This is a genomic window from Enterovirga sp. (assembly GCF_028290205.1).
Classification (GTDB): domain Bacteria; phylum Pseudomonadota; class Alphaproteobacteria; order Rhizobiales; family Beijerinckiaceae; genus Enterovirga.
The window spans coordinates 1-56136 of the sequence record NZ_JAQGKF010000009.1 but is presented as its reverse complement, the minus strand read 5'-3'; the positions used below and the strand labels follow the sequence as shown (position 1 = coordinate 56136).

At 70.7% G+C, this 56136-nt stretch carries 55 protein-coding genes (1 of these 55 only partly in view); 38 read left to right on the top strand and 17 right to left on the bottom strand.

Features of this window, described 5'->3' with window-relative positions:
- Positions 1–98, top strand: partial view of a CoA-acylating methylmalonate-semialdehyde dehydrogenase gene (locus JWR86_RS00820; RefSeq protein WP_299559340.1) — the final stretch only. Its footprint begins 1399 nt before the window's first position; 98 of the gene's 1497 nt are visible here — the last part of the coding sequence; its start codon lies beyond the left edge, outside the window; its stop codon occupies positions 96–98.
- Positions 99–183: 85 nt separating this feature from the next.
- Complete coding sequence (locus tag JWR86_RS00815; RefSeq protein ID WP_366914520.1) at positions 184–465, top strand: hypothetical protein; 282 nt, start codon at positions 184–186, stop codon at positions 463–465.
- Between the two features lie 69 nt (positions 466–534).
- Here the strand turns inward: JWR86_RS00815 and JWR86_RS00810 are convergent, their stop codons facing one another.
- Positions 535–1725, bottom strand: a complete 1191-nt coding sequence (locus tag JWR86_RS00810) for a CoA transferase (RefSeq protein ID WP_299559337.1) — start codon at positions 1723–1725, stop codon at positions 535–537.
- A gap of 229 nt (positions 1726–1954) precedes the next feature.
- Between JWR86_RS00810 and JWR86_RS00805 the strand changes: the two genes are divergently transcribed.
- From JWR86_RS00805 to JWR86_RS00765, 9 genes are all read left to right on the top strand, one after another.
- Complete coding sequence (locus JWR86_RS00805; RefSeq protein WP_299559334.1) at positions 1955–2587, top strand: isochorismatase family protein; 633 nt, start codon at positions 1955–1957, stop codon at positions 2585–2587.
- Between the two features lie 89 nt (positions 2588–2676).
- The gene (locus JWR86_RS00800) at positions 2677–3819 is read left to right on the top strand and encodes an acyl-CoA dehydrogenase family protein (protein ID WP_299559331.1); all 1143 of its coding nucleotides are present in this window, start codon (positions 2677–2679) and stop codon (positions 3817–3819) included.
- 89 nt (positions 3820–3908) lie between these two features.
- Positions 3909–4799: a 3-hydroxyisobutyrate dehydrogenase gene (gene mmsB, locus JWR86_RS00795; RefSeq protein WP_299559329.1), complete on the top strand. Its 891-nt coding sequence runs from the start codon at positions 3909–3911 to the stop codon at positions 4797–4799.
- Between the two features lie 105 nt (positions 4800–4904).
- Positions 4905–6191 (top strand): peptide ABC transporter permease, encoded by a 1287-nt coding sequence (locus JWR86_RS00790; protein ID WP_299559326.1) that lies wholly within the window; start codon positions 4905–4907, stop codon positions 6189–6191.
- Positions 6192–6460: 269 nt separating this feature from the next.
- Positions 6461–8521: a HAMP domain-containing sensor histidine kinase gene (locus JWR86_RS00785; protein WP_299559323.1), complete on the top strand. Its 2061-nt coding sequence runs from the start codon at positions 6461–6463 to the stop codon at positions 8519–8521.
- Positions 8508–10247, top strand: a complete 1740-nt coding sequence (locus JWR86_RS00780; protein WP_299559321.1) for a DUF3369 domain-containing protein — start codon at positions 8508–8510, stop codon at positions 10245–10247. Before JWR86_RS00785 ends, JWR86_RS00780 begins: the two co-directional genes overlap by 14 nt.
- Before the next feature lies 1 nt (position 10248).
- Positions 10249–10974: a response regulator gene (locus JWR86_RS00775; RefSeq protein WP_299559318.1), complete on the top strand. Its 726-nt coding sequence runs from the start codon at positions 10249–10251 to the stop codon at positions 10972–10974.
- Between the two features lie 94 nt (positions 10975–11068).
- Positions 11069–12445: a M20/M25/M40 family metallo-hydrolase gene (locus JWR86_RS00770; protein ID WP_299559315.1), complete on the top strand. Its 1377-nt coding sequence runs from the start codon at positions 11069–11071 to the stop codon at positions 12443–12445.
- Positions 12446–12503: 58 nt separating this feature from the next.
- Positions 12504–12824 (top strand): porin, encoded by a 321-nt coding sequence (locus JWR86_RS00765; RefSeq protein WP_299559313.1) that lies wholly within the window; start codon positions 12504–12506, stop codon positions 12822–12824.
- A 51-nt stretch (positions 12825–12875) separates the two neighbouring features.
- Here JWR86_RS00765 and JWR86_RS00760 read toward each other — a convergent pair whose 3' ends face one another.
- The gene (locus JWR86_RS00760; RefSeq protein WP_299559310.1) at positions 12876–13850 is read right to left on the bottom strand and encodes a tripartite tricarboxylate transporter substrate-binding protein; all 975 of its coding nucleotides are present in this window, start codon (positions 13848–13850) and stop codon (positions 12876–12878) included.
- Between the two features lie 74 nt (positions 13851–13924).
- On the opposite strand from JWR86_RS00760, the gene JWR86_RS00755 reads away from it, so the two are divergent.
- Positions 13925–14734, top strand: a complete 810-nt coding sequence (locus tag JWR86_RS00755) for an aspartate dehydrogenase (protein WP_299559307.1) — start codon at positions 13925–13927, stop codon at positions 14732–14734.
- Between the two features lie 18 nt (positions 14735–14752).
- Here the strand turns inward: JWR86_RS00755 and JWR86_RS00750 are convergent, their stop codons facing one another.
- The 8 genes from JWR86_RS00750 to JWR86_RS00715 all read right to left on the bottom strand — a co-directional run bounded on the left by JWR86_RS00750 (position 14753) and on the right by JWR86_RS00715 (position 21340).
- Complete coding sequence (locus JWR86_RS00750) at positions 14753–15490, bottom strand: sulfite exporter TauE/SafE family protein (RefSeq protein WP_299559305.1); 738 nt, start codon at positions 15488–15490, stop codon at positions 14753–14755.
- Between the two features lie 69 nt (positions 15491–15559).
- Positions 15560–16231 carry a fumarate hydratase C-terminal domain-containing protein gene (locus JWR86_RS00745; RefSeq protein WP_299559302.1) on the bottom strand — a complete coding sequence of 224 codons (672 nt, stop codon included), beginning with the start codon at positions 16229–16231 and terminating at the stop codon, positions 15560–15562.
- Positions 16231–17193, bottom strand: coding sequence for a fumarate hydratase (locus JWR86_RS00740; protein ID WP_299559299.1), 963 nt, complete (start codon positions 17191–17193; stop codon positions 16231–16233). Before JWR86_RS00740 ends, JWR86_RS00745 begins: the two co-directional genes overlap by 1 nt.
- Entirely contained in the window at positions 17190–18923 is a 1734-nt protein-coding gene (locus JWR86_RS00735) for an FAD-binding protein (protein ID WP_299559296.1), read from the bottom strand. The genes JWR86_RS00740 and JWR86_RS00735 overlap by 4 nt, the downstream gene beginning before the upstream one ends.
- A complete protein-coding gene (locus JWR86_RS00730) occupies positions 18923–19273 on the bottom strand; it encodes a succinate dehydrogenase, cytochrome b subunit (protein ID WP_299559294.1) in 351 nt (116 codons plus the stop codon). The genes JWR86_RS00735 and JWR86_RS00730 overlap by 1 nt, the downstream gene beginning before the upstream one ends.
- Positions 19270–19602, bottom strand: a complete 333-nt coding sequence (locus JWR86_RS00725; protein ID WP_299559291.1) for a succinate dehydrogenase — start codon at positions 19600–19602, stop codon at positions 19270–19272. The genes JWR86_RS00730 and JWR86_RS00725 overlap by 4 nt, the downstream gene beginning before the upstream one ends.
- Positions 19599–20333: a 2Fe-2S iron-sulfur cluster-binding protein gene (locus JWR86_RS00720; RefSeq protein WP_299559288.1), complete on the bottom strand. Its 735-nt coding sequence runs from the start codon at positions 20331–20333 to the stop codon at positions 19599–19601. The genes JWR86_RS00725 and JWR86_RS00720 overlap by 4 nt, the downstream gene beginning before the upstream one ends.
- Before the next feature lie 68 nt (positions 20334–20401).
- Complete coding sequence (locus tag JWR86_RS00715) at positions 20402–21340, bottom strand: LysR family transcriptional regulator (RefSeq protein ID WP_299559285.1); 939 nt, start codon at positions 21338–21340, stop codon at positions 20402–20404.
- 150 nt (positions 21341–21490) lie between these two features.
- Here JWR86_RS00715 and JWR86_RS00710 point away from each other — a divergent pair, with 150 nt between their 5' ends.
- The 12 genes from JWR86_RS00710 to JWR86_RS00655 all read left to right on the top strand — a co-directional run bounded on the left by JWR86_RS00710 (position 21491) and on the right by JWR86_RS00655 (position 35124).
- The gene (locus JWR86_RS00710) at positions 21491–22426 is read left to right on the top strand and encodes a tripartite tricarboxylate transporter substrate-binding protein (protein WP_299559397.1); all 936 of its coding nucleotides are present in this window, start codon (positions 21491–21493) and stop codon (positions 22424–22426) included.
- Positions 22427–22436: 10 nt separating this feature from the next.
- Entirely contained in the window at positions 22437–24086 is a 1650-nt protein-coding gene (locus tag JWR86_RS00705) for a thiamine pyrophosphate-binding protein (RefSeq protein ID WP_299559283.1), read from the top strand.
- 55 nt (positions 24087–24141) lie between these two features.
- Positions 24142–25119, top strand: coding sequence for a tripartite tricarboxylate transporter substrate binding protein (locus JWR86_RS00700; RefSeq protein ID WP_299559280.1), 978 nt, complete (start codon positions 24142–24144; stop codon positions 25117–25119).
- 269 nt (positions 25120–25388) lie between these two features.
- Positions 25389–26312: a crotonase/enoyl-CoA hydratase family protein gene (locus JWR86_RS00695; protein ID WP_299559277.1), complete on the top strand. Its 924-nt coding sequence runs from the start codon at positions 25389–25391 to the stop codon at positions 26310–26312.
- A 304-nt stretch (positions 26313–26616) separates the two neighbouring features.
- The gene (locus JWR86_RS00690) at positions 26617–28860 is read left to right on the top strand and encodes an EAL domain-containing protein (protein ID WP_299559275.1); all 2244 of its coding nucleotides are present in this window, start codon (positions 26617–26619) and stop codon (positions 28858–28860) included.
- Between the two features lie 524 nt (positions 28861–29384).
- Positions 29385–29603, top strand: a complete 219-nt coding sequence (locus JWR86_RS00685) for a hypothetical protein (protein WP_299559272.1) — start codon at positions 29385–29387, stop codon at positions 29601–29603.
- A gap of 66 nt (positions 29604–29669) precedes the next feature.
- The gene (gene rfbF, locus JWR86_RS00680; RefSeq protein WP_299559269.1) at positions 29670–30443 is read left to right on the top strand and encodes a glucose-1-phosphate cytidylyltransferase; all 774 of its coding nucleotides are present in this window, start codon (positions 29670–29672) and stop codon (positions 30441–30443) included.
- Entirely contained in the window at positions 30428–31549 is a 1122-nt protein-coding gene (gene rfbG, locus JWR86_RS00675; protein ID WP_299559266.1) for a CDP-glucose 4,6-dehydratase, read from the top strand. The genes rfbF and rfbG overlap by 16 nt, the downstream gene beginning before the upstream one ends.
- Positions 31546–32805: a class I SAM-dependent methyltransferase gene (locus tag JWR86_RS00670; protein WP_299559263.1), complete on the top strand. Its 1260-nt coding sequence runs from the start codon at positions 31546–31548 to the stop codon at positions 32803–32805. Before rfbG ends, JWR86_RS00670 begins: the two co-directional genes overlap by 4 nt.
- Positions 32802–33344 (top strand): dTDP-4-dehydrorhamnose 3,5-epimerase, encoded by a 543-nt coding sequence (rfbC, locus tag JWR86_RS00665; protein ID WP_299559260.1) that lies wholly within the window; start codon positions 32802–32804, stop codon positions 33342–33344. Before JWR86_RS00670 ends, rfbC begins: the two co-directional genes overlap by 4 nt.
- Positions 33341–34210, top strand: a complete 870-nt coding sequence (gene rfbD / locus JWR86_RS00660; protein ID WP_299559257.1) for a dTDP-4-dehydrorhamnose reductase — start codon at positions 33341–33343, stop codon at positions 34208–34210. The genes rfbC and rfbD overlap by 4 nt, the downstream gene beginning before the upstream one ends.
- Entirely contained in the window at positions 34207–35124 is a 918-nt protein-coding gene (locus JWR86_RS00655) for a hypothetical protein (RefSeq protein ID WP_299559254.1), read from the top strand. Before rfbD ends, JWR86_RS00655 begins: the two co-directional genes overlap by 4 nt.
- 6 nt (positions 35125–35130) lie before the next feature.
- On the opposite strand, the gene JWR86_RS00650 is transcribed toward JWR86_RS00655, so the two are convergent.
- From JWR86_RS00650 to JWR86_RS00640, 3 genes are read right to left on the bottom strand one after another with little or no spacing between them, the layout of a single operon-like run.
- Entirely contained in the window at positions 35131–35967 is an 837-nt protein-coding gene (locus JWR86_RS00650) for a hypothetical protein (RefSeq protein ID WP_299559251.1), read from the bottom strand.
- On the bottom strand, positions 35964–38015 hold the full coding sequence (locus tag JWR86_RS00645; protein ID WP_299559249.1) for a glycosyltransferase: 2052 nt from the start codon (positions 38013–38015) through the stop codon (positions 35964–35966). The genes JWR86_RS00650 and JWR86_RS00645 overlap by 4 nt, the downstream gene beginning before the upstream one ends.
- A 13-nt stretch (positions 38016–38028) precedes the next feature.
- The gene (locus tag JWR86_RS00640; protein WP_299559247.1) at positions 38029–38946 is read right to left on the bottom strand and encodes a rhamnosyl transferase; all 918 of its coding nucleotides are present in this window, start codon (positions 38944–38946) and stop codon (positions 38029–38031) included.
- Positions 38947–39121: 175 nt separating this feature from the next.
- Here JWR86_RS00640 and JWR86_RS00635 point away from each other — a divergent pair, with 175 nt between their 5' ends.
- From JWR86_RS00635 to JWR86_RS00615, 5 genes are all read left to right on the top strand, one after another.
- Positions 39122–39955 carry an ABC transporter permease gene (locus JWR86_RS00635; protein WP_299559245.1) on the top strand — a complete coding sequence of 278 codons (834 nt, stop codon included), beginning with the start codon at positions 39122–39124 and terminating at the stop codon, positions 39953–39955.
- 10 nt (positions 39956–39965) lie between these two features.
- Complete coding sequence (locus JWR86_RS00630; protein WP_299559243.1) at positions 39966–40748, top strand: ABC transporter ATP-binding protein; 783 nt, start codon at positions 39966–39968, stop codon at positions 40746–40748.
- 16 nt (positions 40749–40764) lie between these two features.
- Positions 40765–41286 carry a flavin reductase family protein gene (locus tag JWR86_RS00625; protein ID WP_299559241.1) on the top strand — a complete coding sequence of 174 codons (522 nt, stop codon included), beginning with the start codon at positions 40765–40767 and terminating at the stop codon, positions 41284–41286.
- A 13-nt stretch (positions 41287–41299) separates the two neighbouring features.
- Entirely contained in the window at positions 41300–42289 is a 990-nt protein-coding gene (locus tag JWR86_RS00620; protein ID WP_299559239.1) for a magnesium transporter CorA family protein, read from the top strand.
- A gap of 112 nt (positions 42290–42401) precedes the next feature.
- Positions 42402–43382, top strand: coding sequence for a TAXI family TRAP transporter solute-binding subunit (locus JWR86_RS00615; protein ID WP_299559237.1), 981 nt, complete (start codon positions 42402–42404; stop codon positions 43380–43382).
- Positions 43383–43433: 51 nt separating this feature from the next.
- On the opposite strand, the gene JWR86_RS00610 is transcribed toward JWR86_RS00615, so the two are convergent.
- Together JWR86_RS00610 and JWR86_RS00605 are read right to left on the bottom strand one after the other, a co-directional pair.
- Positions 43434–43658, bottom strand: a complete 225-nt coding sequence (locus JWR86_RS00610; RefSeq protein ID WP_299559235.1) for a hypothetical protein — start codon at positions 43656–43658, stop codon at positions 43434–43436.
- 40 nt (positions 43659–43698) lie between these two features.
- The gene (locus JWR86_RS00605) at positions 43699–44895 is read right to left on the bottom strand and encodes an acyl-CoA dehydrogenase family protein (RefSeq protein WP_299559233.1); all 1197 of its coding nucleotides are present in this window, start codon (positions 44893–44895) and stop codon (positions 43699–43701) included.
- Between the two features lie 115 nt (positions 44896–45010).
- Here JWR86_RS00605 and JWR86_RS00600 point away from each other — a divergent pair, with 115 nt between their 5' ends.
- The 3 genes from JWR86_RS00600 (at position 45011) to JWR86_RS00590 (ending at position 47359) form a co-directional block, all read left to right on the top strand.
- Positions 45011–45433, top strand: a complete 423-nt coding sequence (locus JWR86_RS00600) for a response regulator (protein WP_299559231.1) — start codon at positions 45011–45013, stop codon at positions 45431–45433.
- Between the two features lie 127 nt (positions 45434–45560).
- Complete coding sequence (locus tag JWR86_RS00595; RefSeq protein ID WP_299559229.1) at positions 45561–46658, top strand: Ppx/GppA phosphatase family protein; 1098 nt, start codon at positions 45561–45563, stop codon at positions 46656–46658.
- Positions 46655–47359 (top strand): RlmE family RNA methyltransferase, encoded by a 705-nt coding sequence (locus JWR86_RS00590; RefSeq protein WP_299559227.1) that lies wholly within the window; start codon positions 46655–46657, stop codon positions 47357–47359. Before JWR86_RS00595 ends, JWR86_RS00590 begins: the two co-directional genes overlap by 4 nt.
- Here JWR86_RS00590 and JWR86_RS00585 read toward each other — a convergent pair.
- Positions 47331–48581, bottom strand: coding sequence for an O-antigen ligase family protein (locus JWR86_RS00585; RefSeq protein ID WP_299559225.1), 1251 nt, complete (start codon positions 48579–48581; stop codon positions 47331–47333). The genes JWR86_RS00590 and JWR86_RS00585 overlap by 29 nt on opposite strands.
- Positions 48582–48838: 257 nt before the next feature.
- Between JWR86_RS00585 and guaB the strand changes: the two genes are divergently transcribed.
- Positions 48839–50338 (top strand): IMP dehydrogenase, encoded by a 1500-nt coding sequence (gene guaB / locus JWR86_RS00580; protein WP_299559223.1) that lies wholly within the window; start codon positions 48839–48841, stop codon positions 50336–50338.
- Between the two features lie 77 nt (positions 50339–50415).
- On the top strand, positions 50416–50847 hold the full coding sequence (locus JWR86_RS00575) for an MAPEG family protein (RefSeq protein WP_299559221.1): 432 nt from the start codon (positions 50416–50418) through the stop codon (positions 50845–50847).
- Between the two features lie 27 nt (positions 50848–50874).
- Here JWR86_RS00575 and JWR86_RS00570 read toward each other — a convergent pair whose 3' ends face one another.
- On the bottom strand, positions 50875–51030 hold the full coding sequence (locus JWR86_RS00570; RefSeq protein ID WP_299559219.1) for a hypothetical protein: 156 nt from the start codon (positions 51028–51030) through the stop codon (positions 50875–50877).
- Positions 51031–51147: 117 nt separating this feature from the next.
- Here JWR86_RS00570 and JWR86_RS00565 point away from each other — a divergent pair, with 117 nt between their 5' ends.
- The 4 genes from JWR86_RS00565 to JWR86_RS00550 all read left to right on the top strand — a co-directional run bounded on the left by JWR86_RS00565 (position 51148) and on the right by JWR86_RS00550 (position 55990).
- Positions 51148–52434 carry an RsmB/NOP family class I SAM-dependent RNA methyltransferase gene (locus JWR86_RS00565; RefSeq protein ID WP_299559217.1) on the top strand — a complete coding sequence of 429 codons (1287 nt, stop codon included), beginning with the start codon at positions 51148–51150 and terminating at the stop codon, positions 52432–52434.
- A gap of 73 nt (positions 52435–52507) precedes the next feature.
- Positions 52508–54067 carry a glutamine-hydrolyzing GMP synthase gene (guaA, locus tag JWR86_RS00560; RefSeq protein WP_299559215.1) on the top strand — a complete coding sequence of 520 codons (1560 nt, stop codon included), beginning with the start codon at positions 52508–52510 and terminating at the stop codon, positions 54065–54067.
- A 28-nt stretch (positions 54068–54095) separates the two neighbouring features.
- Positions 54096–54665: a RecX family transcriptional regulator gene (locus JWR86_RS00555; protein WP_299559213.1), complete on the top strand. Its 570-nt coding sequence runs from the start codon at positions 54096–54098 to the stop codon at positions 54663–54665.
- Between the two features lie 74 nt (positions 54666–54739).
- On the top strand, positions 54740–55990 hold the full coding sequence (locus JWR86_RS00550) for an Hsp70 family protein (RefSeq protein ID WP_299559211.1): 1251 nt from the start codon (positions 54740–54742) through the stop codon (positions 55988–55990).
- Positions 55991–56136 lie beyond the last annotated feature (146 nt).

Below are 56136 nucleotides of genomic sequence, written 5' to 3'. Positions count from 1 at the left end.
ATTCGGTGCGCTTCTACACGAAGACCAAGACGGTCACCTCGCGCTGGCCGAGCGGCGTCAAGGAAGGCGCCGAGTTCACCATCCCGCTGATGCAGTAGGCCGGTGGCGGCCGCCGGGAGAGCCGGACGGGGGGCGCGGCGACGCCGCGTCCTCGCGGCCACCTGGCTCGCGGCTGCGCTGTCCGTGCAACCGGTCTGGGCGGCCTGCGTGCCGCCCGTTCCGCCCGATCCCGCGTCGCGGCCGGCAAAGCCCGCCCTCCCGGCCAAGCCGGCCTGCGCGGACGCGAAACCCGGCTCGCCGGGCTGCCTCGGCTGGGAAAGCCACAGCTACAACGACGCCATCAAGGCCTATAATGCGGCCTTGCCGGGCTTCAGGGCGGCGGCCGAGAGCTATATCGGCCAGCTCAACGCCTTTGTGCAGGCGAGCGGGGATTACGCACGCTGCGAAGTGAAGGCGCTGCAATAGGCTCGGTCGGGCCTCGCCGCCCGGCAGCGGGGCTCCGGCGCCCCGCCCAGCTCGGTTCTGTGTCGCGGCCTAGGCCGGCGGCGCGCCGCCGATCACCCGGCGCTGGCGCAATCCGTCCACCTCCCGGGCGCTGAGGCCCAGCACGGACCGAAGCACCGCTTCCGTGTCGCTGCCGTGCGGCGGCGCCGGCTGAGGGGCGGGTCGTCCCAGTAGCCCCGGCGGGAAGCGCGGGGCCAGAACGCGACCAACGCCCGGTTGGTCGATCTCGCCGAACAGCGGGTTCGCGGGCGAGCAGCGCGCGTCCTCCTGCACGAGTTGCTGAAAGCTCTGGTAGGGCCCCCAGAGCACGCCCCGCCCATCGAGGGCGGCCCGCACCTCGGAGAGCCCGCGCGCCGCGAACCAGGGCGCCAGCACGGCCGCGATGGCGTCCCGGGCCTCGAAGCGCCCGCCTTCCGTGGTCATGTCGACATCGAGCAGCGGGCCGATCAGCTCGAGCTTGGCCGCGAGCCCGGTCGCTTCGCCGAGGGCACGCCACTGGCGGTTTGAGAAGGCAGCCACCATCACGGACCGGCCGTCCGCGGTGCGGAAATCGCGCCCGAAGGCGCCGTAGAGGTCGTTGCCGAGGGCGCCCCGGCTGTCGCCGTTGACCTGCACGTCGGCCACGTAGCCGAGGTTCGCCACGGTGGCGAGCATCACGTCGGCGAGGGCGAGGGTGATGCGCTGGCCGCCGCGGCCGCGCGACCGCATGCGGTCGGCCGCCAGGATCGCGGTGGTGAGATAGAGGCCCGCCGCCACGTCCCAGGCCGGCAGCACATGGTTGACCGGCTCCTCGGTCGCCCCGGTCGCGGTCGGAAAGCCGCTGGCGCAATTCACCGTGTAATCGACCGCGCTCGACCCATCGGGATTGCCGGTCAGCTCGGCCATGATCAGGTCGGGCCGCCGCTGCGCAAGGGTGTCGTAGCCGAGCCAGCCGCGGGCCTGCAGGTTGGTCAGCACGACGCCGGTGTCCGGCCCCGGCGCGCAGATCAGGGCGCTCGCGAGCTCCTGGCCCTCCGGGGTGTTCAGCGCCAGCGCGACCGAGCGCTTCCCCTTGTTCAGGCTGGCCCAGTAGATGCTGGTGCCGCCCGGCGCGAGCGGCCAGCGGCCGATGTCGATGTTGCCGCCGATTGGGTCGATGCGGATCACCTCCGCGCCGAGCTGGGCCAGTGTCATGCCGCCGAGCGGCGCGGCCACGAAGGCCGAGACCTCGACCACCCTCAACCCAGCGAGCGGCGCCTCTGTGGCTCCGCCTGCTTCCAGGGCTCCGGCCTGTGCCGATCGCTCCTCGCGCCCCCCCGCCATCACCTTGTCGTGCCTCCCTTTATGGTGCCCGGACGCTACGGAAGCCGGGCCCCCGTGGAAAGACCGGGCCGGACATGCTCGCATGCAGGAATCCGGGATTGCCCGGTGGGTCGGCACGCGCCACCATGACGCGGCCAGGAGTTCAGACATGGACGATTATTCGCGCCGCACCTACGGCGACACGCCGGTCGGTTTCGGCCGCAAGCCCGGCATCGTCGTCGTCGACTTCCAGACGGGCTTCACGGACGCCCGCTACCCGCTCGGCGGGGCGCCCCTGATCATGCGGGCCGTGCAGAACACCCGTCGGTTGCTCGAGGCGGCGCGGCGCGCCGGCGTCCCGGTCGCGACCTGCAACACGGCCTATCTCAACGAGCGCGAGATGCCGCATTGGAAGATCAGCGCGGTGCGGGAGACCTTTCTCCACGGCGCGCCCGGAACCGAGATCGACCCCGAGATCTACGATCCCTCCTATGACCTCGCGGTCACGAAATCCGGGCCCTCAATCTTCTTCCAGACCGGCGCCGCGCCGTATTTCCTGAAGGAGGGCGTGGACACCGTCATCGTCACGGGCTGCACCACGAGCGGCTGCATCCGGGCGACCTCGATCGACAGCTTCTCGTGGCGCTTTCGCACGATCGTGCCGGAGGATTGCGTCGGCGACCATGAGGAGGGGCCGCATCGCGACAACCTCCGCGACATCGGCCGCCGCTATGTCGACGTGTCCGACGCCGAGACCTGCATCGGCTTCATCGAGGAATGGCGCGGCCGCAACGCCGGCTGAAGCGCCCCTGAACCTCGGGGCGGTGCTGCGGCCGGGGTGTCCGGGACAGAGAAGGCGAGGCTCGCGACCGAGCCCGCGTGGAGACCTGAATGAGCCTGTTTGCCCTGCCCGAGGACCAGGTCGCCATCCGCGACATGGCCCGCGATTTCGCAGCCGAGAAGCTGGCCCCGCATGCGCTGCGCTGGGACGAGGAGAAGCATTTTCCGGTCGATGTGATGCGCGAGGCCGCGGCGCTCGGCATGGGCGGCATCTACATCCGCGAGGATGTCGGCGGCTCGGCGCTGACCCGGCTCGATGCGGCGTTGATCTTCGAGGCCCTGGCCACCGGCTGCCCGACCGTGTCGGCGTATATCTCCATCCACAACATGTCGGCCTGGATGATCGACCGCTGGGGCACGGAGGAGCAGCGCGGACGCTGGCTGCCGGGCCTCTGCACCATGGACCTGCTCGCCTCTTATTGCCTGACCGAGCCTGGCTCGGGCTCGGACGCGGCGGCGCTCCGGACCACGGCCCGGCTGGACGGCGACCACTACGTCCTGAACGGCTCCAAGCAGTTCATCTCGGGGGCGGGTGCGGCCGACCTCTACGTCGTCATGCTCCGGACCGGCGGGGAGGGGCCGAAGGGCATCTCCACCCTCGTGGTTCCCGGCGATGCGCCCGGACTGTCCTTCGGACCGAACGAGCGCAAGATGGGCTGGAACGCGCAGCCCACCCGGCAGGTCGTCTTCGACGAATGCCGCGTCCCGGTCGCGAACCGGCTCGGTGACGAGGGCATCGGCTTCCGGATCGCCATGGCCGGCCTCGACGGCGGCCGGCTCAATATCGGGGCCTGTTCGCTCGGCGGCGCGCAGGCCGCGCTCGACAAGACGCTCGGCTACATGCGCGAGCGCAAGGCCTTCGGGCAGCGGCTCGACGCCTTCCAGGCGCTGCAATTCCGGCTCGCCGACATGGCGACGGAACTCGAGGCGGCCCGCATGATGCTCTATGCGGCGGCGGCGGCCTACGACCGCGGCGACGCGGACACCACCCAGCGCTGCGCCATGGCGAAGCGCTTCGCCACGGATGTCGGGTTCGAGGTCGCCAACGAGGCCCTGCAGCTGCATGGCGGCTACGGCTATCTCGCTGAATACGGGATCGAGAAGATCGTCCGCGACCTGCGTGTGCATCAGATCCTGGAAGGCACGAACGAGATCATGCGCGTGATCATCGCCAGGGCTCTCGTGGGACGCTGACGGGCCTCGCCGGCACAGTCTCGCCGCTGCGACGTCTTGCCTCCGAGCCGGCCATCTGTCTTGAAGCCCGGCAACAGGGAGGAATGTTGATGACCACCATCGCCTTTATCGGGCTCGGCAACATGGGCGGCCCGATGGCCGCCAATCTGGTCCAGGCGGGCCACCAGGTGGTCGGTTTCGACGTGGTGCCGGCGCTGTGCGAGACGGCCCGGGCCGCGGGCATCGCGGTCGCCGGCTCCGGCTCCGAGGCGGTCGCCGGGGCCGAGGTCGTGATCACCATGCTGCCGGCCGGCAAGCATGTGCTCCAGGTCTGGTCCGAGATCGTTCCGGCGGTGCCCGCGGGCGCGCTGCTGGTCGATTGTTCCACCATCGACGTGGACAGCGCGCGGCGCGCCCATGCGGTCGCGGCGGCGGCCGGGCTGATGTCGCTCGACGCGCCCGTCTCGGGCGGCACGGTCGGAGCCAAGGGCGCCACCCTCACGCTCATGGTCGGCGGCTCCCCGGATGCCTTCGCCCGCGGCGAGCCGATCCTGGCCAAGATGGGCCGGCGGGTCGTGCATTGCGGCGAGGCCGGCGCGGGTCAGGCGGCCAAGATCTGCAACAACATGATCCTCGGCATCTCGATGATCGGCATTTCCGAGGCCTTCGTGCTGGCCGAGAAGCTCGGCCTCTCGCATCAGGCCCTGTTCGATGTGGCCTCGACCTCGTCCGGCTCGTGCTGGGCCCTGACCACGCATTGCCCCGTGCCGGGGCCCGTCCCGACCAGCGCGGCCAATTCGGATTACCGGCCCGGCTTCGCGACCGATCTGATGCTGAAGGACCTGCGCCTCTCCCAGGAGGCGGCCCGCTCGGCTGGCGCCGCGACGCCGCTCGGCGCGGCCGCAGCCGCGCTGTACGGGCGATTCCAGGAGGAAGGGCACGGCGGCGAGGACTATTCGGCCATCGTGCGCTTTCTGCGCGACGGCAGGGGGCTCGCCTGACGTCCTCCGGCGGGTGTTGCGCGGGGCCTACAGCCCTGCTCACGAGCCCGCGATAGAGTCCGCGCCAGGGCCGCTCCGGCCCTGGCTCTCGTGTTCGCGATCCCGATGGCGCGCCTTCCCCCCCCGGCGGTCGATCCGGCCCGCGATTCGGCGGCGCTGCTCAGGCGCGTCGGGTTCCTGATCCTTCTGCTCGGGCTCCCGTTCGGAGCCCTCCTCTCTGCACCCGGGCTCGTGATCGCGGCCGCGATCAGCCTTGCCCTCATCTGCACGGCGGCCACGCTGGACGACGCGGCGCGCCCGGTGCGGGACAATGTTTCCCGGCTCGCCACGTCACCGGTCACTGTGGCGCTGGCCGTGCTGGCCGGCTGGTCCACGCTGTCGCTGCTGTGGACGCCATCACCGGGTCCGACCGCCTCGCGGCTGGTCGCGACGCTGATGGTGGTGGCCGTGGCCCTCGCCGGATACCTGGCGCTGCCCGACCGGATGAGGTCGGCCAACCTTTATCTCGCGCCCATCGGCGCGGCCGCGGCGGCGCTGGCCGTGGCGGCCCTGGCGGCCTTCGACGATTCGCCACCGGAGGGCGAGGCGGACCGCTACCTCGAGCGCGGCGTGTGCGTGCTCGTGCTGTACGCTTGGCCGGCGATCGCCTGGCTGCGGTCGCGAGGGCGCGACGGGCAGGCGATCGGTCTCGCGGCCGCCGTCGCGGTCGCGGCCGCGCTCGGGCCCGAACCTGCGGCTGCGCTCAGCTTCGCGGCCGGGGCCGTGCTGTACGGGCTGGTGCAGCTACTCGGGCGCCGCGGCGCGGACGGGGCAGCCCTGCTGCTGGCCCTTGCGTTGCTGCTGGCTCCCCTCCTGGTGGTGCTCGGCCTGCATGGGGCCGCCGCCGGCCGGTTTCCACAATGGGCGGCGGCGATGGAGGGCTGGCGCACCGCCATCCTGCAGGACCCCGCCCGGCTCCTCACCGGCCACGGCCTCGGCAGCTTTCGGCGCGGGGTGACGCATTCCCTTGCCGGCGGACCCGTCGGCACGCCCGCGCTGGTGCTGTGGTACGATCTCGGCATCGTCGGCGTCGGGGCGGCCGCCTTCGCGCTCTGGGCCTGGATCCGGGCCGCGGCCGGGCATTTCGGCCCCTTGCTGCCGGGCCTCGTCGCCGCCTTCGCCACGGGGCTCGCGCTGACGCTCTCGGGCCTGGATCGGGGCGAGACGTGGTGGCCGGCCGCGGTCGCCGTCGTGGCTCTCGTCTTCGTTGCCGCCGAGCGCGGCCAGTTTCGGACCAAGCGGCCCAAGGCGCTGAGCTTCGGCCGCAAAGCTGCCGCGCCGGCCGGAGAGCGGCCGGCGGGCGCCCCGCGTTCGCTCCAGGCCGCCGGGCCCCGGCCGCAGCCGCCGACGTGACGCGCTCGCCTCGGCGCCCCGCGACACGTCTCCGAAACATCGCCCGCCCCCTCGACATCGGCAGGAAACCGGACGCCTGCACCCTCTTCCACCTCGAGACCCCGTTCCCGGGATGCGGTGGCTCCCCGGCGAAGAGCCGGGCCACGGGTCGCCGGCCGGGTGGGCGAAGCCCGGGCACTCCGCGGAGGGGCGCAGCGTGTCGCCGAACCTGAGCACAGCCGAGACGGATTGCGGCTCGCGGCAGGGCTGACGGGGAGCCGCGGCCACGCATGACCGACAGAGCCGACCAGCCGCCCGTCCCCGGCCCGGAGCACCGCTCGGGGTTCGACGGCGCCGTGCGCCGAACGCCGATCCGCTGGCGCATCCTGGCCATCGCGGTGCTGAACTCGGCCTTGGCGTTGATCCTGCTTGGGCTGATCTGGAACGGCGCCCAGGTTCTCGGGGATTCCTGGTCCGACCTCCGCAGGGTTCGCCAGTCCGAGCGATTTCTGTCCTCGCTCGGCGCCGATGCCGAGCGCCTGCAAAGCCTGATCCACCGCTACTTCGCCCAGACCGACCCGGCCGTGCTCGAGCGCATCGTCGACCTGCGCGAGCAGCTCGTCAGCCGCCTGCGGGTCCAGGCCCGGCTGGACCAGCTGATCGCCGAGCCGGCCAAGAACCTCACCGCCATCACCGAACGGCTGCTCGCCGGGTTCGATGAGCTGCGCGACACCCGGGCGGCGATCTCGCTCGCCTACGAGACCAAGATCGTCGACACGGCCCGGGACATGGCCAACCTGTACGGTTCGATCTCGGGGGCGAGTTCGGACCCCAACGTCCAGATTTGGGCGGCGCTCGGGGCTTCGCGCGAAGCCTACAACGCCATGATCCTGGCCGCGAACGCGTTCTACCTGTCGGGTTCCTCCGGCTCGGCCCAGGAGGCCAAGACCGGCGCGGCGGCGATCCGGCAGGCCGCGCCGGACCTGATCGCGTTGGCCCGGGACCCGGCCCAGCGCCGCGCCCTCGACGAGCTGGCCGGCAAGGCCGAGACCTTCGAGGAGGGGATCAACGTGCTGGGGGGCTGGTTCACGGCCCAGAGCCGGCTGCTGCGCGAGGCCGTCGATGGCAACGCCAATGACATGTCGAACGCGATCGACGGCATGCGGGCCGGCATCCAGGACCTGGAGCGCTCGGCCCAGACCCGGTTCGACCGCACGCTCGAGGACGTCGCGGTGAAGCTCGCCGTGCTGGCCATCGCGTTCGTGGCGCTGGTCGCCCTGATGGGCATCGCCGTCGGCCAGAGCATCAGCGTCCCGCTCGGGCAGTTGCGGGCCGATATGACCGCCATCATGTCGGGCGAGTTCGACCGCCGCATCGCCGGGCTCGGGGCCATGGACGAGGTCGGCGAAATGGCCCGCGCGGTCGACGTCTTCCGCGAAAACGCCATCGCTAAGCGGAAGACCGACGAGGACCTGCGCAGCGCCAAGGAGAAGGCCGAGGCCACGCTGGCCGAGATGCGCGAGATGCAGACCACTCTGATCGAGGCGGAGAAGCTCGCCGCGCTGGGCAGCCTCGTGGCCGGGGTGGCGCACGAGGTGAACAACCCGGTGGGGATCAGCCTCACGGTCGCCTCGACCCTGGTCAACCGGAGCGAGGCCTTCGCGGCCGACATCCAATCCGGCCAGATCCGGCGCTCCCGGCTGGACGAGTTCATCCAGGGCACCCGGGTGGCGGCCTCGCAGCTCGTCGCGAACCTGCAGCGGGCGGCCGAACTGATCCAGTCATTCAAGCAGGTCGCGGTTGACCGCAGCCATGCCGAGCGCCGCACGTTCGACCTCGGCCCCGCCACGATGCAGATCATGGCGAGCCTGCGGCCCATCCTTCGCTCCTCCCGGATCAAGCTCATGGTCGACATCCCGGACGGCATCGTCATGGACAGCTTCCCGGGACCGTTCGGGCAGGTCCTCACCAACCTGCTCCTGAACGCGGTCCACCACGCCTTCCCGGACGGGCAGGAGGGCACGATCTCGATCGTGGCCCGCATCAGCGGCCCGGCCCAGGTGCGGCTGGTCTTCCGGGACGACGGGCGCGGCATGAGCGAGGACGTCCAGCGCCACGCCTTCGACCCCTTCTTCACCACCCGGCGCGGCTCGGGCGGCACGGGGCTCGGCCTGCACATCGTCTACAATCTGGTGACGCAGCAGCTCGGGGGCCGTATCGTCCTCTCCTCGGCGCCCGGCTCCGGCACGAGCTTCCTCCTCGCGGTGCCCCTCCGCGCGCCCGGCGAGGTCGAGAAGCCCGGGCCACCCGCCGCCGCGCGCGAGGCCGAGACGCTGCATGTCGGATCCTGACGACTTCATCGATCTGATCGAGGACGAGCCGGACGCGTCCCCGGCCCGGACCGGGCCGGGCTGGAAGGTCGCGATCATCGACGACGATCCGGCGGTTCACGAAGGCACGCGGTTCGCGCTCTACGACTACCAGCTCGCCGGCTCGAAGCTCGATCTGCTCTCGGCCTATTCGGCCCGCGAGGGGCGGGACCTGCTGGCGGCCCATCCCGACACGGCGGTGGTGCTGCTCGACGTCGTGATGGAGAGCGAGGCCGCCGGGCTCGAACTCGTCGACTACATCCGCAACGACCTGAAGAACGACACGGTCCGGATCATTCTGCGGACCGGCCAGCCGGGTCAGGCCCCCGAGCGCAGCGTCATCGTCGATTACGACATCAACGACTACAAGGCGAAGACCGAGCTCACGGCCGACAAGCTCTTCACGAGCCTGACGGCGGCGCTGCGCGGCTACCAGCAGCTGCACCGGATGGTCGAGACCCGGCGCGGGCTCGAGATCATCATCGAGGCCGCCTCCGCGCTGTTCGACCTGCACTCGATGCAGCGCCTGGCCGAAGGCGTGCTGACCCAGCTCGCCTCGCTGCTCGAGGTCGAATGTGCCGGCATTCTGGTGCTCCGCGACGACGGCCGCAGTGACGAGCACGTGTCTGTGCTGGCCGGCTCCGGCTGCTACCGGCAATTCGTCGGCGAGATGGGCGCGGAGTTGAACGGCGACCTCAAGGAGGCGGTCCGCCAGGCGTTCGAGCGGCGCTGCCACGATTTCCTGGACCGACGTTCGGTGCTCTACCTGCGGACCGGCAGCGGCCGCGAGGTCGTGGTGCTGCTGGAGGCTGCCAAGGACCTGTCGGACACCAACCGCACCCTGGTCGAGGTGTTCTGCTCGCGTCTCGCGGTCGCCTTCGACAATGTGATTCTCTACCAGCAGCTCGGCGACGCGAATGTGCGCTTGGAGGAGCGGGTGGCGCGCCGCACCGCCGAGTTGCGGACCGCCAACCGCCGGCTCGCCGCGCAATCGGCCGAGCTCCGCCGCGCCAATCGGTTCAAGAGCGAGATCCTCGGCACGATCGCGCACGACCTCAAGAACCCGCTGGGCGTGATCATGGGCCGGTCCGAGATGCTGCTCGACCTCCTCGCCATGGAGCCCATCTCGGTCGCGCCGGTGCAGGCCCAGGTGGGCCATGTCCGCGAATCCGCGCGGCGGCTCACGGCCATGGTGGACAGCCTGATCGCGGACGCGATGAACGACGCGCTCGACATCTCGGTCCGGCGCGACCCGTTCGACCTGATGCTGATCGCCAACGATGTGGTGGAGGCCAACCGGCCCCTCGCCGAGCGCAAGGAGCACGAGCTCACGATCGCCGGGCCCGATTGGCTCACGGCCTGCTGCGACCACGACCGGATCTGGGAGGCGATCGACAACCTGGTCTCCAACGCGATCAAGTACACGCCGCAGGGCGGGGCGGTGCGGGTCGTGCTGGCCGAGGAGGGCGAGAGCGCCGTCATCCGGGTCGAGGACACGGGCCCGGGATTGCTGCCGGAGGACGTGGCCCGCGTCTTCGGCCGTTTCCAGCGGCTCTCGGCCAAGCCGACGGCGGGCGAGAGCTCGACCGGGCTCGGCCTGTCGATTGCGAAGCGCATCGTGGACCTCCACAAAGGCCAGATCACAGTCGGGGCCAGCCAGGATGGCGGCGCCGCCTTCACGATCCGGATCCCGAGAGGCCTCGGCTGACATGACGGCGCTGCCCCGCATCTTCGTGGTCGATGACGAGGCGCCCGCCCGCGAGATGGTCGGCGACTACCTCAAGATGCACGGCTTCGCTGTGACCCTGTGCGACGGCGGCCAGAGCCTGCGCCGGGAGATCGAGGGCACCCGGCCCGATCTCATCGTGCTCGACCTGAACATGCCGGAAGAGGACGGGCTGTCCATCGTGCGCGACCTGAAGCGTCGCCATCCCACCCCGGTCATCATGCTGACCGCCACGGCGAGCCCGATCGACCGCGTGGTGGGGCTCGAACTCGGTGCGGACGATTACCTGGCGAAGCCCTGCGAATTGCGCGAACTCGTGGCCCGCATCCGGTCCGTCTTGCGCCGGAGCGCCGCCGCCCCCGCCGAGACGACCCCCGGCCGCCCGCCGAACCGCACCGTCCGGTTCGGCACGAAGTGGCTCGATCTCGACGCCCACGTGCTGCGCGACGAGCACCAGGCCACGCATCCGCTGACCGCGTCCGAATACAATCTCCTCAAGGCCTTCGCCGACCATCCTCAGCGCGTGCTGTCGCGCGAGCGCCTGCTGGACCTCGCGAGCGCCCGCGATGACGACGCCTTCGATCGGGCCATCGACGTCCGCATCACCCGCATCCGGCGCAAGATCGAACCCAATCCGAGCCAGCCGACCATCATTCAGACCGTGCGGGGCGCCGGCTACCTGTTCTCGCCGGACGGGCGCGAGCGCTGAGCGCCGGGTCGCGACGGAGGCCGCGGGCCGGCCGCGCCCGTTGCAAGCGCCGTCCGAGACGCTAGACCTCGCTTGCCACCTTAGGACGCCGAGCATGATCGACAGGGTTTTGGGCGACATCGACACCGATCTCGGCAACTCGCTCGAGCGGCTCTTCGCCTGGCTGCGCATTCCGTCGATCTCGACCGACCCCGCCTATGCGGGCGAGTGCCGGCGCGCCGCCGAGTGGATCCGGGGCGACCTCGAGGCGATGGGTTTCGAGGCTTCCGTGCGCGAGACCTCGTTTCATCCCGTGGTCGTCGGCCACCTGCCGAAGCCCGGGGCGCCGCACGTCCTCTTCTACGGCCATTACGACGTCCAGCCCGTGGACCCGCTCGACCTCTGGGAGGTGCCGCCCTTCGAGCCCTCCATGGCGACGCTGGACGGGGATCGCCAGGTGATCCGGGCCCGGGGCGCCTGCGACGACAAGGGGCAGGTGATGACCTTCCTGGAGGCCTGCCGGGCCTGGAAGGCCACCGAGGGCGGGCTGCCGGTCGGCATCACCGTCCTGATCGAGGGCGCCGAGGAGAACGGCTCCAAGGGGCTGCCCGAATGGCTGGCCGCCAACAAGGACGAGCTCAAGGCGGATGTCGTCCTGGTCTGCGACACGGGCATGTGGGACCGGAGCACGCCCGCCATCACCACCTCGCTGCGCGGCCTCGTCTACCGCGAGATCAAGGTGAGGGCGGCGGACCGCGACCTCCATTCGGGGACCTTCGGCGGTGCCGCCCGCAACCCGATCCGGGTCCTGGCCCGCATCATCGCCGACCTGCACGACGAGAACGGCCGCATCACGCTGCCGGGCTTCTATGACGGGGTGCCGGAAACCCCGCCCGAGATCCTGGCCCAATGGCAATCACTGAACCTGACGCCGCAGGAGTTCCTGGGCCAGATCGGGCTCGGCGTGCCGGCCGGCGAGACCGACCGCACCCTGATCGAGCAGATCCAGTCGCGTCCGACCTGCGACGTGAACGGCATCATCGGCGGCTATACGGGGGAGGGGTCCAAGACCGTCATCGCCGGCGAGGCCTCCTGCAAGATCTCCTTCCGGCTGGTCGGCGAGCAGGATCCCGAGGCCATCGCGGCCGCCTTCGAGAGCTTCGTGCAGGCCCGCATCCCGGCCGATTGCTCCGTCGAGATCACCCGCTTCGGCACCTCCCGGGCGATCCGGCTCCCCTACGATCTCCCGGCCCTTGACAAGGCCCGTCAGGCGCTCGCCGCCGAGTGGGGCCGCGAGCCGGTGCTGATCGGGGCCGGGGGCTCCATCCCCATCGTGACCGACTTCAAGACCACGCTCGGCATCGACACGCTGCTGGTCGGCTTCGCGCTCGACGACGACCGCGTGCACTCGCCGAATGAGAAATACGACCTGTCCAGCTTCCACAAAGGCACGCGGAGCTGGGCGCGCATCCTGCACGCGCTCGGGAACTGAGCGGTCGCGTTTCGGCCAGCCCCTTTCGGCTCTCCCGCGCGGCCGCTACGATGCGGCCATGCGCCGTGCCGCACTCCTCCTGATCCTGGTCGCGAGCCCGGCCTGCGCCTGGGCTGCCGATCGGGCTCCCGCCGACGCGGCGCGGTCCTGCCCGCGCTACGGGCCCGGCTTCGTCGAGGTGCCCGGCACCTCGACCTGCATCCGGATCTCCGGCCGCGTGGCGACCGACTACACCGCCTCGGCCCGACGGGTCTCGCGAGACGACGTGCCGGGGTTTCGCACGCGCGGTCAGGTGTCGGTCGACAGCCGCACGGACACGGCCTACGGGCCGGTCCGCGGCTATGTGCGGATGCGGGCCGGGCCGCATCCAGGCTTCTGATCGGGCGCCGCCGCGGGCCGGAGCCCGGGCGGCCAGCAGCGGCGGCGGCCGCTACTCGATGGTGACGCCGCTCGCCTTGATCGGCGCGGCCCACTTGGCGACCTCGGATTCGATGAACTTCGCCAGGTAGTCCGGCGTGCGCCGGTCGGCCGAGACGAGCGTGGCGCCCAGGCCTTCCAGCCGCTTCTTCACGGCCGGGTTGTCCATCGCCTCGAGGGTGGCGTCCTGGAGCTTCTTGGCCACCGCGGCCGGCGTGCCGTTCGGCAGGAAGAAGGCGTTCCAGGTATAGGCCTCGAATCCCTTCAGGCCCTGCTCGTCGGCGGTCGGCAGGTCGGGGAGAACGGGCGAGCGCGTCTTGGTGAGCGTCGCCACCGCCTTGATGGCGCCGCCCTCGATTTGGGGCAGGGCCGTGGAGACGATCTCGCACATGTAATCGGCCCGGCCGCCCTGCAGGTCGGTCATGGCCGGGGCGGAGCCGCGATAGGGCACGTGCTGCACCGTGACGCCCATGGCGGCGTTGAGCAGCAGGCAGCCGAGATGCACGGCCGACCCATTGCCGGCCGAGGCGAAATTGAGCTTCGCCTGGTTGGCCTTCACGTAATCGGCAAATTCCGGAAAGGTCTTGGCCGGCATGTCCTTTCGGGTGACCAGGATCAGCGGCACCTCGGCGATCAGCGCCACCGGCATGAAGTCCTTGGCTGCGTCATAGAGCGGCCGCTTGTAGAGCGTCTGGTTCTGGGCGTGCGTGCCGACGGTGCCGAGCAGGAAGCTGTAGCCGTCGGGCTGGGCGGTCTTCACCCGCTGCGAGCCCGTCATGCCGCCGGCCCCGCCGACATTCTCGACGATCACCTGCTGGCCGAGGGTCTGGCTCATCCGCTCGGCCATGACGCGGCCCAGCACGTCGGTCGGCCCGCCGGCCGCGAAGGGGATGACCATGGTGATGGGCCGGGTCGGCCAGTCTTGAGCCAGTGCGCCATGCGCGGCGAAGGCCGCGAAGGCGAGGCCGGCGAGCGAGCGTCTCAACATTGTTGCCTCATGCGTTGTCCCGTACAGCCGAGCTGCTCGGCCGGACGGCGGAAGCGAAGAATGGACCAGGATTTATGCGAAGCACGCGGATCGGCATAGCGGGTCTCGGCGCGATCGGACGTGTCCTGGCGCGGCGCGTCGCCGCCCGGGATGTGCCCGGGCTGGAACTCGGCTGCGTGGCCGCCCGCGATGTGGGCAAGGCCGAGGCGTGGTTGCGGGCACAGGGTATCTCGGTGCCGGTGGTTCCTCTCGTCTCGTTCCCCGATTGCGCGGATGTCGCGGTCGAGTGCGCGCCGGCCGCCATCCTGGAGGAGGTCTGCCGACCCATGCTTGCGGCGGGCCGGCGCGTGCTCGTGCTGAGCTGTGGCGCGCTCCTGTCGCGCCCGCACCTGATCGACCTCGCGCGCGAGCACGGCGGCCAGATCATTCTGCCGACGGGCGCGCTGGTCGGCCTCGATGCCGTGACGGCGGCGGCCGAAGGCGAGATCCGCTCCGTCCGGATGACCACGCGCAAGCCGCCGGGCGGGCTGGCCGGCGCGCCCCATCTCGAGCGGCACGGCATCTCGGTAGACGGGCTATCGGAGCCGAAGCTCGTCTTCTCGGGATCCGCCCGGGAGGCGGCGCTCGGTTTTCCGGCCAACGTCAACGTAGCGGCCGCGCTGTCGCTCGCCGGCATTGGGCCGGATCGGACCACGATCGAGATCTGGGCCGATCCGACCGTCAGCCGGAACTGCCACGAGATCGCGGTGGAGGCGGATTCGGCGACCTTTTCGGTGCGGATCGAGAACGTGCCGTCGGACAACCCGAAGACGGCCCGCATCACGGCGCTGTCTGCGCTCGCGGCGTTGCGGAAGCTGCACGCGCCGCTGCGGGTCGGCACCTGACCGGCCGCTCGGGCGAGCTCAGAGCGCGAGCGTCAGGCCCGAGGCGAGCAGCATGAAGGCCAGCAGGCGGCGGAAGTTCTGCTCGTTCAGCCGCCCGTAGATGCCCCAGCCGACCCAGGTGCCGGCCGCGAGGGCGGGCAGCACGGCAGCGACCATCACGGCCCCGCTGAGGTCCAGGCTCACCGTGCCGAGCACGAGCACGGTGGCGGCGTGCGCCAGCAGGATGAAGGGCTGGTAGACCCCCCGCGCCCGCTCCTTGGTCCAGCCGCGGAGCTGGGTCCAGATGGTCGGAACCACGCCGGAGAAGCCGCCGATCCCGCCCAGCACGCCCCCGACGAAGCCGATCGCCGTGTCGGCGCCCCGCCCCCCGGCCGAGATCACGGGAAGGCGCGGCGCGATCAGCGCGTAGCCGCCATAGGCGACCAGGAAGATCCCGAGCGCGAACTTCACCCCGTCCACGTTCGCGACGGTCAGCACCCAGACGCCGATCGGAATACCCAGGAGCCCGCCCAGCGCGAAGGGGGCGAGCCGCGGGCCGTCGATGGACCGCCTGAGCGGCCAGACGAGGACGAAATGCAGGATGGTGCCGCAGGTCACGACCAGCATCGTGGTCCGCACGGGATCCAGCGCATGGAGCCAGATCGCCGAGGCCGAGAGGGCGAAGGCGAAGCCGGCTCCTCCGGCCGCGAGCGCCCCCACGAAGGCGCCCGCCCAGAGCACCAGCAGCAGCTTCAGCGACAGGCCAGCGATCAGCACGGCTCGGCCTCGGCCAGCGGAGGAAAGCGGAAGCACATCACGGGGCGACGGGGCTCGGGCGAGCCACGCTCAGATGACCTCGTCGGTCTTGTCGTCGGTTTCGCCGTAGCGGCGCAGCGTGGCCGGCCGGGTGCCCTCGTAGAGCCGGGCCAGACCGGGCGCGATCTTGGCGTTCTCGCGCTCGAACAGCGAATTGCCGGCGAGGTCGCTTTCCACGATGAACGGGCCGAACCGCTCCACGTCCAGCACCCACACGGCCTGCGCGAGGCCGAGCTCGTCCTTCCAGTACACGCCCGGCACGTCCTTGATGCCGCGCCCGAGGAGCGCGCCCGTGCCGTAGCCGACCGTGGTCAGGTAGATGGCGCCATGGGGCACGAAGACGTCGCGGTAGATCTCCGACGTCATGCCGCCCTTGCCGATGATGATGTTGCAGCCCGACAGCTTGAACCAGCCGTCCAGCCACTTGGCGAAGCGGAACGAGGCGGTGGCCGTCACCGCCCCGACATTGAAGCGGCCGTCCGGCTCGATCACGGCGGCGGGCGAGCAGTGGAAGTTGGCCGTGCCGAGATCGACATTGGCGGCCGGCATGCCGGCCCCGTCCTCGATGGCGCGCTTGTACACGCCCTCCCGGGCCGTGAAGAGCCGGCCGTTCAAATAGACGACGGTGCCGATCTCGAGCTCGGCCAGCGCCTCGCGGGAGGCCGGCAGGTTCAGCTCGACGGTTTTCAGCGGGCCGGCCATCACTGCGCCGCCGCCAGCAGCGGCGTCTCGCCCCACTCCACCGTGTCCCGGCGCGAATACGCGGTGAACCAATCCGGGTCGGTCCGAAACTCCGCCCGGCCGTCCGGGAAGATGCGGGCGGTGGCGCGGCGCGAGGACAGGCAGAACATGTGCACGCTCATCGGCATGCCGCCCGTGTGGCAGTAGCCGACCTCGATGTGGCAATCGACCACCATGGACGAGCCCATGAAGCCCATGGCGCCCATGCCGATGGAATTGCCGAGTTCGCGGAACTCCTCCTCCATGGCGGCGATTTTCGGGTCCGGATTGCGGCTTCCGACCGTGCGCAGGCAGGAGGCCTGCTTGCCCAGCACCATGCAGGCGTCCTTGGAGCCGCCGAGCCCGATGCCGACGATGGCCGGCTGGCAGGCGAGGCCGCGCTTGCCAAAGCCGATCAGCGTGTCGAGGAAGAAGCGCCGGATGCCTTCCAGGCCGTCGCCCGGGAACAGCATGCGGTAATCGGAGCCGAACAGCCCGCCCTTGTGCACGGTGGTCAGGTCGACCCAGTCGCCCTCCGGATGGAAGGCGTATTCGATCTCCGGCGCGTTGATGCCGACATTGTTGTTGTGGTCGGTGCGCCAGAGCGGGTGCACCCGGTTCGGCCGCAGCGGCACCCCCGTGGTCGCCCTGGCCGTGGCGCGCCGAAGCGCCGCCTCGAGCCCGACCGGTCCTCCCTCGACCCGGGCCTCGTTGCCGTATTTCACATACCAGCGCGGCACGCCGGTATCGCCGCACATGGCGCGACGGTCCTCCTTGGCGGCCTCGTAGTTCTCGAGCATCGCCTGGATCACGAAGGCGGACAGGTCCCCCTTCTCGGTGTCGGCGCAGCGGCGCAGGCCGGCCAGGTAATCGTCCGGAATCTCGATGGCCGCCTTGGCCATCAGGGCTTCGGCCGTGCTCTGGAGGGAGGCGAGGGGGATCATTCTGCGGCCTCCTTCACGTCCAGAAGCGACTGCCCCGGACGCACAATGGTGAACTGGACCGGCTCCTCGGTGATGGCGAGCCCCGCCGCACCTTGCCGGACCACCGTGTAGGTGGAGGTGTCGAGATCGCCGGGCTCCGGGAAGTCGGAGCGGAAATGGGCGCCGCGCGAATTCTCCCGCCGGCCGGCCGCGAGGGCGATGACCCGGCTCGTCTCCACGAGCGAGCGCAGGTTCAGCCAGTCGTGCCAGGTGAGATTGAAGGCGCGGTCGCCGTCCGCGACCCCCGTCTCCAGCAGCTCGGCCTCCAGCGCATCGAGCCCGGCGAGGCCGCGCGCGATCCCTGCCGCATCCCGCACCACGCCGACCTCGTCCCACATCAGGTCCATCAGCCGCTCGCGCAGGACGTGGACGTTGCCGGGTGTCTTGCCGAAGGGATGCTGGGCCCGGGCGATCTCGGCCGCCAGCACGTCCTCGTCGGGCGCGCGCCGGCCCGGATGGGCGGCGATCCAGCCCGGCATCACGTCACCGGCGATGCCGCCGAACACGGTGGAATTGGCCACGCCGTTGCCGCCGAGGCGGTTGGCGCCGTGCATGCCGCTCGCATCCTCGCCCGCCACGAACAGGCCCGGCCACTCGGTCGAGGTGTCGGGCCGGCACTGCACGCCGCCCATGAAGTAATGCGCGGTCGGCACCACCTCGACGAGCCCGCCGGCGAGGTCGAAGCCGCAATCCCGGCAGCGGTCGACCATGCCCTTGAACTTCTTGGCTACGTCCTTGGGCCCGAGATGGCTCATCTGGATGTAGACGCCACCGTTCGGGGTGGTGCGGCCGGCCTTCATCTCGGCATAGATCGAGCGCGAGACCACGTCGCGCGTCGCCCGTTCCAGCTTCGGGTCGTAATCGGCCATGAAGCGCCGCATGCCGCCGTCCAGCAGGTAGCCGCCGGCGCCCCGCAGCCCTTCCTCCAGCACCGTCCCGGTCATGCGGGTGTCCGGACCGGCCAGGAGCCCGGTCGGGTGGAACTGGACCATCTCCATGTCGCGCAGCTTCAGCCCGGCGCGGAGCGCCATGCTGAGCCCGTCCATGCTCTTATCGCCGGACGGCGTATGGTAGCGGTACATGGTCGGCCCGCCGCCGGTCGCCATCAGCACCGCCTTGGCTTCGACAAAGCGAAGCCCGCCGGTCCGGACGTCGATCATCAGCACGCCGGAGACCGAGGCGCCGTCCCGGGCCGGGATCAGGGCCAGCGCGCGGTGCTCCTCGAGCTTGGCCACGCCCGGCCGTTTCCAGACCTGCTCCATCAGCCGATTGATGATCTCGATGCCGGTGAGGTCGCCCTTGTGCACCGTGCGGTCGAAGGTCTGGCCGGCGAAGGCCTTGCCGTGCAGCGTCCCGTCCGGATTGCGGTCGAAAAAGCAGCCGACCTCGTTTTCGAGTTCCCGCACCCGCACCACGGCCTGGGTCACCAACGTCCAGGCGAGGTCCTGGTCGGGCAGCCATTTGCCGCCCTCGATCGTGTCCATGAAATGGCGCTCGATCGAATCCCCGGGATTCAGCGCCACGTTGTAGCCGCCCTGGACCATGCGGGTGCAGCCGCACTTGCCGAGCAGGCCCTTGGTGGCGAGCGTGATGGACAGATCGGGCGCGGCCGCGTGGGCATGGAGCGCGGCAAAGAGCCCGGCGCCGCCGGAGCCGAGGATCAGGATGTCGGTCTGCAGGCGCTCCAGCATCACAGCACCCTGATCAGGAACACGAAGGCCAGGAGCATGGCGAGGCCGCCGGCCGCGCTGGCGAGCTTCGCCTGATTGCCGCGCCAGGTGAAGTTCTCGACGAAGAGGATCCGGAGCCCGCCCAGGAAATGGACAGCCAGCAGGAACACGAGCCCGGTCTCGCCGAGCTTCACGGCCGGCATGTCGGCGAAGCGGAAAAAGCCGTCGAGCCGGGCGCCATCCTCGACCGCAAGGGCGAGCGTCAGGAAATGCAGCGGCAGAAACACCGCGAGGCCGAGCCCGGACAGGCGATGCACCAGGGCCGCGTACCAGAGCGCATTGCGCCGGCGGGAGAGGGCGCCGACGCTCATCCGAGCACCACGGCGGCGACGGCCCGGGCGCCGAGCGCGACCAGCACGGCCCCGAAGGCGGTCGAGATCAGGGCTGCGGCCCGGCTGCGGAGCCCCGGCACCCATTCCACCAGGATGTTGCGCAGCCCGATCGAGGCGTGGATGGCGGCGGCCAGCACGAACACGCCGTAGAACAGGCCCCAGGTGATGCTGCCGCGCGTGCGGCCGAGGATGTCGGCGGCCGTGAGGCCCTGCCGGGTGGCGTAGAAGATCACCGCCAGATGGACCAGCACCAGCGGCGCCATCAGGGCCGCGGTGCCGCGCTGCCAGACATAGAGCCGGACGTTCATGCCTCGATCTCGCCGCGCAGGTAGGCGAGCGCGGTCAGCCGCTTGAGACCCGCGATGGAGGCGGTCGGGTTCAGCGTCTGCGGGCAATGCTCCTGGCAGGATTGGTGCGAATGGCAGGCATGGCAACCGCCCCCCGAGGCCACGGCCTGGAGCCGCTCCGTCTGGCCGGCGTCGCGGACGTCGTTGGCCAGCGTCCAGGCCCGGTTCAGGGCCGCCGGGCCGAGATAGTCGGTGTTCCACTTCACCGTGTCGCAGGCCGCATAGCAGACGCCGCAATTGATGCATTCGACCCCGGCATCGGCGAGCTGGCGCTGGCGTGTGTCCGGCCGGATCGGCTCGATCGCGTCGTCGCGGGTCTTGGACGGCTCGAAGACGCCCTTTGCGTCCTGCCACTTCTCGAAGAACGGCCGCATGTCGGTGGCGAGGTCCTTCACGACCGGCAGGTTCTCGAGCGGCCCGACCGTCAGCTTGTCGCCCTTGGCGACCCGGCTCACATGCGTCCGGCAGGTCCAGCGCGGACGGCCGTTCACGGTCATGGCGCAGGAGCCGCACATGCCAACCCGGCAGGCGAAGCGGTAGGACAGGGTCGGGTCGAGGTGGCGCTGCACGTAGGTGACGACGTCGAGCACCGTCTGGCTGTCGCGGCTCGGGACCGAGTAGGTCCGGTAGGCGCCGTCCGCGCCGCCGCGCCAGATCGAGACCGAGAGATCGGGTTTGCCGGAAGGGGTCATGGCGCGTCCATAGCACCCGCTCTTCTTATGAAAAAACGAATATCTCTCAATCGAGAATTCGATTTCTTTCAGGTTGCTGGCACCGGCCGGGCGCGTTTCGGGCTGCGCGGCTGGCGCCCAGGGGGGGCGACCGGCTTGGCCGGGTCCTCCGCCGCCTTGAGCGCGGTGAGCAGCACCTCTGCCAGCGTGGCCTTGGGATGGCTGGGCTGGTGCACGAGGCCCAGCGTGCGCCAGGTCGGCGCACCGGGGAAGTGCACGGCCCGGATGGCGGGCCCTGGCGCGTCGCCACTGGAGCGCAGCGGCACGATCGAGACGCCGAGCCCGTGCCGCACCATGGTCGTCACGGCTTCGAGCGTGTCGAGCGTCATGCTTTCCCGCGGCTTCAGGCGGCGTCGCTTCAGCAAACGATCGATGGTCTGCCCGACCCAGGCCTGACGCGTGTAGCGGATAAAGGGATAGCTCGCGATCAGCTCCTCGGGCTTGCGGGCCGGGGCGTCGGCCGGCGCGATCAGCACGAGCGGCTCGCGGGCGAAGGGGGACCAGGTCAGGCCGGCGCCGCCTTCCAGAAGGTCGCTGACGATGGCGGCGTCCAGGAGGCCGCGCTCCAGGCGCTCGACCAGCTCCTTCGACGGGCCCATCGCGAGCTCCACGTGGAGACCAGGATAACGCTCCCGCAGCGCCACCAGAGCGCGCGGCAGCACGCCCGTGACCACGCTCGGCACCGCGCCGAGCCGCAAGTGGCCCTCGACGAGGCGCTCGCCGGCCGGCTGGAACAGCCGGTCATAGGCTTCTACCGCCTCCCGAGCCCGGGGCACGAGCGCGCGGCCGGCCTCGTTCAGCAGGGGAGGGCGCCGGCTGCGGTCGAACAGGGTGGCGCCGACCTCTTCCTCGAGCGCCCGCATCTGCACGGTCACGGCCGATTGCGTGCGGCGGACGGCACGGGCCGCCACCGCGAAGGAGCCGCCTTCGGCGATGGCCAGAAAGGTGCGCAAATCGCGGATGGACACCGAGAGGAACTCCGGAATGTCTCAAGTCGAGATTGAGCATATTTCGCTTTCGTTCAAGTCCGGCTTCGGCTTAGTTCGGTTCCAAAGAGGACCGGGGAGGACACGACCGTGCGAGGTTGGCTGAGACGCACCGCCGTTTTCGGGCTGGCGATGAGCTGGGCCGCCCTGGCTTCGGCGCAGGACTATCCGAGCCGTCCGATCACGATCGTGGTGCCCTGGGCGGCCGGGGGGCCGACGGATGTCGTGACCCGCATCCTCGGCCAGGCCATGAGCACCGATCTGAAGCAGCCGGTCGTGGTCGAAAACCTCGGCGGCGCATCCGGGACGGTCGGCGCGGCGCGGGCGGCCCGGGCGACTCCGGACGGCTACACGCTGTTTCTCCACAACATCAGCCACGCCACCGCGCCCTCGCTGTACAAGTCGCTCCCCTACGACCCCGTCGAAGACTTCGAGCCGATCGGCCTGATCCTGGATGTGCCGCAGGCTGTGGTGTCCAAGAACGCTCTGCCGGCCAAGACGCTGCCGGAGCTCGTGGCCTACCTCAAAGCCAATCGCGACAAGGTGAACCTCGCCCAGGCCGGGCGCGGCTCCGGCTCGCATCTGTGCGCGCTCCTCTTCATGAGTGCGATCGACACCAAGCTGACCGAGGTCGCCTACAAGGGCACCGGCCCGGCCATCACCGACCTGATGGGCGGGCAGGTCGATGTGATGTGCGACCAGGTCTCCAACACCGGCAATCAGATCAAGGCCGGGACGATCCGGGGCTATTGCACCACCATCAAGAGCCAGGTCGCGTCCCTGCCGGACGTGCGGCCCTGCACGGAGGCGGGGCTGCCGGGCTTCGACGCCAGCGTCTGGCACGGGCTGTACGCACCCAAGGGCACGCCGAAACCCGTGCTCGACCGCGTGAATGTGGCACTGCGGGCCGCGCTGCGCGACGGCACCGTCAAGGCCCGGCTCGCCGAACTCGGCGCCGTTCCGGTGGCAGAGACCGACGTCACACCGTCCGCCCTGCGGAGCCACCTCAAGGCGCAGGTCGAGAAATGGGCGACGGTGATCCGCGCCGCGAAGCTTCAGCCCGAATAGCGAGACCGGCATGTCTGAATCTCGGGGTCGCCTGAGGGGGGCCGACCTGCTCGCGCGGGCGCTCGACCGGGCCGGGCTCCGGACGGTGTTCACCCTGTCCGGCAACCACATCATGCCGGTCTTCGACGCGGCGCTCGGGACCGGCCTCCGGCTGATCCACACGCGCCACGAGGCCGCGGCGGTGCACATGGCGGACGCCTGGGCGCGCCTGCGCGGCGAGTGCGGCGTGGCGCTGGTGACGGGGGGCGCCGGCCACACGAACGCGGTCGCGGCGTTGCCGACCGCGGAGGCAGCGGAATCGCCCGTGCTCCTGCTGTCCGGCCACGCCCCGCTCACGGAACTCGGTCGCGGTGCCTTCCAGGAGCTGCGCCAGGCCGAGATGGCCGCGCCCGTCACCAAGGCGTCCTGGACGGCCGGCTCGGCCGAGGAGCTCGGCCACGAGGTCGCCAAGGCCGTCCGCATCGCGCGGTCGGGCAGGCCCGGTCCGGTGCATCTCAGCCTCCCGGTCGACCTGCTCGAGGCCGAAGTCGCGGATAGGCCCGAGCTGTGGCCCGATCCTGCCGCCTTCGCGCCTGAGCCGCGGGGCCTTGCCCGGTCCGACCTCCAGGCGCTTCTCGCCCTGCTCCACGCCGCGGCACGGCCGCTGATCCTGGCCGGGCCGACCCTGTGTCAGGCTCCGGCCGGGGACGTGCTGTCGCGCCTCACCCGATCCACCGGCCTGCCGGCCGTCGGCATGGAAAGCCCCCGCGGCATCAACGACCCGAGCCTTGGGGCCTTCGCGGAGGTGCTGAAGCGGGCCGACCTCGTGGTGCTGCTCGGCAAGCCGCACGACTTCACCATCCGGTTCGGCGAGGCTCCCTTCGTGGATCCCGGCTGCCGCTTCGCGGTGATCGATCCCGACCCGCGGCTGATCGACCGGGTGCGGCGGGAGAAGGGGGAGCGGCTGGTTCTGGCCGCGCAGGCCGACGCCCTGCCGTCCGCCGAAGCGATCATCGAGGCGGCGGGCGCGCAGATCCGTGACGACGGCGGCTGGTGCGACGAGGTCGCGGCCGCCTTGTCGTTCCGGCCGGAGAGCTGGGCCACGCAGGGGCCGAGCGCGCCCGGCCGGGTGCATCCCGCCGAGCTTTGCCGCGCGCTCACCTCCGTGCTGCTGCGCCGGCCCGACGCGGTGCTGTGCTGCGACGGCGGCGAGATCGGCCAGTGGCCGCAGACGATCCGGCGCGACGGCCTGCGCGTGATCAACGGCGTGGCTGGTTCGATCGGCGCCGGCGTGCCCTTCGCGGCCGGGGCCCGGGCGGCCACAGGCGCGCCGGTGATCGCCGTCATGGGCGACGGCGCCTTCGGCTTCCACCTGACGGAGTTCGACACGGCGATCCGCTACGGGCTGCCCATGGTGGTGGTGGTCGGGAACGACGCGACCTGGAATGCCGAGCACCAGATCCAGCTCCGCACCTACGGGCCCGACCGGGCACATGGCTGCGAGCTTCTGCCCACGCGCTACGACCGCGTGGTGGAGGCGCTCGGCGGCCATGGCGAGCACGTCACGGAGGCCGCGGATCTCGGGCCTGCGCTGGAGCGCGCGCTCGCGAGCGGGCGCCCGGCCTGCATCAACGTGGTTCTGGACCGGGTGCCGGCGCCGGTGATCCGCCGAGCGGGCTGAGGGTCGCAACACGGTCCAACGGCAAAGGCCGGGACCTCCAGGGAGAAACGCCGCCGTGATCAGGTTTCCGCTCGCTGCCGCCGCCGCGGCTTCTCTGCTCGGGCTGCTCACCGGCCCGGCTGCCGCTCAGGCGCCGACCTACCCGGTGCGGCCGGTCACCGTCTTCGTGCCGTTCGCGGCGGGCGGAACGGCCGATGCGCTCGGCCGCATCTTCGCGGAGGGTCTTTCGGCCCGGCTCGGCCAGCAATTCCTGATCGAGAACCGGACTGGCGCCGGCGGCAACACGGGCGTGGCCGCGACCGCGCGCGCCGCTCCGGACGGCTACGGGCTCGGCGTCGCCTCCGTGACGATCGCCATCAACCCGCATGTGTACAAGGAGAAGATGCCGTTCGACCCGGTGAAGGACCTCAAGCCCCTGTTCCTGATGGCCACCCAGCCGAACGTGCTGGTGGTGCATCCGTCGATCCCGGCCAAGACGCTGCCGGAACTCGTGGCCTACCTGAAAGCCAATCCCGGCAAGGAAAGCTTCGCGACCTCGGGCGTCGGCACCTCGCTCCACCTCTGCATGGAGCTGCTGATGAGCCAGACCGGGGTGAGCCTGCCGCATGTCGCCTACCGGTCCTCGAACCAGGTGATCCAGGACGTCATCGCCGGCCACGTGAAGGTCGCCTGCGACAACGCCGCGAGCGCGGTGGCCCAGGTCAAGGCCGGCACCGTGCGGGGCATCGGCGTCAGCTCGCAGCAGCGCCTCGACGACCTGCCGGACCTGCCGGCCATCGCCGAAACGCTGCCCGGTTTCGAGGCCCTGACCTGGTTCGGCTTTGTGGCGCCGGCCGATCTCCCGGCGCCCATCGCCGACAAGCTCGTGGCCGAGTTGAAGGCCGTCGGGGCCGACCCCACCGTGCAGAGCCGCCTGAAGCAGATCAGCGCGGTGCCGAGCACGCTCGCGGCGGGCGAGTTCGGCGCGTTTATCCGGTCGGAACTCGCGAAGTGGGGTCCGGTTGTCGAGAAGGCCGGCATCAAACAGCCCTGACGGCCAGCGGAGCACCCAGGGCCGGCGCTCCCCCGTTCGCCCCGTGCCGGGAGGCGGCGGCCGACCCCGGCCGGCCGGCGAGCGGCCGCCTGCAGCCGCGCAAATCCTTCGGCGAAACCGTGCCTGTGCAGTGTTCCGGGCTGACACCTTCGCGCCCGGAGGCGGTTCACGACTTGTTAACTGAATTCCTGGGATTTGATTTACATTTTGTTAACTGTCGGCTTCATTCGCCATAGGTTGGCTGTGAGGCGGTCATGTTGGATGCGGCGGTGAAAAAGGGGCATGTCTCTCACCTGTCCGAGGTGACGGCCGGGGGGGTCGTGGCGGCCATCGAGGGCCGGGCGGGGCAACTGCCCCAGGTGTCCCTGGCCTATGAGCCCGAACACAAGCTCCTTTGGATCACCATGCGACCGGAGCCGAAGCCGGTTCTGACGCTGTCCCTGATCGAGAGCATCCGCAACGTCCAACTCGCGGTCTGGTCCCTGTGGGAGCGCCAGCCCGACCGGCCCATCCTGTTCATGGCGGTCCGCAGCAGGGGGCGGGTCTACTCGCTCGGGGGAGACCTCGACTTCTATCTCGACTGCCTGGCGAGGAACGACCGCGCCGGCTTGTCCCACTACGCCCGCGTGGCCTCCGACGTGATCCTGATGAGCCGCAACGGCCTGAATGGCTCGGTCATCACCCTGTCCAACGTTCATGCCCGGGTGATGGGCGGCGGCATCGACTCCGCCCGCGGCTGCAACGTGATGGTGGCGGAGGAAGAGGCCACGTTCACCTACCCGGAGGTCAACTACAACCACTTCCCGATCTCGGCCGTGCCGATCCTGTCGCGCCATGCGGGGCCGATCCAGGCGGAGAAGATCCTTCTGTCGGGTCAGGATTACACGGCGGCCGAGTTCCACGATCGGGGCGTCATCGACGCTCTGGTGCCGAAAGGGACGGGCGAGGACTGGATCCGCCGCTACACGGTCGGCACTCAGGGCACGCACGCCGCCCGCGTGGCTGTGATGGCCGCCTTCAACGCCCAGGCCGGCGACCTCGCGACGGCCCTCGACACCGCCGCCTCGGCCTGGGTGTCGCATCTCCTGAACCTGCATCCGCTCGAGATCTCAAAGCTGCAGCGGATCGCGGCGGCGCAGGAGCGCATGCTGGGCCGGCTGCTTCGGCCGGTCCAGGGCGGCGCGGGAGCCTGATGCGGGCCGACGCGACCCGAGGCGCCCAGCGCGCCGGCGCGTTCGGCCCCGGGGCTCAAGCCGGCCGCGGTTTTCGGTCGGGCCTGCATGGTCCGTTAACGGCCGCTTGCGACAACCACCGACGCGGCGCGTTGCGCCCTCAGCCCTGACCTCAGGGCGGGGTCGGCCGGGCCGGCGGGAGTCGATCGTGGCGGTAGTGACATCCGCGGCGTCTGGGGCCGGGGCGGGAGCCGGAGAGGCGAACGTCCCACCGGCTGGGTCCGCGGGTCTGGCTGATCCGGCGTCGGAGGCGCAGGCCTACCGGGTGCTCGTCGCGTCCCTATTTTCCTCGCCGACCACACTGATCATCGGAACGGTGGTCGGCACCCTCGCACCGCTGTTCTGCTGGTACGCATCGGGCAACCCGCTCTTCAAGGCCTTCACGCTCGCGGCAGCCACGCTGCTGGTCTTCCGCCTGAGCACGGTGCTGAGATTCCGCCGTCGCAGCGTGCACGCCATGAGCACCGCTGAGCTGCTGCACTGGGATCGCGAGTACTTCCTCGGCTCCACGGGCTTCTCCCTGCTGCTCGGGGTGGTGAGCTTCGCGGCGCTGGCGCTGACCGACAACGTGCCGTGCCACATCATGATGGTCGGCGTCGTGATCTCGTTCGCGTCCGGCTACGTGGCCCGCAACGCGGGCCGTCCCCGGTTCGTGCTGGTTCAGCTCGCCTCGTTCTGCATCCCGCTGATCCTCGGGCTGCACTTCGCCGCTGAGCCTCTCTACGAGGTGATCTCGCTCTACATCATCCTGTTCGTGGTCACGAACGTGTCCATCGTGTTTTCGCTGAACCGCAACCTGTTGCAGCTCGCCGCGGCCCGCAAGGAATCCGAACTCCTGGCCGCCTCTCTGCAGCGCAAGAATCTCACCCTCGATTCCGCTCTCAACTCCATGACGCACGGGCTGTGCATGTTCGGCCCTGACCTGCGGCTCGAGGTCTCCAACACGCGCTTCCTCGAACTCTACGGTCTGTCGAGGGAGGACGTGCTGATCGGGGTGAGTTTCGACCAGATCGGCGCCAGCCTGGTGAGGTCGCAGACCCTGGCCCCGCAATCGGTGGCGGACCTCAAGGAGCTCTGCCAGCGCGCCAGCGAGCTGTCCCAGGGCGGCGAGCGCGAGATCCTAGCGGAAAGTGGTCAGACCTACGTCATCACCGTCGAGATCACCGAGGACGGCGGCATCTTGATGCTGACGGAGGACGCCTCGGCCCGGAAAGCCGCGGCGGCGCAGATCGAGCGCATGGCCCATTGCGATACCCTGACCGGCTTGCCGAACAGGTTCCGGTTCGGCGAAGTGCTGAGGACCTCCCTGGAATTCGTGAAGCCGGGTGAGAAGCTCGCGCTCCTCTATGTCGACCTCGACAACTTCAAGGTCGTCAACGACACGCAGGGCCATGAGGCGGGCGACAACCTTCTGGTGAAGGTGGCCGAGCGGCTGAGCCGGATCGTGGCCGATGGCGGGCTGGTGGGCCGTTTCGGCGGCGACGAGTTCCTCCTCCTCGCGACGGTGACCGACGACGCCTCCGCGCTCGCCTTCGGCCAGCGCATCATTTCCGATCTCGCTCAGCCGATGGATATCGAGGGGAAGATCCTGTCGGTGACCTCCAGCATCGGCATCGCGCTCGGCCCCGAGCACGGCGCCGAGCCGAGCGAACTGATGCGCTCGGCCGACATGGCGCTCTATTCGGCCAAGGCCCAGGGCCGCAACATGGCCGTGCTGTACCGGCCGGAGATTGCCGAAGACCTGTCGCACCGGCGCGAGATGGAGACCGATCTGCGCGAGGCGGCCCGGACCGGCCGGCTCTTCCTCAACTACCAGCCGATCGTCGATGCTCGCACCAATCAGGTCCGGTCCTACGAGGCGCTGATGCGCTGGCATCACCCGGAGAAGGGGCCGATCTCGCCGGCCGACTTCATTCCGATCGCCGAGCAGACCGGGCTCATCGTGGGGATGGGAGCCTGGGCCCTGCGGCAGGCCTGCGCCGACGCCACCACTTGGCCGAAATCCGTCAGCGTGGCCGTGAACGTCTCGGCCTTCCAGTTCAACGAGCCGTCCCGCCTCATCGAGGCGGTCAAGGATGCGCTCCTGATAAGCGGCCTCAGCCCTGATCGGCTCGAGCTCGAAGTGACCGAGTCCCTCCTCATCGCCGATCAGGACAAGACGCTGGACGCCATCCGGACGCTGCGGCGGCTCGGGGTGCGCTTCTCCCTCGATGACTTCGGGAGCGGCTATTCCTCGCTCGCCTATCTGGCCCGGTATCCGTTCTCCAAGGTCAAGATCGACCGCACCTTCGCCGAGCAGCTCACCTCGGACAGCCCGTCCCGCGCCATCATCGAGGTCGTGTGCCAGCTCGCCCGCAAGCTCGGCATGCGGGTGGTGGTGGAGGGGATCGAGACAGAGGCGCAGCGTCGCGTCATCGTCGCGCTCGGTGTGGAGCAGGCGCAGGGATGGCTGTTTGGCCGCCCCATGCCGATCGCCGGCGTGCGGCAGCAGCATCAATCGGCGGCCTGAGCCGCCTCGGCTGAACCGGGCGGCCCGCCCGCGGGGGAACCCTGGGCGGGACGATCGGCCGGCAGGACCGGACGGGGGAGGACGCAGATCTCTCCGTCCGGCCGCTCCCAGGCCGCCCCGCCGACGACGTCGTGGTCCGCTCGGCGCAGCCAGCCGAAGCTTTCGGGGCGCGCGGGCGCGTCCGTGTGGACCGGGCCGGGAGGCGCGCCGCGCATGATCTGGTCGATGGCTTTCCTGAAGACGTCCGGCATACCACCCCCCACCCGTCACCTGCGGGGCGCCCGCAAGGTAAAACTCGAGACCAGTTTTGGGGAAGAACATCGACAGAGTCGACCGAGGAATGATCCCGCGTGTTCTTGATACACTAGATAAGTACTAGAACACTGCCAGTCGATTTCCGTCAAGGGGAGCGCGGGACGTGGTCCGATCGCGCACTGGCCGAGGCAGCGCGAGCTTGACGAGCGCACGCGCTTGCCGCCCGCTGCGGCGGGCCGCTTTGCTGGCCCACGGAGGGAGAGCTGGGAATGCCAGGACAAGTCGATGACGCCGTGCTGCGACCCGCACTGGGCGTCAAGGAAAGCGTGGAGAGCGACCAAGTGCTCCGCTGGGATGGAGAGCGCCTCTATGTGGAGCAGGACGTCTACCACAACGGCCAGCTCGTCCACCGCAGGTACAAGCGCACCGTTACGCCCGCCGTCGCAGACGCTCTCGCGCGCCTGATCGCCCCCGAGCCCGGCGGCTGACGCCGGCCTTTGCCGCGGCTGGCAAAAGACGCTATCGGCGGGCAACAGCGTTGGAAGGGCGACCGGATGGTCAAAAAGGCCGTCATCTTGGCGGGAGGGTTCGGCACGCGCATCAGCGAGGAGACCGAACTCAAGCCGAAGCCCATGATCGAGATCGGAGGGCGACCGATCCTCTGGCACATCATGAAGATCTACTCGCATTTCGGCATCGACGAGTTCGTGATCTGCCTTGGGTACAAGGGCTATGTCGTGAAGGAGTACTTCTCGAATTACGGCCTCCACCTGTCCGACGTGACATTTGATTTTCGCCTTCACCAGACAACCATCCACCGTCGGGATGTTGAGCCGTGGAAGATCACGCTGATCGACACGGGGCAGGACACCATGACCGGCGGCCGGCTGCGCCGCGTGCGGCCGTTTCTCGGCGACGACCCGTTCTGCATGACCTATGGCGACGGCGTCGCTGACATCGACGTGCGGGCCCTGATCGACTTCCACGAGGCGCATGGCCGCGACGCCACCGTGACGGCCGTTCAGCCCGCGGGCCGGTTCGGCGCGCTGCGCCTCGCCGGCGACGAGGTGAAGGGCTTTCAGGAGAAGCCGGGCGGCGACGGCGGCTGGATCAACGGCGGCTTCTTCGTGCTCCATCCGCGCGTGCTCGACCGGGTGGAGGGCGATAGCACCGTGTGGGAACAGGCTCCGCTCGAAGGCCTGGCGCGCGATGGCGAACTGCGCTCCTACCGTCACGAGGGTTTCTGGCAGGCCATGGACACCCTGCGCGACAAGCGCCACCTCGAGGAATTGTGGGCCAGCGGATCGGCACCGTGGCGGCTCTGGTAGGCCCGGATCCGGCCTTCTGGGCGGGCCGGCGAGTTCTTCTGACGGGCCAGACCGGGTTCAAGGGAGCCTGGCTCTGGCTCTGGCTGAAGCGGCTCGGCGCCGTGCCGTTCGGCCTGGGGCTGCCGGCCGAGACCGAGCCCAGCCTGCACGAGCTCGCCGGAATCGGCGGCGACTCCGCCTCTCGGATCGGCGACATCCGCGATCCGGCCGCCGTGGCGGCCGCCTTCGCGGCGGCCCAGCCCGAGGTGGTGCTTCACCTCGCCGCCCAGGCGCTGGTGCGCCGATCCTACGCCGAGCCGGTCGCCACGCTGGCGACCAACGTCCTCGGCACGGTGAACGTGCTCGAGGCCGCGCGCGCCACGTCCTCCGTTCGGGCCGTGGTCTCGGTCACGACCGACAAGTGCTACGAAAACCGCGAATGGGTGTGGCCCTATCGCGAGAGCGACCCGCTCGGCGGCCACGACCCCTACAGCGCCAGCAAGGCCTGCGCCGAGATCGTCACGGCCGCTTGGCGGCGTTCCTTTCTGGCCGCGGCGGGCGTGGGCGTCGCCACGGCCCGCGCCGGCAACGTCATCGGGGGCGGCGACTGGTCGGCGGACCGGCTCGTGCCCGATTGCCTGGCCGCCCTCGGGCGCAGCGAGTCGGTCGCGATCCGCAACCCGGCCGCGACCCGGCCGTGGCAGCACGTGCTGGAGCCGCTCTCCGGCTACCTGCTCCTCGCCGAACGGCTCTGCCGCAGCGACGCGCCGGACGTGGCGGGCGCCTGGAACTTCGGGCCCGAGATCGGCGACGTGCAGCCCGTCTCGGTGCTGGCCGATCGGCTGGTCGAACTCTGGGGCGGCTCGGCCCGCTGGCACCTCGTCGAGGGCGCGCAGCCGCATGAGGCGGGGCTCCTCGCCGTGGACGCTTCGAAGGCCAGGATCGGCCTGGGCTGGCGGCCGCGGCTCGGGCTCGACGAGGCGCTGAGCTGGACGGTGAGCTGGGAGCGGGGCCGCCGCGAGGGTCGCGATCCGGCCCGGCTCGTGCTGGAGCAGATCGCGGCTTATGAGAGCCTCGCAGGTCCCCGCCGGACCACGACATCGGCCGAGACGGAGGCAACCACGTGAGCGAGACCCAGGCGCCGGCAGCGGCCGGCCCGCTTTGCCGCCATTGTCAGGCGCCGCTGTCGCGCGTGTTCTGCGATCTGCGGGCGACGCCGCCGTCGAATTCCTTCCTCAGGCCCGAGGACCTGTCCAAGGCGGAGGCGAGCTTCCCGCTCACCACCTATGTCTGCGACAGCTGCACGCTGGTGCAATTGCCGGAGCACGCCTCGGCCGAGGCGATTTTCGACGACTACGTCTACTTCTCCTCGTTCTCGGAGAGCTGGCTCGCCCATGCGCGGGCCTATTGCGACATGATCGTCGGACGGCTCGGGCTCGGGCCGGAGAGCCTCGTGGTCGAGCTCGCCTCCAACGACGGCTACCTGCTGCAATATCTGAAGGCCCGCGGCATCCCGATCCTCGGCATCGATCCGTCCCACACCGTGGCGGCGGCGGCGGAGAAGAAGGGCGTGCCGACGGTGGTCGATTTCTTCGGCACCCGCCTGGCCGCGCGGCTGAAACAGGAGGGCAAGCGGCCCGATCTGATCCTCGGCAACAACGTCCTGGCCCATGTGCCGGACGTGAACGACTTCGTGGCCGGGATGGCGCTTCTGCTCGCGCCGGGCGGCGTGGTCACGATGGAGTTTCCGCACGTGGTGCGGCTCGTCGAGGGCATGCAGTTCGACACCATCTACCACGAGCATTTCTCGTATTTCTCGCTGCACACCGCCGAGCGCATCTTCGCGGCCCAGGGCCTGACGGTGTTCGACGTGGAGGAAATCCCGACGCATGGCGGGTCCCTGCGGATCTATGCCCGGCACGCCGCCCATACAGCTCTGCCGGTGCAGGGATCCGTGGCGAGCTTGAAGGCACGCGAGCGGGCCGGCGGCTACGACCGGCCCGAGGGCTATGCGGGCTTCGAGGACAAGGTCCGCAAGGTGAAGCGGGACCTCCTGCGCTTCCTGATCGACCTGCGCGAGAGCGGCGCGACCATTGCCGGCTACGGCGCCCCGGCCAAGGGCAACACGCTGCTCAATTACTGCGGGGTCGGCACGGACCTGCTGGATTTCACCGTGGACCGCAACCCGATGAAGCAGGGCCGCTACCTGCCGGGCGTGCGCATCCCCGTAAAGGCGCCGGAGGCGATCCACGACAGCCGCCCGGATTACGTGCTCATCCTGCCCTGGAACATCCGCGAGGAGGTGATCGGCCAGCTCGCCTTTATCCGGGAATGGGGCGGCCGCTTCGTGGTGCCGATCCCCCGGCTCGAGATCGTGCCGTGAGATACGAGCGGCTGGACCTCGCGGGCCTCGTCCTGGTCCATCCCGAGCGCCACGCCGATGAACGCGGCTATTTCGTGCGGGTGTTCTGCGCGGAGGAATTCGCCCGCGAAGGGCTCGTGACCGATTTTCCGCAGGCCAGCCTGTCGTTCAACCATCGGGCCGGCACCGTGCGGGGCATGCACTTCCAGCTGCCGCCGCACAGCGAGACCAAGCTCGTCCGCTGCACCCGCGGCGCCATCCAGGATGTGGTGGTGGATCTGCGGCCGCACAGCGCGACCTTCCGGCAGTGGCGCGGGTTCCGGCTCTCGGCCGAGAACGGCCTCGCGCTCTACATCCCGGACGGGTTCGCGCACGGCTTCCAGACGCTCGAGGACGCGACCGAGATCGCCTATTCGATCACGCCCCCCTTCGCGCCGGGCGCGGGCGCGGGGCTGCGCTGGGACGACCCGGCCCTCGGCATCGGCTGGCCGCTTCCCGTCACGGTCATCGCCGACAAGGACCGGACCTGGCCGCTCCTCGCGGACGGAGCCGCCCGATGAAGCTCCGCACCCTGATCTTCGGCGGCTCCGGGCAGCTCGGAACGGAGCTGCGCCTCCAGGCGGAGGATAGCTGGGAGATCACCGCCCCGTCCCGCACGGCGCTCGACATGGCCGATGCTGCGGGCGCGGCCGCTCTGGTGCGCGAGCTGCGCCCGAACCTCGTGGTGAATGCGAGCGCCCTGCATCTCGTCGACGTGTGCGAGGCGGATTTCGCCCGCGCTCTCGCCATCAACGCGGTCGCGGTCTCGGCCATCGCCAAGGCCTCGGCCGAGATCGGCGCGCGCTTTGTCACCGTGTCCACCGACTACGTCTTCGACGGCAAGAGCCGCCGGCCCTACCGGGAGACGGACCTCGCCGAGCCGATCCAGTGCTACGGCATCTCCAAGCTCGCCGGGGAGCGGGCGGCGCTCGCCGCCCATCCGGAGGGCGCCTTCGTGATCCGGACCTGCGGGCTCTATGGCAGCGCGCCGAGCCGGCAGAAGGGCAATTTCGTGGTCAACCGGCTGGCCGATGCCCGCCGACTCGACAGGATCGAGGTCGGCTCCGACCTCACCTGTACGCCGACCTCGGCGGCCGATCTCGCCACCGCCACCATCCAGCTCCTGACCTCGGGCGCGCCCCCCGGCCTGTACCACCTGACCAATGCGGGAAGTTGCGACTGGGCCAGGTTCACGGCCGAGATCTTCCAGCTCGCCGGGGTCTCGACCCGCGTCGTGCCGGTGGACCGGAGGGGCGCCTATGCGCCGGTCCGCCCGGCCTACACGGTTCTGGATTGCGGCACCGCCGCCGCGCACGGCGTGTCCTTGCGGCCCTGGCAGGATGCCTTGGCGGAATATGTCGGCGCGCTTGTGAGCCGGACCCGATGATCAATCTCACCTTCGTCCTTGCCGGAAACCTGCCGAACGCGCCCGCGCCGGCCCATTACCGGGAGGCGGCGCGGCGCTTCGCCGAGACCTACAAGGCCTATCCGCCCGACTACGAGCACCGGCTCTGCCTGATCGATTCCAATGGCGGTTATTCGCCCGAAGTGGCCGAGATCTTCGCCGGCATCCCGCACGAGGTCATCGTGTACCGGGGCTCGGGCTGGGACATCGGCGCCCATGTCTATGCGGCCTACACCCTGCCGGCCGACGACTGGGTGATGTGCTTCTCCTCCTGGGCGCATTTCAAGCAGCGAGGCTGGCTCAAGGCTTTCGCCGAGGCGCGCGAGCGGCACGGCGACGGGCTGTACGGCTCGATGGCCTCGTTCGAGCACCGGCCGCACATCCGGGGCACCGGCTTCCTGATCCGCTGCGGGCGCATCCAGCGCTACCCCTACGGCTGCAACAGCCGAACCGAGTCGCTGAAATTCGAGGTCGGCCCGAACTCGATCACCAATTGGTGCCTGCGCCAGGGCTATGGCGCCTGGGTCGTGGCGCCGGACGGCGTCTACGCGATGGAGGACGCCCGCTCGATTCGCAATGGCTTCCGGCAGGGCGACCAGTCGAACATCTGGACCTTCGACAAGCACACGGCGATCTTCGAGGCCGCGGACGCGGCGGAGCGGGCGAAGCTGACCTCCTTCGCCTATGATTTCGAGAATTCGATCGCGGCCAATACCGGCGTGCTGCTGTTCCGGCCCGAGGTCGGCGACCAGATGGATCCGGAGCTGAAGGATCAGCTCGAGAAGCTCATTCAGTCCGACGCCGCGCTGAAGATCATCCAGAACAGTGTCTTCTGGCGGGCCACGGCGCCGCTCCGGGCGGTGCGGCGGCTGGTGCTCGGCCGCAGCCGCAGCTGAGGCGGGTCAGGCGAGCGGGCCGTCGAGGCCCGCGGGCGGCAGCTCGGCCAGGTAGCGGCCCCAGGTCTGGGTCTGCACCCGGGTCAGCACGCGCCAGGACCAGCCGGCGGCCGCCCGCGTCTGGTTGTCGGCGACCATCAGGTTGTCGCGCAGGCCGAGCCGGAAGGTGCGGCTTCGCGGCCAGAGGCGGGGCGGGAAGCCGCGCCCGTCACGCCCGACCAGCAGCGCGCCGAGGCCCCGGCCGACCACCCGGCGAGTGATGCTGTCCGGCCCGCTTTCGATCAGGAAGGCATCCAGCTTGGTGCCGATCGGGCGCTCGCCGATGGCCTCCAGAAACAGCCCCCGGTCCATCAGGAAGCCGTTCGACCGGACATGCGGGTTGGGGAAGGGGCCGAAGCGGCGGTCGATCCGCAGCACCTCGTAGCAGCCCGTGCAGCCGACCAGCCCGATCCCCGGCCGGTCGAGGTTCAGCGTCAGCTTGAGCAGCCAGTCCTCCGACAGGATCTCGCTCCAGCCGTTCAGAAACAGCACGCGCTCGTGATCGAGGCGGCGCGCCGCCTCCCGGTAGGCGCCGAGGTCGAAACCCTCGTCCCCGACCGTCAGCGTCCGGGAGGACAGCCCGGCGAAATCCGCCTCCACCCGGGCTTGGTCGGCCGGGTCGGCGAACCCCTTGCACAGGAGGACGAGGTCATGAGGCAGCCCGGCCGGATGGGTCCGATAGGAGTCCAGGAACCGGCGATACGAGGCCGCGTAGCCGCCGTCGCGGCCCCGCACCAGAAACACCACGGCGGTCGGGACGAGCCGCTGTGGCAACGGCAAGGGCGGGGCAGGGGCGGCGCTCACCTCACCCCCGTTCCGGCATGGAGGAAGATCTCGGCATGGGGCGGCGCCGTGGCGAAGACGCCGTTCGGGTAGAACGGGTCGTCGATGAGGTCTTCGGGCCAGCGCTCCTGGAACAGGGCCAGTTCCTCCGGGTGGATCGACGGCTTGCGGGAGGCGGATTCGAAGTGGAACAGCCGCGCGGCGGGCTCCAGCACGATGTGGAGCCCGAGACGGCGCAGCTTGTAGCAGTAATCGACGTCGTTGAAGTGGATTGGGAACTCTTCCGAGTATCCGCCCACCCGACTGTACAAATCGGCTCGCGTCATCATCACGGCGCCGGTCACAGCGCCGTAATTGCGGGCGGCAGCTGCCGCGAAGACGTAGCCGCGATCGCCGTCGGGATAGCCGCGCCGGACATGGTTCGGATTGCCATGCAGGGCCACGACCCCGGCATGTTGCACCGTCCCGTCCGGGTAGAGGAGCTTCGCCCCGACGGCTCCGACATGAGGCTTCGTGGCCTGCGCCAGCAGCCGCTCGATCCAGTCGGGCGAGATGATGTCGACGTCGTCGTTGAGCAGCAGCAGCATTTCGCCGGTCGCGGCAGCGGCGCCGAGATTGAGCTTGGCCGCGACGTTGAAGGCCGGCTCCCGGTAGAGCACCGTCCGGCAGCCGAGCGCCGCCAGCGCCTCCAGCTTCGCGGGCGCGATGTCGGGATTGTAGACCACCACGATCTCGACGTTGCGGTAGGTCGAGCGGTCCCGGATGCCCCGCACGCAATCGAGCACGAGGTCGAGCCGGCGGCCCCCGACGGTCAGCTCGCGCCCGGCGGTCGGGATCACCACCGAGACGAGCGGACCCGGCTCGGCCGGGCGGATGTCCGAGATGTAGCAGCGCAGCCCGGGCGCGATCGGCCGGATCTCGCCCGTCCGTCCGGTCCGGGCGAGACGACCCGCCAGCGCCGCCATGTCCGGCCCGGTCTCGCCGGGCGCCGTGGGCGTCGTCGGCCGGCGGCACAGCACGCGGCCGAGATGTTTGACGGTCCGGGGCGCTTCGGTGAAGCGGAGCGCGAGGTCGTAGAGCCCGGCCGGCGCTTCGAGCCCGCGCAGCGCGGCCGTTCTGTAGAGGGTCGGCGAGCCGAGATAGGGGACGGACTCGAGCGTGTCGGGGCTCCAGCCCGGTTTGAAGAAGGGCACCGGGTCGTCGCCGTCCCCGTCACCTTCCTCGTCGGCATAGACGAGGTCGAGCCCCGGCTCGGCCCGGCAGGCCGCGGCCAGCGTGTAGAGCGCGTCCGGCGTGAGCCGGTCGCCGGCCGCGAGCGGCAGGGTGTAGTCGCCCTGCGCGGCCCGGAGGGCGGCATCCAGATCCGCCGCGCCCCCCGGCACCGTCAGGGTCTCGCAGGCCGGGAAGGTCTGGGCGGCCAGGGAGGCGTGGGTCGCGTCCGCATTCCGCTCGCCCAGCACGATGGCGGTGATCGAGGGCCGCCCGCCAACCATGGCCGCATAGCCGCGCTGCCCCTCGGCATCGGCCGCCGCCACCTCGGCTTCCCTCAGCCGCCACTCGCGGTAGCGCCAGAGGCCGCCGCGTTCGAAGCGGCCGAGGTCGCTGTCGAGACAGAGAACAAGGCCCCGAAACAGCGTGCGCCAGTCGCCGGGCTCGCGCTCGGCTTCCACCTGCAGCAGGCTCGGCCCCTGGCGGGCGGTCCCCTCGAGGGACAGGCCGCACCGGACCGGGAGGTCCGCCATGCCGGCAAAGGCGGCCTGGATGTCGGCCCGCTCGATCGTCTCCGCCGCCATCGCGACGCGGCCGACCCGCCCCCGCACCGGCAGCGGCCGTCCGCCCCGCAGGTCGAGGGCCCAGCCGCCGACCGAGACGGGTCCGCGGGTCAGGAGGTAGGGCCCGGCGAGGCCCGGGATGGTGAGACTGTAGGCCGCCCCGGAATCGATCTCGCCCCGAAGCTGCTGCGGGCCGAGCGCGCGCTCGCTCGCCGCCAGCAGGAGGCCCTTGGCCCGCCGCTTCGTGGCTGCGAGGGCCGGATGGGCCGCGAGCCGTCCAAGACCGGTGCCGAACATCAGCGACGGCCCTTCACCGGCGGGTCCCGGCGGCGCGGGTCGGTGGCCCGAGCCGGTTCAGGGCCCCGTCCACCAGCCCGTTCCAGAGGGCCGACCGGCATTCGCGCGAAAAGCGGTTGCGGGCCAGGTAGACCGGAATGCGGACCGGCAGGCTCAGAACCGTTTTCAGCTTGTGCGCCCGCGGCACGTGCGACAGCCGCAGCATGGCGAGCTGGTTGCGGATGAAGGTGTAGAGCCGCAGGTTCGGCTGGTCGGCCAAGAGCAGGCCGAAGGGCAGCGCGATCACGCCGCGGCCGAGCCGGTGATCCATCGCGACCTGCGCGGCGACCCAGATCGAGAACCCGGCCGCGCCGGCCCGGAAACACCATTCGAGGTCGATGGCGTCGATGAAGAAGTCGGCCCGGAAGGGGCCGATGGTCCGCGCCGCCTCGACGGAGACCAGGGAGCCGGACGAGATCACGAAGGCGACCCGGATCAGGCCCGGACGGGGCGGGGCCGGGTCCGGCCGGCTGAGCGCGAGCCGCATCGGCTCGCCGGCCGGATCGAGCGGCTGCGGGCCGACCACCGCTGGCCGCTCGCCGGAGGCCGCGAGCTCGCGGTGGCGGGCCACCAGCGCCGGAATGGTGCCGGGCCGCGGCAGACTGTCCTGGTCGAGCAGAAAGGCGAAGGGGAGGGCGCGGCTCCGGGCCCGGCCGAGGAAGGCGTCATAGGCGGCGCCGAGGCCGAGATTCGCGCCGCCGCCCAACACGGCAAAGGCGGTGCCGCCGGCAGCCAGCCGCAGGCTCGCCTCCAGCCCATCCGGAAGAGGCGAATTGGCGAAGACCGCGACCTCGTCGGCATCCGGCGCCACCGCGGCGACGAGGCGCCGGAGGTGGTCCTCGTCCGGATGGTAGACGACGATCCCGGCCAGGACGCCGCTCTTTCCCTGCACCCGCGATCCCTCTCGCCCGCCCCCGGGCCGGGGATCTGGACCTTTGCCGCCCGCGCGGCAACCCCGGCGCGCGCTCGCGCCAGCTCGGCCGGCTGGCCGGACCGCATTTGGCGGCAGCACGCGGCCCTGTTAGAGCGCCGCCTTTCTGTCCCCGCCCGTGCCAGCCGGAGTTCCCGTGGCGAGTTCGCCCGTCCTCGATCTCAGCGCGTCCGAACAGGCGCGTGCGCCGCTCGCCGCGGCCGTGCGGGACGTGGTCGGGGGCGCCCGCGAGGTGCAGCTCTGGGGAACCATGGGCTGGCTCGACATCCGCCAGCGCTACAGCCGCTCGGTCATGGGGCCGTTCTGGGTGACGCTGACGCTGGCCGCCTTCGTGGCCGGACTCGGGGTCACCTACGGCGCCCTGTTCAGGATCCCGCTTGCCGAATACCTGCCCTATCTGACTGTCGGCATGGTGGTCTGGACACTGATCTCGACCCTGCTGATCGACGGCTGCAACGTCTTCATCGCGGCAACCGTGGCCATCAAGCAGATGCCGGCCCCGCTCACCGTGCATGTCTACCGGCTGATCTGGCGCGGGCTCATCATCTTCGGCCACAACGCCATCATCATCGCGGCCGTGCTGCTGCTGCAGCCTGCCAACGCCCTCATGGGGCTCCTGCCGTCGCTGCTCGGGCTCCTGGTGGTGTGCCTGAACGGGATCGGCTTCGCGCTGACGCTCGGCACCCTCGCGGCCCGCTTCCGCGACATCCCGCCGCTGATGACCAATGTCGTGCAGATGATGTTCTTCATCACCCCCGTGCTGTGGACGGCCGACACGCTCGGCGACCGCAAGTGGATCGCCCTGGCCAATCCCTTCTTCCACCTCATCGAGATCGTCAGGGCGCCGCTGATCGGGGCGCCGTTTCCGGCGCTCTCCTGGAGCTTCGCGCTCGGGCTCACGGCCGTGAACCTCCTCGTCGCGCTGCTGCTCTATGCCCGCTTCCGCTGGCGCGTCCCGTATTGGCTCTGAGCGGCGTCGCATGACATCCATCGCGCTCGAAGACGTGGGCGTCAGCTTCCCGATCTATGGAGGCTCGGCCCGCTCGCTCCGCAACCGGCTCGTCAGCAGCGCGACCGGTGGACGCATCGGCTCGGACCAGCGGGCCCGAACCTGCGTCGAGGCGCTCGCTGGCATCACGCTGAAGGTGGAGCATGGCGAGCGGGTCGCCCTGATCGGCCATAACGGGGCCGGCAAGACGACGCTGCTGCGCGTGCTGGCCGGCATCTACCCGCCGCTCGCGGGCCGCATCCGCATCGAGGGCCGCATTGCGCCGATCTTCGACATCGGCCTCGGCATGGACCCGGACGCCACCGGCTACGACAACATCCGCATCCGGGGCCTCTATCTCGGGCTGAGCCGGCGCGAGGTCGAGAGCCGGATTGACGACATCGCGGAGTTCACCGAACTCGGCTCGTTTCTGGACATGCCCATGCGGACCTACTCGGCCGGCATGCAGACCCGCCTCGCCTTTGCGGTGTCGACCAGCGTGGAGCCGGAAATTTTGCTGCTGGACGAGGGCATCGGGGCGGGCGACGCCTCCTTCATGCGGCGGGCCAATCAGCGGCTGCGTTCGTTTGTGGAGCGCTCGGGCATTCTGGTCCTCGCCTCGCATGACGACGGCCTTCTGGCGGGTCTGTGCGGGCGGGCGATCCGGCTGGAACATGGCCGCATGGTGGATGACGGCCCGTTTGCCGAGGTGATGGAGCGCTACCGCGCGCTCCGCGACGCGGCGGCGCTGGCCGATGGGGACGTCGGCCCGTGAGCCTGGGCGCAGCGCCATGAGCTTCGACTCAAACGCGTTCCGGTTCGCGCTGTCGCAATTTGCGACCGGGGTGGCCGTGATCACGGCCCGGGGGCCGGAGGACCAGGCGATCGGGCTCACCATGAGCTCGTTCAACTCGGTCTCCCTCGATCCGCCGCTCGTGCTGTTCAGCGTCGACCGGCGCGCCATGAGCCTTCCGGCCATGCTGGCCGCCCGCGGCTATGCCGTGAACATCCTCTCGCGGGCGCAGGAAGGTCTCTCGAACGCCTTCGCCAAGTCGTTGAGCGACAAGTTCGCGGACGTCGAGCACACGGTCGGCCATGCCGAGGCTCCGCTGCTGCACGGCGCTCTCGCGCATTTCGAATGCGAGCCCTACGCCCATCACGACGGCGGCGACCACGTCATCTTCATTGGCCGCGTGCTGCGCTTCTCCACGGCCGGGGAGGGCGAGCCGCTCGTGTTCTTCCGGGGCAAGTACCATGGTGTGAGTTCCGGCGATCAGCGCGCGCCGGAATGGCCGTTGCCCATCCCCTCCTGAGCCGGCAGCCGCCATGATCCTGACCCAGGTGTTAGCAAACGGCGCCGAGCCTGCCGGCGCGAGCGGCGCCAGCGCCCGGGGCGAACCGCTGTGGATCGACGCGGTGCGGTCGGACGCGGCAGAGGCCGAGCGGATCGAGCAACTGACCGGATTCAGCGTGCCGAGTTCGGAACAGCTGAGCGAGGTCGAGATCTCGTCGCGGCTGCGCACGCAGCGCGGGGCGATCTACCTTGCGCTGCCCTTGGTCTACCGGGACGAGGTGCGGCGCCCGAAGATCACACCCGTGGGCCTGATCCTGTCCGCCCGACACCTGGTCACCGTCCGGTACGAGGACCTGAAGGCCTTCGAGACGTGCCGCGAGCGCGTCGGCCGAGAAGATTTCCACCGCCCTTCCAGCGCAACGGTGCTCGTGGCCCTGCTGGAAGCCATCGTCGACCGCCTCGCCGACATCCTGGAGGAGGTCGGGGCGGATCTCGACCACATGGCCGAGGAGGTGTTCGGCAGGGAGAGCGAGGCCGAGCTGTCCCGGCGGCGGCCGAAGGCTCAGGACGCACGCCTGCGCAGCACCCTGCGCCGGGTCGGGCGCTCGCGGCAGCTCGTCTCCAAGGTGCGGGCCACGCTCCTCGGGATCGCCCGCATCGTGCCCTATGTCGCGGCCGAGGGTGAGGACTGGCTGTCCCGCGAGGCGGCGCTTCGGCTCCAAACGGTGGGCAAGGACGTGGAATCGCTCGACGAATACGAGGTCCACCTGTCCGACCGGGTGCAGTTCGTCCTGGATGCTGCCCTCGGGGCCATCAACGTGGAGCAGAACGACCGCTTCCGCATCCTCACCGTCGTGTCCGTGGTCGGGATCCCGCCGACGCTGGTGGCCAGCATCTACGGCATGAACTTCAAGAACATGCCGGAGCTCGAGTGGCTTTGGGGCTATCCTTACGGCTTAGCCATCATCGTCCTCAGCGGCCTCGTGCCGCTGCTCTATTTCCGCCGGCGCGGCTGGTTGTGAGCGCCGCGGGCGAGCGGCCGGCCGCCGGGCGGGGGACGCCGTCGATCCCGTTGACCCCTGTCGGCCGGACCGTCACCATCGTGGCCGGGGCGAGCGATCACGGAGAGCAACGATGAGTGCGGCGGCGCCGGGGCGGCGCGCTCTCCTGGCGGCGGCCGCTTCGCTGCTGTTGGCCGGGCAAGCCGGCGCGGCGGCCCGGATCCGGCTGACGATGGCGACCGGGGCCGCGGGCGGGGGCTTCGCCGAGATCGCGCCGGCCTTGGCCGACATCGCCGATCGGCATGCCGGGATCGAGCTCGACCTCCTGCCCACGGCCGGAAGCCACGACAACCTGCGCCTGCTGCGGGCCGGCGATGCCGATCTCGGGCTGGTCAGCATGGGGGCTGCCTGGGAGGCGGCGAACGGCCGCCCGCCCTTCGCCGCCACGGGGCCTTCGCGAGGGTTGCGGGCCCTGTTTCCCCTTCATGGCACGCGCTTCGGTCTGGTCGCAGCGCGCCGACGCCCGGCCGCGCGGCTGGCCGACTTCAGAGGCGGCAAGATCGGCGTCGGCCCGGCGGGCGGTGCAGCCGAGATCTACCTGCGCGCCCTCGCCGGGTCGCTCGGCCTCGCGCTGACGCTGGTGGCCGGGGCGCCCGCCGAGCTCGCCGACCGGGTGGTCGCGGGCGAACTCGACGCCTTGTGGTTCGGCTCCAGCATCCGGGTGGCGGCCGTCCAGGACGTGATGGAGCGCGCGGACGGGGTGCTGATCCCGCTCGCGCCGGAGGAGATCGCCCGGTTCGAGCAACTGTTTCCGTTCGGCACGGCCGGTGAGATCGCAGCGGGGACCTATCAGGGCCAGACGAAGCCGGTGCCGGCCGCCGCCGTGTGGGCCTTTGCGCTGGCAAGCGAGCGCCTGCCCGACGAGGAGGCCTACCGGCTGACACGCGCCGTCATGGAGCAGGCATCGGCCCTCACCGACGCGTATCCGCGGCTCGCCGGCGCCCGCGCCGAGCACGCGGTGCGGAACACGTTCCTGCCCTTCCACCCGGGGGCGCTGCGGCACTTCGCGGAAGCTGGGGTCCGGCTTGCGCCGGCGGTGGGCGGGGCCGGGTAGGGGCGCCGACGCCCCTCTCCGGTCGGCGCTCCCGCCGGGCGGCGGCGCTCCCTACTTGCCGTAGCCCGAGGCCCCGATGGTCGGCAGGACGGGGGCGTTCGAGCCGCCATAGACGTCGACCCGGCGGCCGGTGCCGTAGGTGTCGGTGTTGCGGGTGAAGCCGCCGCCCAGGCTGGAGCCGAGGTCGCGGGCGGAGGAACCCGCGCTGTCGAGGCTGCTGCAGCCGGCAAGCGCCGAGGCGGCCAGGGCGGCCAGCAGAATCTTGGGTCCGGTCATCGTGTCTGTCCTGTGTGTCTGAGCTCAGGCGTCGCGGGCGCTAGCGGCCCATCCGCTTGGCAACCTCTTCCAGCATCACCTCGGTGGCGCCACCACCGATGGATTGCACGCGGGCGTCACGGGCCATGCGTTCGATGGTCGATTCGCGCATGAAGCCGAGGCCGCCGTGGAATTGCAGGCAGGCGGCCATGACGTCGTTGACGAGTTCGCCGCAGAGCGCCTTGACCATCGACACCTCGCGGGTGGCATCCGCCCCCTCCGTGTCGAGCCAGGCTGCATGGTAGACGAGCTGTCGGCCCGCCTCCACCCGCGCCTGGAGCATGGCCAGCCGCTGCCGGATGGCGCCCTTGTCCCAGAGCGGCCCGCCAAAGGCCGTCCGGCTCGTCAACCAGTCGAGCGTGAGGTCGATCGCGGCCTGGGCCTCGCCCATGGCCATGGCGCCGATCACCACGCGCTCGTTCTGGAAGTTGCGCATGATCGCGTAGAAGCCCTGGCCCTCCGCGCCGAGGAGGTTCTCGGCCGGCACGCGGCAGTTCTCGAAGAACAGCTCCGCCGTGTCGGAGGAGCGCCAGCCGTGCTTGTCGAGCGCCCGCCCGACCCTGAGCCCGGGCGTCCCTTTCTCGACCAGGAACATGGACACGCTGCGCGACGGCCGCTCGCCCTCGGCCCCGGTCTTGGCCGCCACGCAGTAGAGGTCGCCCAGCACGCCGTTGGTGATGTAGATCTTGGAGCCGTCAAGGACGTAGCTGTCGCCGTCCCGGCGCGCCCGGGTGCGAATCGCCTTCACGTCCGAACCTGCTCCGGGCTCGGTCACCGCGACGGCGCAGATCTTCCGCCCCGCCACGATGTCGGCCATGTGCCGCCGCTTCTGCTCCGGCGAGCCCGCATGCGCCACATGCACCGAGGCCATGTCGGTGTGGACCAGCACGGTGATCGCGAAGCCTGAAAAGGTGGATCGGCCGAGTTCCTCGGCCAGCACGACGGTGGCGAGCGTGTCCATCTCCGACCCGCCAAACTCGGCCGGGTAGCGGATGCCGAGGAAGCCCAGCTCGCCCATGCGGCGGAGCACCTCGCGGGGCGTGAAGCCCTGCTCCTCCCAGGCGAGGCCGTTCGGCTTCACCTCCTCCTCGACGAAGCGCCGCACCTGATCGCGCAGCATCTCGTGCTCGGGCTCGAAGACCGCAGAGCGCCGCCCGCCCGTTCCGGTGGCGGTCTCGCGATGCTGGACAGCGCTCATGCACGTCTCTCCGCCGATGCGTCGCAGCCGGCTCGCCCTCTTACGCGCGGGCGCTGCCGCGGCAAAGGCGGCGGCCATTCACCGTCCGACAACGCGGTCAGGGCAGGATGGGGCCATGACGCCCTCCGCCCTCCCGCGCCCGCTGACCGCGCTTGTCGCCGATTCCAACCCCTACGCGGCACGGGTCGCGCGGGATGTGCTGGTCCGCAGCGGCTATGCCCGGATCGTGGAGGCACGCGACGGCGCCGAGGCTCTGGGCGCGCTGGTCGACGGCCGGCCCGACCTCCTCGTCGTGGACTGGCAATTGCCCGTGATCAGCGCCCGCGAGGTGGTGGAGGCGGCCCGGGACACGGCGCGCTCACACTGCCCCACCATGCCGGTCGTGGTGACCATGCCCGAGCCCACGGCTGGCGCCGTCTCGGCCGCCACGGCCCTTGGGGTGGACGCCATCCTGGCGCGGCCCTTCGCACCCCGGGACCTTCGCCTTCGGCTGGAGCGCATCGCCAGCGCAGCCGGGGCGGCGCTTCCGAAGGGATAAGGCGCGGCTGCTTTGCAGGCGGCCACCACCTTGCTACGCTCGCGAGAACAGATGACGGGCCGGCCACCGCCGGTGCGTCCCGGATGTCGCGGCCGTGCAGGACCGAGGTGATGCCGTAGCTCCGCCTATGTGGGCCGGGCGAGGGATCCTGGCCCAGGAAGGCCAGGTCAGGAGCGCCGCGGCCGGGGCGGCGTCGCCGGCTGTCGCGTCCCGTTCGCGTTCCGCGATCCGGCGCGGCGTCAAGGCCTACGCGGCACTCGATCTCGGCACCAACAATTGCCGCCTTCTGATCGCGGAGCCGTCCTACCACGAGTTTCGCGTCATCGACGCGTTTTCCCGCATCGTCCGGCTCGGTGAGGGGCTCGGCCACGGCGACCGGCTCGGCGACGGGGCCATCGAGCGGACGGTGGCGGCGCTGCGGATCTGCAAGACCAAGATCGAGGCGAAGAACGTGGTGCGCTCGCGCCTCATCGCCACGGAGGCGTGCCGCCTCGCTGCCAACGGGCTCGAGTTCATCGAACGCGTGCGCCAGGAGATCGGCCTCGCCATCGAGGTGGTCGACCGGCAGACCGAGGCGACCCTGGCCGTCATGGGCTGCGCGTCCCTGGCCCATCCCAAGGCCGGGTCGGTCATCATTTTCGACATCGGCGGGGGCTCGACCGAGGTTGCCTGGCTCGACGGCCAGACCGGGGCGGCGGCGCTGTGCCCGAGCGAGCGCATCCGGGCCTGGGATTCGCTCCCGGTCGGCGTCGTCACCCTGGCCGAACGCTACGGCGGGCTGAAGGTCACTCATTCGGTGTTCGAGGACATGGTGGAGGAGGTCTCAGGGCGCCTGCTGCCTTTCGCCCTCAAGGCCGGGGCTGCCGCGGCCGCGCCGAACTTCCATCTGCTCGGCACCTCCGGTACCGTGACCACCGTCGGCGGCATTCATCTCGGGCTGGACCGCTACGACCGGCGCCGCGTGGACGGAATGTGGATGCGGGGCGACGACATCGAATCGGTGACCGACTGGCTGCTGTCGTCGACCTTGCAGGACCGTGCCCAGAACCCGTGCATCGGCCGTGATCGCGCCGATCTCGTGCTCGCCGGATGCGCCATCCTGGAGGCGATCCGCCGCGCCTTTCCGGCCCAGTATCTGCGCATCGCCGATCGCGGCCTGCGCGAAGGAATTCTTATGTCGATGATGCGCGAGGACAAGGTCTGGGCGCGGCGGAGTCAGGCGTGACCGGGACCGGGCGGAGCGGCGCATCCGCCCCCGGGCGGCAGCGGGTCAAAAAGGGCGGCAACCGCACGCCCTCGTCCCGCGCCTGGCTCGAGCGGCAGCTCAACGATCCCTATGTGGCCCGCGCCAAGCGCGAGGGGCTGCGGTCCCGCGCCGCGTTCAAGCTGACCGAGCTCGACGACCGTTACGGGCTGCTGCGGCCGGGCCACCGGGTGATTGATCTCGGCGCCGCGCCCGGCGGCTGGTCGCAGGTCGCCGCGCAACGGGTCGGCCTGGCGTCAGGCCGCGGCAAGGTTGTGGCCATCGACCTGCTCCCCTTCGACCCGCTGCCGGGCGTGGAGGCGATCGAGCTCGACTTCATGGATCCCGAGGCCCCCGGGCGCCTCATAGACCTGCTCGGCGGCCCGGCCGATCTCGTGATGTCGGACATGGCGGCCAACGCCACCGGCCACCGCAAGACCGACCACCTCAAGATCATGGGGCTGGCCGAGGCCGCGGCCGAGTTCGCTCGCACCGTGCTCGGGCCGGGCGGGGGCTTCGTGGCCAAGGTCCTCCAGGGCGGCACCGAAGGCGTGCTGCTGGCCGATCTCAAGCGGGATTTCGCCACCGTCCGGCACGTCAAGCCGGCGGCGAGCCGGCCCGATTCGGCCGAGCTCTACGTGCTGGCGACCGGGTTCAGGGGCGCGGCGGCCGAGCCGGAGTAGCGGCCGGCCCGTCCGGCAGGCGGGCCAGCCAGATCACGGCGGCGCCGATCACCGCGCTCCACCAGCCCTGCCAAATGCCGTGCCCGACCAGCATCACGGCGCCGGCCGACGCCACCATGGCGCAGCTCGCGGCCGCCCGCGTCCGGGGCAGGCGGCCCAGCGCCAGCACGGACAGCAGCAGGGTCGCGCCGAACAGGGCTGCCCCGATCAGGCCGGTTTCCGCCCAGACCTGGAGGTAGCCGTTATGCGGGTGCCAGGCGCCGAGGAGGACGCGGCGCTCGGCCGGCACCTCGGCCGCGACCGGGTCGCGCGGCATGGCCGAACTGGTGCCGAACCCGACACCCGCGATCGGGCGCCGTTTCACCACCTCGCCAAAGCTCTGCCAGATGGCGATTCGGTCCGCCGCGTGCGCGAAATGAAGCCGTTCCACCAGGCGCTGCGGCAGGATGCGGGCGGCCGTGTCACCCAGCACGGGCGCGATCAGGAGGCCGGCGCCCAAGGCGGCTGCGACCGCGAGGCTGCCGCGTTTCGGGCAAAGGGCGGCGGCGACCAGCACCACGAGACCGACCGCGAGTCCGAGGGCCGTCGCGCTGGAATGGGCGACATAGGTCGCAATCAGAAACAGCAGCGCGACCGCGACGGCGATCGGGCGCCGGCCGGTCAGCCAGAGGTAGGCCGCCAGCGGCCAGCCCAGGATCAGGATGGCCGTGACCGAACGCTTGAAGATGAAGGCGTAGTTGCGGACGCCGAGGCTGGCCCGGAAGGTCATGGCGGTGGCGAGTTCGGCCACGATGGTGAGGCAGCCGATGGCGACCGACACCGCCGCGAGCTTCACGGCCCAGCCCGGCACCTCGCGGGGCAGGCACGCATGCAGCACCAGTGCGGCCCCGGCCGCGGCCAGGAGCTCGCCATAGGCCGAGAGTGAGATCTTGAGGTGGTGGCTCCAGGCCATCGACAGGCCGGCAAAGACGAGGAAGGCGAGGGCGCTCACGCCGATCGGCGTGCACAGAAGGGCCCGGATGCGCTGCCAGACGGCCCCCATCTCGCCGGATTGCAGCCGCGCCGCGAGCGCGGCCGCGGTCGCGAGAAGCAGCAAGGGCTGCGCCGAGCGGTTCACCAGGGCCATGCCGAGCGGCATCGCGGCGAGGAGCCCAAAGGCGAGCCCGTCCAGCGCGGCGAGACGCGGCGTTCCGGCCTGGGTGACAGATCCTGGTCGCTGCACCGTCCGTCTGTGTCCTCTCGGCCCGAAGCGGTCGGGCCGCACTAAGGGGCGGGTCGGCAGGGGTCAAATCGCAGCCATCGTCTCCGGCCTCGGCGGCGGCGGGTCGTCGCGCCGGAATGCCGAGCCGGAAGGGCAGCTATGCGGCCATGCGGCCAGGGTGGCGGGCTGCGCGCGCCCATGCTACGGCCCCTCGCCAACCCGCGCCGCGCCCTCAGCCTAGAGAGGCGCTCCGTCGCGGCGTCCTTCAGGGGTTCGGCATGGTGAACGGTAGAGGGCCGAACGGCTTCGTCGAGGGATTGACCTTTGACGACGTCCTTTTGCGGCCGGGGCGGTCAGAGGTTCTTCCCGGCGAGACAATTCTGCGCACTCAGATCACGCGCACGATCTCACTGAACATCCCCATCGTCGCATCCGCCATGGACACCGTGACGGAGGCCCGCATGGCCATCGCCATGGCCCAGAACGGCGGGCTCGGCGTCATCCACAGGAACCTCGACCCCGAGGTCCAGGCCGAACAGGTCCGGCTCGTGAAGAAATACGAGTCCGGAATGGTGATGAACCCCATCACCATCCACCCGGACGAGACTTTGGCCGACGCGCTGTCGAGCATGAAGCGTCACGGCATCTCGGGCATTCCGGTGGTGGAGCGCGGCCCCAACGGCTCCCGGGGCAAGCTCGTCGGCATCCTGACCAACCGGGACGTGCGCTTCGCCTCCAACCCGGGCCAGCCGATCTCCGAGCTGATGACCAAGGACCGGCTGATCACCGTCCGGGACGGCGTGTCCCAGGAGGAGGCCAAGCGGCTCCTGCACCAGTTCCGGATCGAGAAGCTGCTGGTGGTGGACGACCATTACCGCTGCGTCGGGCTGATCACCGTCATGGACATCGAAAAGCAGGTCGCCTACCCGGCGGCTGCCAAGGACGAGCAGGGCCGGCTCCGCGTCGCCGCGGCGACCACCACGGGCGACGACGGCTACGCTCGGTCCGAGCGCCTGATCGACGCCGGCTGCGACCTCATCGTGGTCGACACGGCCCATGGCCATTCGGTCCGGGTGCTGGAGAGCGTCGCCCGGGTGAAGAAGCTGTCGAACTCCGTGCAGGTGATCGCCGGCAACGTGGCGACCCGCGACGGGGCCCGGGCGCTGATCGACGCGGGGGCGGACGCGATCAAGGTCGGGATCGGGCCCGGCTCGATCTGCACGACCCGGATCGTCGCCGGCGTCGGCGTGCCTCAGCTCACAGCCATCCTGGAGGCCGTCGAGGCTTCGGCCGATCAGGGCGTTCCGGTGATCGCCGACGGCGGCATCAAGTCCTCCGGCGATCTCGCCAAGGCCCTGGCGGCCGGCGCTCAGGTCGCCATGGTCGGGTCCCTGCTGGCCGGCACCGACGAGGCGCCCGGCGAGGTGTTTCTGTACCAGGGCCGGTCCTACAAGGCCTATCGCGGCATGGGCTCCGTCGGCGCCATGGCGCGCGGCTCGGCCGACCGCTACTTTCAGGCCGAGGTGCGCGATGCCCTGAAGCTCGTGCCGGAAGGCATCGAGGGTCAGGTGGCCTATAAGGGTCCGGTCTCCGCCGTGCTGCACCAGCTTGCGGGCGGTGTCCGGGCGGCCATGGGCTATGTCGGGGCCGCGGATCTGCAGCAGCTGCGCGAGCGGGCGGAGTTCATTCGCATCACCGGCGCGGGCCTGCGCGAGAGCCACGTCCACGACGTCACCATCACGCGCGAAAGCCCGAACTACCCGATGGGTCGGGGGTGACGGCGGCCGCGGGTGCAGAAACTCGGCGGGCGCGCGCGGCCCGGGGCGGCCTCGTGCCGCCGAGGCACGGCTAAGTCATGAGCCTACAGGCCATCCTCCTTCCGGTCTTCGTCCAGGTCGCGCTCGTCTTTGCGCTGCTCGTCCTGATGGGCGCGCGGCGGTTCGGCGCCGTGAAGGCGCGCGCGGTGCAGCGTTCGGACGTGATCCTGGGCCAGAAGAGCTGGCCCGCTCCGGCCCAGGCCGCGTCCAACGCGTTTTCCAACCAGTTCGAGCTGCCCGTCCTGTTCTTCGCGCTGGTGCCGCTCGCCGTGGTCACCCGCAAGGCGGATCTGCTCTTTGTGGTTCTGAGCTGGGTCTTCGTCGCGGCCCGGATCGCCCAGGCCGCGGTCTACGTGACGACCAACAACGTCCCGCTTCGGTTCGGGGCCTATCTGGTCGGCGCGGTCACGCTCGCGATCATGTGGGCCGCTTTCGCGGTCCACATCCTGGCCGCGCCGCTGCCCGCATGAGCCTTGCCATGCGAGCGGGCGCGTCCCTCAGTAGCGCCGCCCGGTCTCGAGCTGAGTTTTGGCGTCGAGCCGGCGCGCGCCCGGCGCCGGGTAATCGGGCGGCGGCGGCGGGGGCGCGGACGCGCAGGCCGCAACCGTGAGCGCGAGAGCCGTCGGAAGCGACAGCCGCAGGAGAAGCAACATTCGATCTCATCTCCACATGGCGCCCGTGCGGGCGCGTCCCGGCGCTGGTCCTGAAACGCGCCGGAAGCGTGACGCGGCGACCGCCGCTCTGGCTTTCCCTTGCGCTGTGGCCCGCCAGTGACACCCGCAGCTCGCCTGTCCGGCGCGATCGAGGTCCTGGCCGACATCGACGGACGCCGCCGCCCCGCCCCTGATGCGCTCAAGGATTGGGGCCTCGCCCACCGCTTCGCCGGGTCGGGCGACCGCGCCGCCATTGCGGGGCTCGTCTATGACGCCCTCCGCCGGCGCGCCTCGGCCAGCTGGATCATGGGCGAGGCGACGCCCCGCGCCGTGCTGCTCGGCACGCTGCGGCTCGGCCGCGGCCGCGCGCCCGACGACATCGCGGCCCTGTTTTCGGGCGAGCGCTTCGCGCCGGCGCCGCTTTCCGCGACCGAGCGGTCGCGCCTGGACGCGGCCTCTCTCGAGGATGCGCCGCCCCATGTGCGGGCCGACGTGCCCGAATGGATCGCCCCGTCGCTGGAGCGGGGTCTTGGCGAGGTTTGGATCGAGGAGGCGGTCGCGCTGGCCACCCGCGCCCCGCTGGACCTGCGGGTCAACGGCTTGCGGTCGACGCGCGACGCGGTCGCGGCCGAACTCGCCCATCTCGCGCCCACCCCGACGCCATGGTCGCCCTGGGGGCTTCGCGTGCCGCCGGGCGAGGACGGGCGCAGCCCCGCCATGCAGTCGGACCCGTCCTTTATCCGGGGCGAGTTCGAGATCCAGGACGAGGGCTCCCAGCTCGCCGCTCTCCTGGCCGGGGCCCGTCCGGGGGACACCGTGATCGACCTCTGCGCGGGCGGCGGCGGCAAGACGCTGGCGCTGGCGCCGCTGATGGGCGGCGAGGGCCGCATCGTGGCAACCGATCTCGACCCGCGCCGCCTGGCGCCGATCCATGCGCGCCTCGCGCGGGCGGGCGTCTCGGCCGAGGTCCGCACGCAGCGCGGCAAAGGCGATCCGATCGCCGACCTGGACGGCGCGGCGGACCTCGTCCTGGTTGATGCGCCCTGCACCGGCTCGGGCACCTGGCGCCGCAACCCGGACGCGAAATGGCGCCTGCGCCCCGGCAGTCTCGCGGGCCGCATCCGCGATCAGGCGACCGTGCTCGACCGGGCGGTTCGCCTCGCCCGCCGCGGCGGCCGCATCGCCTATGTGACCTGCTCGGTGTTGCCGGAGGAGAACGACCAGGCCATCGAGGCGCTTCTGGCCCGTCGGCCCGGCCTGGCGGTCGAGGATCCGGCCACCGTTGCGGCCGCGGCCGGGCTGCCGTCACTCTCGGCCCGTCTCCGGGTCACGCGCCGTGGCATCCAGATGACGCCGCTGCGGACCGGGACCGACGGGTTCTACGTGGCGCTGCTGCGCTGTTGAGAAACCCGGGCCGGTGGCCCGGGCGACCCCTTCCCGAGTTGCCTGCGGGCGAGCATCGCTCTACCTGCTCGGGATGACCGCACTGCACCACGACGCCATCCTGATCGTCGATTTCGGCTCCCAGGTGACGCAGCTCATCGCGCGCCGCGTCCGGGAGGAGGGCGTCTTTTGCGAGATCGTCCCCTTCCAGAAGGCTGAGCAGGCGTTTCGCGACCTGAATCCAAAGGGCGTGATCCTGTCGGGCGGGCCGGATTCGGTGACGCTGGAGACGAGCCCGCGCGCCCCGCAGGCGATTTTCTCAGGCGGCACCCCCGTGCTCGGCATCTGCTACGGCCAGCAGGCCATGGCGGCCCAGCTCGGCGGCGAGGTCGAGGGCGGACACCATGCCGAGTTCGGCCGGGCCGATATCGAGATCATGGCCGATAGCCCGCTGTTTCGCGGCGTCTGGCATGTCGGCCACAAATACCCGGTCTGGATGAGCCACGGGGACCGGGTCACCAAGCTCCCGGACGGGTTCGAGCCGCTCGCCTTCTCGGCGAACGCGCCCTTCGCCGTGGTCGCCGACGAGGCCCGCAAGTTCTACGCGGTGCAGTTCCACCCGGAGGTCGCCCACACGCCGCAGGGCGAGCTCCTGATCCGCAACTTCGTGCGGGACATCGCCGGCTGCTCGGGCGACTGGACCATGGCGGCCTTCCGCGGAGAGGCGATCGAGCGCATCCGCGCGCAGGTCGGCACCGGCCGGGTGATCTGCGGACTGTCCGGCGGCGTCGATTCGGCGGTCGCCGCCGTGCTCATCCACGAGGCCATCGGCGAGCAGCTCACCTGCGTCTTCGTCGACCAGGGGCTGCTGCGCCAGAACGAGGCCGAGGAGGTCGTCGGCCTGTTCCGCGACCATTACAACATCCCGCTCGTCCACGTGCAGGCGCAGGACACGTTCATCGGCGCGCTCGAGGGCGTCTCGGACCCGGAGGAGAAGCGCAAGATCATCGGACGCCTGTTCATCGAGGTGTTCGAGGCGGAGGCGAAGAAGATCGGCGGTGCCGAGTTCCTGGCGCAGGGAACGCTCTATCCGGACGTGATCGAGAGCGTCTCGTTTACGGGCGGTCCGTCCGTGACCATCAAGAGCCACCACAACGTCGGCGGCCTTCCCGAGCGCATGAACATGAAGCTCGTCGAGCCGCTGCGCGAGCTGTTCAAGGACGAGGTGCGGGCGCTCGGCCGCGAGCTCGGCCTGCCGGCGGCCTTTGTCGGCCGCCATCCCTTCCCGGGCCCGGGCCTCGCCATCCGCTGCCCCGGCGGCATCACGCGCGAAAAGCTCGACATCCTGCGCAAGGCGGACGCCGTCTATCTCGACGAGATTCGCAAGGCCGGCCTCTACGACACCATCTGGCAGGCCTTTGCGGTTCTGCTGCCCGTGAAGACGGTCGGCGTGATGGGCGACGGCCGCACCTACGACCACGTCTGCGCCCTGCGGGCCGTGACCTCCGTGGACGGCATGACGGCCGATTTCTACCCCTTCGACATGGCCTTCCTCGGCCGCGTCGCGAACCGCATCGTGAACGAGGTCAAGGGCATCAACCGCGTGACCTACGACGTCACCTCGAAGCCCCCCGGCACCATCGAATGGGAATAGGCGTGCGGGGCCGGGGCGGGCCGCTGGGGTGAGGCGGGCCGGGGAGGCGCGCCCCGTCACGCCGGCCTATCTCGAGCGGGCGGCGCTGCACTACCTCGAACGCTATTCGTCCAGCGCCGAGAATCTGCGGCGGGTGCTGCTGCGGAAGGCGCGCCGCAGGCTCGGGCCCGAGGGCGAGCCCGAGCCCGGGATCGAGGCGGCGATCGCCGAGGTGGTCGGCCGGGCGGTCCGGTCCGGCCTGGTGGACGACCGCATCTACGCCGAGTCCAAGGCCGGCGCGCTGCTCCGGCGCGGCTCCTCGACCCGGGCCGTCGGCATGAAGCTGCGCGCCAAGGGCGTTCCTGACGAAACCGCGGCAGCGGCGGTCGCCGTGCACGAACCGGACGACCTCGCGCTGGCCCGCCGGCATGCCCAGAGAAAGCGCCTCGGGCCTTACCGGAGGCCGCCCGACCCGGCCGCCCGCGACCGCGACCTCGCGTCCTTGTGCCGCGCCGGGTTCCCGTACCGGGTGGCGGCCCTGGCCCTAGAGGCGCCTGCGGAGGAGCCGGACGATGCCGAGGCGTGGCCCGATCTGGACCCGGCCGGCCCGCACGGCTGACCGGCGTCGGCATGCCTTGACGGCTCGCCTCCGGGTTGCGACCCGCCGTCCCCCTTTTCGGAACCCAGTTCATCATGTTCGCCTGCGGCCTCGATTTCGGCACGTCCAACACCACGCTCGGCATCTTGCGCGAAGGCGCGCCCTGGCTCGTGCCCCTCGACGGGGCGGAGGTCGCGATCCCGAGCGCCATCTTCTTTCCACCCCAGGACTCCCCGGCCATCGGCCGCGGGGCCATCGAGGCCTATGTGGAGGGCCATCCCGGGCGGCTGATGCGGAGCCTCAAATCGGCCCTCGGAAAGCCGCTGATCGAGGAAACCACCCCGGTCGGGCGCCGCCGGATCACCTTCCGGGAGGTGATCGCCCGCTATCTCGGGGCCGTGAAGGCCCAGGCCGAAGCCGCGGGTGCGCGCGAACTGGACACAGTGGTGCACGGGCGGCCCGTGCATTTCGTGGATGGGGATCCGGAGGGGGACCGGCGCGCGGAGGCGAGCCTGCGCCGCATCGCGACCGAGATCGGGTTTCGCGAGGTGTCGTTTGAATACGAGCCGATCGCGGCGGCGCTGGATTACGAGCGTTCGCTCGCCGGGGAGGAGATCGCGCTCATCGCCGACATCGGGGGCGGCACCTCCGACTTCTCGGTCGTGCGGCTCGGGCCCGAGCGGCGCGGCCGGCCGGAGCGGGCCGGCGACATCCTGGCCAATGACGGGGTGCGCATCGGCGGCATCGATTTCGACCAGCTGCTCAGCCTGGACCAGGTGATGCCGGAACTCGGCTACCGCAGCCCGGCCAAGCGGGAGGGGCTCGACGTGCCCTCGTCCTATTTCCACGACCTCTCGACCTGGTCGAGCATCAACCGCCTCTACGGGCTGAAACCGCGGCGCGAGATCGCCGAGGTCAAGCGCGACGCGGCCCGGCCCGATCTGATCGACCGCCTGCTGCGGGTGGTCTCGGCGGAGCGGGGCCACACGCTGGCCATGGAGGTGGAGCGCAGCAAGATCGAGCTGTCCGGCGCGGAGCGGGCCGTGATCCCGCTCGAGTGGCTCGAGGCCGGCCTTTCGGTCGGCATCGCCCGGCAGGATCTGGTCCGCTCGACCGCCAGTCTGGCCGGCAAGGTCCAGGCCCGCATCTTGGCCTGCCTGGGCCAGGCCGGGGTGGCGCCCGAGGCCGTGGATGCCGTGTTCCTGACGGGCGGGTCCACGCGGCTGCTGCACCTGCGGGCCGCCATCGTGGCGGCTGTTCCGTCGGCCCGCGTCGTCGAGGGTGACACCTTCGGGTCCGTCGGAATGGGGCTGACCATCGAAGCCGCGCGCCGCTACGGGGCTTGAAGAGCGGGCTCGGCTCGGACCTGATGCCCCGGGGAGCGGAGCCGCCTTGGGCAGCCGATATGGATTGCAGATCCGCGCCGCGGGGGCGGCGGACGCGGCCGGGATTGCCGAGCTGATGCTGGCCGCCGGCTCGCCCGTGGATGCGG

Coding starts and splice junctions, on each gene's coding strand:
- JWR86_RS00805 (WP_299559334.1), top strand. CDS start 1,955: ATGGACGATTATTCGCGCCGCACCTACGGCGACACGCCGGTCGGTTTC.
- JWR86_RS00800 (WP_299559331.1), top strand. CDS start 2,677: ATGAGCCTGTTTGCCCTGCCCGAGGACCAGGTCGCCATCCGCGACATG.
- mmsB (WP_299559329.1), top strand. CDS start 3,909: ATGACCACCATCGCCTTTATCGGGCTCGGCAACATGGGCGGCCCGATG.
- JWR86_RS00790 (WP_299559326.1), top strand. CDS start 4,905: ATGGCGCGCCTTCCCCCCCCGGCGGTCGATCCGGCCCGCGATTCGGCG.
- JWR86_RS00785 (WP_299559323.1), top strand. CDS start 6,461: ATGACCGACAGAGCCGACCAGCCGCCCGTCCCCGGCCCGGAGCACCGC.
- JWR86_RS00780 (WP_299559321.1), top strand. CDS start 8,508: ATGTCGGATCCTGACGACTTCATCGATCTGATCGAGGACGAGCCGGAC.
- JWR86_RS00775 (WP_299559318.1), top strand. CDS start 10,249: ATGACGGCGCTGCCCCGCATCTTCGTGGTCGATGACGAGGCGCCCGCC.
- JWR86_RS00770 (WP_299559315.1), top strand. CDS start 11,069: ATGATCGACAGGGTTTTGGGCGACATCGACACCGATCTCGGCAACTCG.
- JWR86_RS00765 (WP_299559313.1), top strand. CDS start 12,504: ATGCGCCGTGCCGCACTCCTCCTGATCCTGGTCGCGAGCCCGGCCTGC.
- JWR86_RS00760 (WP_299559310.1), bottom strand. CDS start 13,850: ATGTTGAGACGCTCGCTCGCCGGCCTCGCCTTCGCGGCCTTCGCCGCG.
- JWR86_RS00755 (WP_299559307.1), top strand. CDS start 13,925: ATGCGAAGCACGCGGATCGGCATAGCGGGTCTCGGCGCGATCGGACGT.
- JWR86_RS00745 (WP_299559302.1), bottom strand. CDS start 16,231: ATGGCCGGCCCGCTGAAAACCGTCGAGCTGAACCTGCCGGCCTCCCGC.
- JWR86_RS00740 (WP_299559299.1), bottom strand. CDS start 17,193: ATGATCCCCCTCGCCTCCCTCCAGAGCACGGCCGAAGCCCTGATGGCC.
- JWR86_RS00735 (WP_299559296.1), bottom strand. CDS start 18,923: ATGCTGGAGCGCCTGCAGACCGACATCCTGATCCTCGGCTCCGGCGGC.
- JWR86_RS00730 (WP_299559294.1), bottom strand. CDS start 19,273: ATGAGCGTCGGCGCCCTCTCCCGCCGGCGCAATGCGCTCTGGTACGCG.
- JWR86_RS00725 (WP_299559291.1), bottom strand. CDS start 19,602: ATGAACGTCCGGCTCTATGTCTGGCAGCGCGGCACCGCGGCCCTGATG.
- JWR86_RS00720 (WP_299559288.1), bottom strand. CDS start 20,333: ATGACCCCTTCCGGCAAACCCGATCTCTCGGTCTCGATCTGGCGCGGC.
- JWR86_RS00710 (WP_299559397.1), top strand. CDS start 21,491: ATGAGCTGGGCCGCCCTGGCTTCGGCGCAGGACTATCCGAGCCGTCCG.
- JWR86_RS00705 (WP_299559283.1), top strand. CDS start 22,437: ATGTCTGAATCTCGGGGTCGCCTGAGGGGGGCCGACCTGCTCGCGCGG.
- JWR86_RS00685 (WP_299559272.1), top strand. CDS start 29,385: ATGCCAGGACAAGTCGATGACGCCGTGCTGCGACCCGCACTGGGCGTC.
- rfbF (WP_299559269.1), top strand. CDS start 29,670: ATGGTCAAAAAGGCCGTCATCTTGGCGGGAGGGTTCGGCACGCGCATC.
- rfbD (WP_299559257.1), top strand. CDS start 33,341: ATGAAGCTCCGCACCCTGATCTTCGGCGGCTCCGGGCAGCTCGGAACG.
- JWR86_RS00655 (WP_299559254.1), top strand. CDS start 34,207: ATGATCAATCTCACCTTCGTCCTTGCCGGAAACCTGCCGAACGCGCCC.
- JWR86_RS00645 (WP_299559249.1), bottom strand. CDS start 38,015: ATGTTCGGCACCGGTCTTGGACGGCTCGCGGCCCATCCGGCCCTCGCA.
- JWR86_RS00630 (WP_299559243.1), top strand. CDS start 39,966: ATGACATCCATCGCGCTCGAAGACGTGGGCGTCAGCTTCCCGATCTAT.
- JWR86_RS00625 (WP_299559241.1), top strand. CDS start 40,765: ATGAGCTTCGACTCAAACGCGTTCCGGTTCGCGCTGTCGCAATTTGCG.
- JWR86_RS00620 (WP_299559239.1), top strand. CDS start 41,300: ATGATCCTGACCCAGGTGTTAGCAAACGGCGCCGAGCCTGCCGGCGCG.
- JWR86_RS00615 (WP_299559237.1), top strand. CDS start 42,402: ATGAGTGCGGCGGCGCCGGGGCGGCGCGCTCTCCTGGCGGCGGCCGCT.
- JWR86_RS00610 (WP_299559235.1), bottom strand. CDS start 43,658: ATGACCGGACCCAAGATTCTGCTGGCCGCCCTGGCCGCCTCGGCGCTT.
- JWR86_RS00605 (WP_299559233.1), bottom strand. CDS start 44,895: ATGAGCGCTGTCCAGCATCGCGAGACCGCCACCGGAACGGGCGGGCGG.
- JWR86_RS00600 (WP_299559231.1), top strand. CDS start 45,011: ATGACGCCCTCCGCCCTCCCGCGCCCGCTGACCGCGCTTGTCGCCGAT.
- JWR86_RS00595 (WP_299559229.1), top strand. CDS start 45,561: ATGTGGGCCGGGCGAGGGATCCTGGCCCAGGAAGGCCAGGTCAGGAGC.
- guaB (WP_299559223.1), top strand. CDS start 48,839: ATGGTGAACGGTAGAGGGCCGAACGGCTTCGTCGAGGGATTGACCTTT.
- JWR86_RS00575 (WP_299559221.1), top strand. CDS start 50,416: ATGAGCCTACAGGCCATCCTCCTTCCGGTCTTCGTCCAGGTCGCGCTC.
- JWR86_RS00570 (WP_299559219.1), bottom strand. CDS start 51,030: ATGTTGCTTCTCCTGCGGCTGTCGCTTCCGACGGCTCTCGCGCTCACG.
- guaA (WP_299559215.1), top strand. CDS start 52,508: ATGACCGCACTGCACCACGACGCCATCCTGATCGTCGATTTCGGCTCC.
- JWR86_RS00550 (WP_299559211.1), top strand. CDS start 54,740: ATGTTCGCCTGCGGCCTCGATTTCGGCACGTCCAACACCACGCTCGGC.